General features: G+C 65.1%; 46 protein-coding genes, 2 tRNA genes and 1 other RNA gene (2 of these 49 running past the window's edge). 18 read left to right on the forward strand and 31 right to left on the reverse strand.

Translation table 11 applies throughout. The features are described from left to right. From ASD71_RS24525 to ppk1, 6 genes are all read right to left on the reverse strand, one after another. A tRNA-Pro gene (locus tag ASD71_RS24525) sits at positions 1–22 on the reverse strand (it extends 55 nt beyond the left edge of the window). Positions 23–171: 149 nt separating this feature from the next. Then, a complete protein-coding gene (pstB, locus tag ASD71_RS24530; RefSeq protein WP_056570717.1) occupies positions 172–948 on the reverse strand; it encodes a phosphate ABC transporter ATP-binding protein PstB in 777 nt (258 codons plus the stop codon). 49 nt (positions 949–997) lie between these two features. Continuing rightward, on the reverse strand, positions 998–1852 hold the full coding sequence (gene pstA / locus ASD71_RS24535; RefSeq protein WP_082579045.1) for a phosphate ABC transporter permease PstA: 855 nt from the start codon (positions 1850–1852) through the stop codon (positions 998–1000). A 24-nt stretch (positions 1853–1876) separates the two neighbouring features. After that, complete coding sequence (gene pstC / locus ASD71_RS24540) at positions 1877–2893, reverse strand: phosphate ABC transporter permease subunit PstC (RefSeq protein WP_056570719.1); 1017 nt, start codon at positions 2891–2893, stop codon at positions 1877–1879. A gap of 100 nt (positions 2894–2993) precedes the next feature. Next, positions 2994–4034, reverse strand: a complete 1041-nt coding sequence (gene pstS, locus ASD71_RS24545) for a phosphate ABC transporter substrate-binding protein PstS (protein ID WP_056570720.1) — start codon at positions 4032–4034, stop codon at positions 2994–2996. A gap of 228 nt (positions 4035–4262) precedes the next feature. Further along, complete coding sequence (gene ppk1 / locus ASD71_RS24550) at positions 4263–6338, reverse strand: polyphosphate kinase 1 (protein WP_056570722.1); 2076 nt, start codon at positions 6336–6338, stop codon at positions 4263–4265. A 219-nt stretch (positions 6339–6557) separates the two neighbouring features. Here ppk1 and ppx point away from each other — a divergent pair, with 219 nt between their 5' ends. Beyond that, entirely contained in the window at positions 6558–8045 is a 1488-nt protein-coding gene (gene ppx / locus ASD71_RS24555) for an exopolyphosphatase (RefSeq protein WP_056570725.1), read from the forward strand. A gap of 159 nt (positions 8046–8204) precedes the next feature. Here ppx and ASD71_RS24560 read toward each other — a convergent pair whose 3' ends face one another. The 5 genes from ASD71_RS24560 to ASD71_RS24580 form a co-directional block, all read right to left on the reverse strand. Then, positions 8205–9011, reverse strand: a complete 807-nt coding sequence (locus tag ASD71_RS24560) for a GNAT family N-acetyltransferase (RefSeq protein WP_056570728.1) — start codon at positions 9009–9011, stop codon at positions 8205–8207. Between the two features lie 168 nt (positions 9012–9179). Further along, complete coding sequence (gene glmM, locus ASD71_RS24565) at positions 9180–10523, reverse strand: phosphoglucosamine mutase (RefSeq protein ID WP_056570730.1); 1344 nt, start codon at positions 10521–10523, stop codon at positions 9180–9182. Next, positions 10520–11365: a dihydropteroate synthase gene (gene folP / locus ASD71_RS24570; RefSeq protein ID WP_056570732.1), complete on the reverse strand. Its 846-nt coding sequence runs from the start codon at positions 11363–11365 to the stop codon at positions 10520–10522. Before folP ends, glmM begins: the two co-directional genes overlap by 4 nt. Before the next feature lie 18 nt (positions 11366–11383). Beyond that, positions 11384–13270, reverse strand: a complete 1887-nt coding sequence (gene ftsH / locus ASD71_RS24575; RefSeq protein WP_056570734.1) for an ATP-dependent zinc metalloprotease FtsH — start codon at positions 13268–13270, stop codon at positions 11384–11386. A 220-nt stretch (positions 13271–13490) separates the two neighbouring features. Then, positions 13491–14123 carry an RlmE family RNA methyltransferase gene (locus ASD71_RS24580; RefSeq protein WP_056570736.1) on the reverse strand — a complete coding sequence of 211 codons (633 nt, stop codon included), beginning with the start codon at positions 14121–14123 and terminating at the stop codon, positions 13491–13493. 18 nt (positions 14124–14141) lie between these two features. On the opposite strand from ASD71_RS24580, the gene ASD71_RS24585 reads away from it, so the two are divergent. Beyond that, positions 14142–14744 (forward strand): YhbY family RNA-binding protein, encoded by a 603-nt coding sequence (locus ASD71_RS24585; protein WP_056570739.1) that lies wholly within the window; start codon positions 14142–14144, stop codon positions 14742–14744. 130 nt (positions 14745–14874) lie between these two features. On the opposite strand, the gene greA is transcribed toward ASD71_RS24585, so the two are convergent. Beyond that, entirely contained in the window at positions 14875–15351 is a 477-nt protein-coding gene (greA, locus tag ASD71_RS24590) for a transcription elongation factor GreA (RefSeq protein WP_056570741.1), read from the reverse strand. 409 nt (positions 15352–15760) lie between these two features. Then, positions 15761–17071: a solute carrier family 23 protein gene (locus tag ASD71_RS24595; protein WP_056570743.1), complete on the reverse strand. Its 1311-nt coding sequence runs from the start codon at positions 17069–17071 to the stop codon at positions 15761–15763. 149 nt (positions 17072–17220) lie between these two features. Here ASD71_RS24595 and ASD71_RS24600 point away from each other — a divergent pair, with 149 nt between their 5' ends. The 6 genes from ASD71_RS24600 (at position 17221) to ASD71_RS24625 (ending at position 23563) form a co-directional block, all read left to right on the forward strand. Then, on the forward strand, positions 17221–17643 hold the full coding sequence (locus tag ASD71_RS24600; RefSeq protein WP_056570744.1) for a FlxA-like family protein: 423 nt from the start codon (positions 17221–17223) through the stop codon (positions 17641–17643). A 115-nt stretch (positions 17644–17758) separates the two neighbouring features. Beyond that, on the forward strand, positions 17759–19084 hold the full coding sequence (locus ASD71_RS24605; protein ID WP_056570746.1) for an ABC transporter substrate-binding protein: 1326 nt from the start codon (positions 17759–17761) through the stop codon (positions 19082–19084). 89 nt (positions 19085–19173) lie between these two features. Beyond that, positions 19174–20886 carry an iron ABC transporter permease gene (locus ASD71_RS24610; RefSeq protein ID WP_056570748.1) on the forward strand — a complete coding sequence of 571 codons (1713 nt, stop codon included), beginning with the start codon at positions 19174–19176 and terminating at the stop codon, positions 20884–20886. Continuing rightward, positions 20883–21968 carry an ABC transporter ATP-binding protein gene (locus ASD71_RS24615; protein WP_056570750.1) on the forward strand — a complete coding sequence of 362 codons (1086 nt, stop codon included), beginning with the start codon at positions 20883–20885 and terminating at the stop codon, positions 21966–21968. The genes ASD71_RS24610 and ASD71_RS24615 overlap by 4 nt, the downstream gene beginning before the upstream one ends. A gap of 15 nt (positions 21969–21983) precedes the next feature. Continuing rightward, a complete protein-coding gene (locus ASD71_RS24620; RefSeq protein ID WP_056570752.1) occupies positions 21984–22892 on the forward strand; it encodes a LysR family transcriptional regulator in 909 nt (302 codons plus the stop codon). 26 nt (positions 22893–22918) lie between these two features. Beyond that, positions 22919–23563 carry a histidine phosphatase family protein gene (locus ASD71_RS24625; RefSeq protein WP_056570753.1) on the forward strand — a complete coding sequence of 215 codons (645 nt, stop codon included), beginning with the start codon at positions 22919–22921 and terminating at the stop codon, positions 23561–23563. Positions 23564–23750: 187 nt separating this feature from the next. On the opposite strand, the gene ASD71_RS24630 is transcribed toward ASD71_RS24625, so the two are convergent. From ASD71_RS24630 to carA, 3 genes are all read right to left on the reverse strand, one after another. Next, positions 23751–24515, reverse strand: a complete 765-nt coding sequence (locus ASD71_RS24630; protein WP_056570755.1) for an SDR family oxidoreductase — start codon at positions 24513–24515, stop codon at positions 23751–23753. 74 nt (positions 24516–24589) lie between these two features. Further along, the gene (gene carB, locus ASD71_RS24635; protein WP_056570757.1) at positions 24590–27829 is read right to left on the reverse strand and encodes a carbamoyl-phosphate synthase large subunit; all 3240 of its coding nucleotides are present in this window, start codon (positions 27827–27829) and stop codon (positions 24590–24592) included. 10 nt (positions 27830–27839) lie between these two features. After that, a complete protein-coding gene (gene carA / locus ASD71_RS24640; RefSeq protein WP_056570759.1) occupies positions 27840–28994 on the reverse strand; it encodes a glutamine-hydrolyzing carbamoyl-phosphate synthase small subunit in 1155 nt (384 codons plus the stop codon). Positions 28995–29228: 234 nt separating this feature from the next. Here carA and tal point away from each other — a divergent pair, with 234 nt between their 5' ends. Beyond that, a complete protein-coding gene (gene tal / locus ASD71_RS24645; RefSeq protein ID WP_056570761.1) occupies positions 29229–30182 on the forward strand; it encodes a transaldolase in 954 nt (317 codons plus the stop codon). Positions 30183–30230: 48 nt separating this feature from the next. Here tal and ASD71_RS24650 read toward each other — a convergent pair whose 3' ends face one another. Next, on the reverse strand, positions 30231–30758 hold the full coding sequence (locus ASD71_RS24650) for a carboxymuconolactone decarboxylase family protein (RefSeq protein ID WP_056570764.1): 528 nt from the start codon (positions 30756–30758) through the stop codon (positions 30231–30233). 98 nt (positions 30759–30856) lie between these two features. Here ASD71_RS24650 and ASD71_RS24655 point away from each other — a divergent pair, with 98 nt between their 5' ends. From ASD71_RS24655 to ASD71_RS24670, 4 genes are all read left to right on the forward strand, one after another. Further along, positions 30857–33046: an ATP-binding protein gene (locus tag ASD71_RS24655; RefSeq protein WP_056570766.1), complete on the forward strand. Its 2190-nt coding sequence runs from the start codon at positions 30857–30859 to the stop codon at positions 33044–33046. 25 nt (positions 33047–33071) lie between these two features. Continuing rightward, the gene (locus ASD71_RS24660; RefSeq protein WP_234015920.1) at positions 33072–33428 is read left to right on the forward strand and encodes a response regulator; all 357 of its coding nucleotides are present in this window, start codon (positions 33072–33074) and stop codon (positions 33426–33428) included. Positions 33429–33438: 10 nt separating this feature from the next. Further along, on the forward strand, positions 33439–34071 hold the full coding sequence (locus ASD71_RS24665; protein WP_056570770.1) for a hypothetical protein: 633 nt from the start codon (positions 33439–33441) through the stop codon (positions 34069–34071). 86 nt (positions 34072–34157) lie between these two features. Next, positions 34158–34733 carry a biliverdin-producing heme oxygenase gene (locus ASD71_RS24670; RefSeq protein ID WP_056570772.1) on the forward strand — a complete coding sequence of 192 codons (576 nt, stop codon included), beginning with the start codon at positions 34158–34160 and terminating at the stop codon, positions 34731–34733. Between the two features lie 25 nt (positions 34734–34758). Here the strand turns inward: ASD71_RS24670 and ASD71_RS24675 are convergent, their stop codons facing one another. From ASD71_RS24675 to ASD71_RS24720, 12 genes are all read right to left on the reverse strand, one after another. Beyond that, positions 34759–35553, reverse strand: coding sequence for an ABC transporter permease (locus tag ASD71_RS24675; RefSeq protein ID WP_056570775.1), 795 nt, complete (start codon positions 35551–35553; stop codon positions 34759–34761). A gap of 3 nt (positions 35554–35556) precedes the next feature. After that, complete coding sequence (locus ASD71_RS24680) at positions 35557–36366, reverse strand: ABC transporter ATP-binding protein (protein WP_056570777.1); 810 nt, start codon at positions 36364–36366, stop codon at positions 35557–35559. Beyond that, the gene (locus ASD71_RS24685) at positions 36359–37399 is read right to left on the reverse strand and encodes an ABC transporter substrate-binding protein (protein WP_056570782.1); all 1041 of its coding nucleotides are present in this window, start codon (positions 37397–37399) and stop codon (positions 36359–36361) included. Before ASD71_RS24685 ends, ASD71_RS24680 begins: the two co-directional genes overlap by 8 nt. Then, positions 37396–38670 (reverse strand): CaiB/BaiF CoA-transferase family protein, encoded by a 1275-nt coding sequence (locus tag ASD71_RS24690; RefSeq protein WP_056570784.1) that lies wholly within the window; start codon positions 38668–38670, stop codon positions 37396–37398. Before ASD71_RS24690 ends, ASD71_RS24685 begins: the two co-directional genes overlap by 4 nt. A gap of 67 nt (positions 38671–38737) precedes the next feature. Next, positions 38738–39346: a recombination mediator RecR gene (recR, locus tag ASD71_RS24695; RefSeq protein WP_056570786.1), complete on the reverse strand. Its 609-nt coding sequence runs from the start codon at positions 39344–39346 to the stop codon at positions 38738–38740. A 21-nt stretch (positions 39347–39367) separates the two neighbouring features. After that, positions 39368–39694 carry a YbaB/EbfC family nucleoid-associated protein gene (locus tag ASD71_RS24700; RefSeq protein WP_056570788.1) on the reverse strand — a complete coding sequence of 109 codons (327 nt, stop codon included), beginning with the start codon at positions 39692–39694 and terminating at the stop codon, positions 39368–39370. Between the two features lie 44 nt (positions 39695–39738). Further along, entirely contained in the window at positions 39739–42141 is a 2403-nt protein-coding gene (gene dnaX / locus ASD71_RS24705) for a DNA polymerase III subunit gamma/tau (protein ID WP_056570790.1), read from the reverse strand. A gap of 151 nt (positions 42142–42292) precedes the next feature. Next, positions 42293–42390, reverse strand: an RNA gene (ffs, locus tag ASD71_RS27795) — signal recognition particle sRNA small type. Positions 42391–42795: 405 nt separating this feature from the next. Next, positions 42796–46254: an exodeoxyribonuclease V subunit beta gene (locus tag ASD71_RS24710; RefSeq protein ID WP_056570991.1), complete on the reverse strand. Its 3459-nt coding sequence runs from the start codon at positions 46252–46254 to the stop codon at positions 42796–42798. Positions 46255–46256: 2 nt separating this feature from the next. After that, positions 46257–48926: a PD-(D/E)XK nuclease family protein gene (locus tag ASD71_RS24715; RefSeq protein ID WP_369819003.1), complete on the reverse strand. Its 2670-nt coding sequence runs from the start codon at positions 48924–48926 to the stop codon at positions 46257–46259. A 124-nt stretch (positions 48927–49050) separates the two neighbouring features. Further along, positions 49051–49209, reverse strand: coding sequence for a hypothetical protein (locus tag ASD71_RS28290; RefSeq protein ID WP_200949478.1), 159 nt, complete (start codon positions 49207–49209; stop codon positions 49051–49053). 23 nt (positions 49210–49232) lie between these two features. Continuing rightward, positions 49233–50438: an MFS transporter gene (locus ASD71_RS24720; protein ID WP_056570792.1), complete on the reverse strand. Its 1206-nt coding sequence runs from the start codon at positions 50436–50438 to the stop codon at positions 49233–49235. A 350-nt stretch (positions 50439–50788) separates the two neighbouring features. On the opposite strand from ASD71_RS24720, the gene ASD71_RS24725 reads away from it, so the two are divergent. Together ASD71_RS24725 and pbpG are read left to right on the forward strand one after the other, a co-directional pair. Then, positions 50789–50863, forward strand: a tRNA-Arg gene (locus ASD71_RS24725). Positions 50864–51173: 310 nt separating this feature from the next. Beyond that, positions 51174–52376, forward strand: coding sequence for a D-alanyl-D-alanine endopeptidase (gene pbpG, locus ASD71_RS24730; RefSeq protein ID WP_056570794.1), 1203 nt, complete (start codon positions 51174–51176; stop codon positions 52374–52376). An 81-nt stretch (positions 52377–52457) separates the two neighbouring features. Here the strand turns inward: pbpG and ASD71_RS24735 are convergent, their stop codons facing one another. Beyond that, complete coding sequence (locus ASD71_RS24735; RefSeq protein ID WP_056570831.1) at positions 52458–52844, reverse strand: ribbon-helix-helix domain-containing protein; 387 nt, start codon at positions 52842–52844, stop codon at positions 52458–52460. Between the two features lie 198 nt (positions 52845–53042). Between ASD71_RS24735 and adhP the strand changes: the two genes are divergently transcribed. Then, on the forward strand, positions 53043–54068 hold the full coding sequence (gene adhP, locus ASD71_RS24740) for an alcohol dehydrogenase AdhP (RefSeq protein WP_056570833.1): 1026 nt from the start codon (positions 53043–53045) through the stop codon (positions 54066–54068). A 145-nt stretch (positions 54069–54213) separates the two neighbouring features. Continuing rightward, positions 54214–55278 (forward strand): LacI family DNA-binding transcriptional regulator, encoded by a 1065-nt coding sequence (locus ASD71_RS24745; protein ID WP_056570834.1) that lies wholly within the window; start codon positions 54214–54216, stop codon positions 55276–55278. Positions 55279–55325: 47 nt separating this feature from the next. Here the strand turns inward: ASD71_RS24745 and ASD71_RS24750 are convergent, their stop codons facing one another. Then, complete coding sequence (locus ASD71_RS24750) at positions 55326–56270, reverse strand: LysR family transcriptional regulator (protein ID WP_056570836.1); 945 nt, start codon at positions 56268–56270, stop codon at positions 55326–55328. A 240-nt stretch (positions 56271–56510) separates the two neighbouring features. On the opposite strand from ASD71_RS24750, the gene ASD71_RS24755 reads away from it, so the two are divergent. Then, a protein-coding gene (locus ASD71_RS24755; protein ID WP_056570838.1) for an NAD-dependent succinate-semialdehyde dehydrogenase crosses the window boundary here: on the forward strand, positions 56511–57671 show its 5' portion. It continues 276 nt past the right edge of the window; 1161 of the gene's 1437 nt are visible here — the first part of the coding sequence; the start codon lies at positions 56511–56513; its stop codon lies beyond the right edge, outside the window.

The following is a 57671-nucleotide window of genomic DNA, read 5'->3' on the forward strand; positions in this document are numbered from 1 at the left end:
TACCAGGCTGCGCTACGCCCCGAAGGGTGGCAACTATACCAGAAAGCGACCCCACGCGGCCGAGGTTCACCCATTCGGCGACGTAACAAAATGCCCGCCCTGCATCCCATGTAATGAAAAACGGCGCGCCACAAAGGCACGCCGCTTCCTGCACCACAAAACCCGCCACGTTCAGCCAAAACGGCCCGTGATGTAGTCCTCGGTTTCCTTACGCGAAGGCTTCACGAAGATCTGGTCGGTCTGACCAAATTCCATGAGCTCGCCCAGGTACATATACGCCGTGTAATCCGAGCAACGCGCGGCCTGCTGCATGTTGTGCGTCACGATCACGACGGTGTAGTCGTTCTTCAGTTCAGCGATCAGCTCTTCGATCTTGGCGGTGGAGATGGGATCCAGCGCCGAGCACGGCTCGTCCAGAAGCAGCACTTCCGGCTTGATCGCCACGCCGCGGGCGATGCACAGACGCTGTTGCTGGCCGCCGGACAGGCTGTTGCCGCTCTGGTGCAGCTTGTCTTTCACTTCGTTCCACAGCGCAGCCTTGCTCAGCGCCCATTCCACGCGCTCGTCCATCTCGCCCTTGGACAGGCGTTCGAACAGACGCACGCCGAAGGCGATGTTGTCGTAGATGCTCATGGGGAACGGCGTGGGCTTCTGGAAGACCATGCCGATCTTGGCGCGGATCAGCGAGATGTCGGTCTTGGCCGTCAGCAGGTTTTCGCCGTCCAGCAGGATTTCGCCCTCGGCGCGCTGGCCGGGATACAGCTCGAACATGCGGTTGAACGTGCGCAGCAGCGTCGATTTGCCGCAGCCCGACGGGCCGATGAAGGCGGTGACCTTCTTCTCCTGGATCGACATGTTCACGTTGCGAATCGCGTGGAACTTGCCGTAGTAGAAGTTCAGGTCCTTGACCTCGAGCTTGTTCTTGACTGCGGTAGCGGTGTTTTCCATTGGGTTTCCCTTGGCTGTCGGCGCGGCCAGCGCGCCGGCAAAGCGATCTTTACTTGCGGAACAGGTTGCGGGCGATGATGTTGATGCCCAACACCAGCAGCGTGATCAGCGTGGCGCCGGCCCAGGCCAGGTTGTTCCAGTCCTTGAAGGGGCTGGCGGCGTATTGGTAGATGACGACCGGCAGGTTGGCCATCGGGCCGTTCATGTTCAGCGACATGAACTGATTCGACAGCGCGGTGAACAGCAGCGGCGCGGTTTCGCCAGAGATGCGGGCGATCGCAAGCAGCACGCCGGTGATGATGCCGGATTTGGCGGCGCGATAGCAGACCAGCGTGATCATGCGCCACTTCGGGCAGCCCAGCGCGGCGGTCGCCTCGCGCAGGCTGTTGGGCACCAGCAGCAGCATGTTGTCGGTGGTGCGGACCACGACGGGAATCACCAGGATGGACAGCGCGATGGCGCCGGCCCAACCCGAGTAATGCCCGACCTGCGCCACATACACGGCATAGATGAACAGGCCGATGATGATGGACGGGGCCGACAGCAGCACGTCGTTCAGGAAACGCGTTGCCGGCGCCAGCCAGCCGCGCTGGCCGTATTCAGCCAGATAGGTGCCGGCCAGGATGCCGACCGGCGTGCCGATCAGCGTGCCGACGCCCGCCATCATCACGCTGCCGAGAATGGCGTTGAGCAAGCCGCCCGCCTGGCCCGGCGGCGGCGTGATTTCGGTGAAGAGCGTGTACGACAGCGCGGGCGCGCCCTTCATCAGCAACGTGAGAATGATCCAGAACAGCCAGAACAGGCCGAAGACCAGCGTCGTCATCGACACCGCGAGCATGATGCGATTGACCACGCGGCGCCGGCGATAGATGCCGTTCTGCATGTTGAGTACGGATTCAGCCATGATTTTTTCCTTGTGCTCCGGGCGTCAGGTCTTCTTGCCTTCGCCGGCAGACAGGCGGACCAGCAGCGTCTTGGCCAGGGCCAGCACGATGGTCGTGATCAGGAACAGGATCAGGCCCAATTCCAGCAACGCCGCCTTCTGGATGCCGCCCGCCTCGTTGAATTCGTTGGCGAGCGCCGAGGCGATGGAGTTGCCGGGCGAGAACAGGGAACCGGACCACTTGAACGCATTGCCGATGACGAAGGTCACCGCCATCGTCTCGCCCAGGGCACGGCCCAGGCCGAGCATGATGCCGCCGATGACGCCCGACTTGGTGAAGGGCAGCACCACGCGCCACATCACTTCCCAGGTCGTGCTGCCCAGACCGTAGGCCGATTCCTTGAGCATCGCGGGGACCAGCTCGAACACGTCGCGCATCACGGCCGCGATGAACGGGATGATCATGATGGAGAGGATCAGGCCGGCGGTGAAGATGCCGATGCCAAATGGCGGGCCTGCGAACAGGCCGCCGATGATGGGCACACTGCCCAGCGTCGCGATCATGAAGGGCTGCACGTACTGCTGGAACACCGGCACGAAGACGAACAGGCCCCACATGCCGTAGATGATGGACGGGATGGCCGCCAGCATTTCGATGGCGGTGCCCAGCGGGCGGCGCAGCCAGGTGGGCGACAGTTCGGTCAGGAAGATGGCGATGCCGAAGGAGACCGGCACGGCGATGATCAGCGCGATCGCGGAGGTCAGCAACGTACCGATGATCGGCACGACGGCGCCGTAGTTGGAATTGACCGGGTCCCAGTCATTGAGCCAGAGGAACGACAGGCCATACTTGGCCAGCGATTCGCGGCTGCCGTAGATGAGGGAGATGAGAATCGCCGCCAGAAGAATGAACACCAGGAAGGCGAACAGGCGGGTCAGATTCTTGAACAGCGCATCCATCAGCGCGTTTTTTGTTTGCTTCATAGGCGAAGGCGTGCCGGTAGTCACGGAATCCGCCACGCTGGGCGGAAGCGGCACACTATTATCCATTACCGCGCTCATGGATGGACTTTCCTTAGGTAACCTGGGGGAACAGCAGAGAGGTCAATTTACAAGCGGCGGCCCCGCCCGCCTTCAGGCGTCGGGGCCGCACGGTACTGATTTACTTCCAGACAGCCTGGCCGTCAGCGGACTTCACTTCGCCCCAGGCGGCGCGGATTTCCTTGGTCACGGCTTCCGGCAGCGGCACGTAGTCCATGGCTTCAGCCGACTTGGCGCCGTTCTTGAAGGCCCAGTCGAAGAAGTCCAGCACAGCCTTGCCCTGAACCGGCTTGTCTTGCGACTTGTGGATCAGGATGAAGGTGGCGGCGGTGACGGGCCACGAATCGGCGCCCGGCTCGTCGGTCAGGACCACGCCCATGCCCGGCGCGCTCTTCCAGTCGGCGTTGGCGGCAGCGGCAGCGAAAGCCTTTTGCTCGGGCTGGACGAACTTGCCGTCCTTGTTCTGCAGTTGCGTCCAGGCCAGCTTGTTCTGCTTGGCGTAGGCGTATTCGACGTAGCCGATCGAGTTCTTCAGCTGGCCAACGTAGGCGGCGACGCCTTCGTTGCCCTTGCCGCCTTGACCGGTGGGCCACTTGACGGCCTTGCCTTCACCGACTTGCGACTTCCACTCCGGCGACACCTTGGACAGGTAGTTCGTCCAGCCGAAGGTGGTGCCCGAGCCGTCCGAACGGTGCACGACGATGATGTCGGCCGAGGGCAGCTTGACGTCGGGGTTCAGCGCCTTGATGGCGGCGTCGTCCCACTTCTTGACCTTGCCCAGGAAGATGTCGGCCAGGAGCTTGCCCGACAGCTTCAGCTTGCCCGGCTCGACGCCGTCGACGTTAACGACGGCGACAGTGCCGCCGATCACGGCGGGGAACTGCAGCAAGCCGTGCTTTTCCAGGTCGGCAGCCTTCATCGGGTCATCCGAGGCGCCGAAGTCGACCGTCTTTGCAATGATCTGCTGCTGACCGCCGCCCGAACCGATCGACTGGTAGTTGACCGCGTTGTTGGTCGCAGCCTTGTAATCGGACGCCCACTTGGCGTAGATCGGGTACGGGAACGATGCACCGGCGCCGGTGACGTTGGCGGCCTGGACGGCAAAAACAGCGGCGCTCAGCGCGACGCCCACGGAAACTTGCTTGAAGACACGTTTGAACATCTGGGTTCCTTCTGTGCTCGTTAAAGGAGTCTTGGCAGGCTTTTTAGCTGCCTGTCTTTCAGCGACCTTCGCATCTTAGGTAGGTAACGTGACAAGACCATGACAGTCACAAACTGTTCATGCAGATGCTCGATGCGGCATAAAAACGACGGCCGCCGGGCGGTTGCCGGGCGGCCGTGGGACAGAATCAGAATTTGGGGGACGAACCCCCATTTCAACAGTGATCGTTCACACGCCCAGCTTCTGCATCAGGAACTGATGCACGTTATAGGGCTCGCGGCGGCTCTTGACGCGCGCATAGTCGCCGCTGGGCTGTTGCTGCCAGGCAAGCTGGTTGTCGCGCAGCGCATAGGTGAAGGCTTCGTCGATGACGCGCTTCTTGAGCGTCTTGTCATAGATCGGGAAGGCGATCTCGACGCGGCGAAAGAAGTTGCGGTCCATCCAGTCGGCGGACGACAGGTACACCGTCTCTTCGCCGTCTGCGTAGAAATAGAAGACGCGGGAATGCTCCAGGAAGCGGCCCACGATGGAACGCACGCGGATGTTTTCAGACAGCCCCGGCACGCCGGCGCGCAAGGCGCAGACGCCCCGCACGATCAGATCGATCTTCACGCCCGCCTGGCTGGCCTTGTAGAGCTCGGCGATGATCTGCTCTTCCAAGAGCGAATTCATCTTGGCCATGATGCGCGAGCGCTTGCCCGCCTTGGCGGCGCGTGCCTCGGCGCGAATCAGGGACACCATGCCCTCGTGCAGCGTGAACGGCGATTGCATCAGCGACTTGAGCGTGCGGCGCGCGCCCAGGCCCGTCAGCTGCGCGAACACCTTGTCCATGTCCTCGCACAATTTGGGATCGGCGGTCAGCAACCCGAAGTCCGTATACAGGCGCGCCGTGCGCGGATGATAGTTGCCGGTGCCCAAGTGGGCATAGCGGCGCAGACGGCCCTTTTCGCGGCGCAGCACGACCGCCATCTTGGCGTGCGTCTTGTGCGCCACCACGCCGTACACGACGTGTGCCCCCACCTCTTCCAGCTTGGAGGCCCAGTTGATATTGGTCTGCTCGTCAAAGCGCGCCATCAATTCCACCACCACCGTCACCTCCTTGCCGGCGCGCGCCGCCAGCAGCAGGATCTTCATCAGCTCGGAGTCCTCGCCGGTGCGATAGATGGTCTGCTTGATGGCCATCACGTCGGGATCCAGCGCAGCCGCGGTCAGGAAGTCGATGACCGGCTGGAACGACTGGTAGGGATGGTGCAGGAGGCGGTCGCACTCGGCCACCGCCTCGAAGAGTTCCGCGGGCTTGTCGCCGACGCGGTCAAACGGTGCGGGCACGGGCGCACGGTAGTCAGGAAACAGCAGGTCCGGGCGCGCCGCGGAGTTGCACAACTGCATGAGGCGCGACAGGTTCACCGGGCCGGGAACGCGGTAGGTGTCGTCGGCCTTGAGCGAAAACTCGCGCTGCAGGAAGGTTTCCAGTTCGACGGGGGTCAGCTTGTCGATCTCAAGCCGGACGGCCGCGCCGAAGTTGCGTTGCGACAGCTCGCCCTGCAGGGCGTGGCGCAGGTTGGTGACTTCTTCTTCGTCGACGAAGAGGTCGCTGTTGCGGGTCACCCGCCACTGATAGCAGCCCAGCATCTCCAGGCCCGGGAACAGCTCGCCCACGAAGGCGCGAAGGAGCGAGGTGAGGAGGATGTAGCCCTCGGGCTGCCCCGACAGCTCCTGCGGCATCTTGATCAGACGCGGCAAGGCGCGGGGCGCCTGGACGATGGCGATGGACGCCTGACGGCCAAAGGCGTCGGCGCCGGCCAGCGACACGATGAAGTTCAGGCTCTTGTTGTAGACCCGCGGAAACGGATGCGCCGGGTCCAGCCCAATGGGCGTCAACAGCGGCATCACGTCACGGTGGAAGACGTCGCGCGCCCATTCCTGCTGCTCCGCATTCCATTCGGAAGCGTGATGCAGCGCGATGCCCTCCTTGTGCATGGCCGGCAGGATCTCGTCGTTGAGCAGGTTGTACTGGCGGTACACCAGTGCGTGCACCGCCTGCTGGACGCATTCGAATGCCTCGTCCGGCGTCATGCCATCCGGGCCGACCAGGTTGGGCGACTGGCGCTGCTGCTCTTTCAGACTGGAGATCCGGATCTCGAAGAACTCGTCCAGGTTGGAACTGACGATGCACACATAGCGCAGCCTTTCCAGCAGCGGTGTCTTGGGGTTCTCCGCCATCGCCAGCACACGTTCGTTGAACTTGAGCAGCGACAATTCGCGATTCATGAGCAGAGGCTCGCCTGGCGGACGTGTGGGCATACCGGATTCCATACGAAAAGAGAGCGTGAAGTTTTACTGCAAACAGGTGACGGTTCTATGACAGCGCCCAATCGCTAAGGGTACGTCAAATGCGGGACATATGGCGCACCGGACAATGGCTTCCAAGCCCCTGTTCCGTAAGCAAAAACCCGTATCCGGCGGCGTTGTCACATGGGGTCCTTATAATCGGTCCACCTCACAGCCAATATTACGAGCCGCATGGATCAACTTCTGGCCGCGGTGGACCTCGGGTCCAACAGCTTTCGCCTCTCCATCGGACGCATCGTTCAGCAGGACGGTACGCCCCAGATCTACCAGATCGACCGCCTCAAGGAAACCGTCCGGCTCGCCGCCGGCCTGGACGCCGAAAAACGCCTTGGCGACGACGCCATCGACCGCGCCATTGCCGTCCTGGAACGCTTCGGCGAACGCCTGCGCAGTTTCCACCCCAATCGCGTCCGTGCGGTTGCCACCAATACGTTCCGTGTCGCCCGCAACACGAAAGATTTCCTGCCCCGGGCCGAAGCCGCATTGGGCTTTCCCATCGAAGTCATCGCCGGCCGTGAAGAGGCCCGGCTGATCTTCACGGGCGTGGCGCACACCCTGCCCCCCTCGCCCAACAAGCGCCTGGTCATCGACATCGGCGGCGGTTCCACCGAAGTCATCATCGGCAAGGGCCACGAACCGGGCCTGATGTCCTCGCTGTACATGGGCTGCGTCAGCTACAGCCGCCAGTTCTTCTCGGACGGCGTGGTGGATGCGCACCAGATGAAACAGGCCGAGCTGGCCGCCCGCCGCGAAATCGAAGTCATCGCCAAGCAGTACCGCAAGATGGGCTGGAAGGAAGCCTATGGCTCCTCCGGCACCGCCAAGGCGCTTTTCGCCATCCTGACCGAAGGCGGCTATTCCGACCGCGGCATCACGCGCTCGGGTCTGACCAAGCTGAAGGACCGTCTCATCCGCTCGGGTCGCGTCATTCCGTCCGAGCTTCCCGGCATCAAGATCGAACGCGCCGACGTGCTGCCCGGCGGGCTGGCCATCATGAGCGCGCTGTTCGACGAGCTGGGCATCGACGTCATGCACACCGGCGACGGTGCGCTGCGCCTTGGCGTGCTGTACGACCTGCTGGGCCGCGACGACGAGCACGACAAGCGTGACGAATCGGTCCGTCAGTTCGTCAAGCGCTATCACGTGGACGTGAATCAGGCACGCCGCGTGCGCCACGCCGCCCTCAGCCTGTTCGACGCCTTGTTCCCCGAAGGCCAGGAGCGCGCCGAGCTTCGGCCCGCGCTGGGCTGGGCGGCCGATCTGCACGAAGTGGGTCTGTCGATTGCCCACAACGCGTACCACAAGCACTCAGCCTACGTGCTGGAAAACGCCGACATGCCCGGCTTTTCGCGCGCGGACCAGCAACTGCTGGCCTTGCTGGTGCTGGGACACCAGGGCAAGCTGGCCAAGGTGGAACCGCTGGTGCGCACGCGTCCGCAATGGAAGGCGATCCTGGCGCTGCGCCTGGCGGTGCTGTTGTTCCGCCGCCGCGGCGAGATCGAGCCCCTGCCGCTGACCGTCTCGGTCCGCGACAATTCCATCGTGGTGCGCGTCAACCGCGAATGGCTGGCCGAACACCCGCTCAGCGACTTCACGCTGCGTGCGGAAGAAGCCGAGTGGAACAAGGTCGGGTTTTCGTTCGAACTGCTGGAGTTCTGAAAACAGCGCACGGGGCGGCACGGCCGCCCCGGCTGATCAGAATGGCGACAGATCGGTTTCGCGATCGAGCCGCCTGAGCTCCATGCGCAGCGGCCGGGTTGCCCGCCGTATCAGTCTGATTGTCATTCGGCGGAACAGGCGGCGCATGATGGATGGCGTCTAGCGCTGGGTGGCGACGATGGCCGGCTGATCCAGCCCGAAATGGCGACGGTAGCGCTCGTCCATGCGCTCCATCTTCAAGAGGACCGGGAAGTCGGCAGCATTGAAATCCGGATCCCATGCTGGCTCGCCGCACACCTTGGCGCCCAGCTTCAGGTAGCCCTTGATCAGCGGCGGCACGCGCGCCGGCAGCGTGCTGTTGAGTTTTTCGACCGGGTAGCGGTGCAGCGGCGTGACTCGCGGCTCGTTGCCCTGGGGCATCTGCTTGGCAACCGTGCGCCAGACTTCAGCGGCGGTGACGCCATCATCACGCAGGCTCACGCTGGCGCAGCCGAGCACGTATTCGTAACCGCCGCGGCGCAGGTATTCGGCCAGGCCGGACCACAGCAGCATGATGACCGCGCCGCCGCGGTAGTCGGCATGGGTGCAGGAGCGGCCGACCTCGACGACTTCGTCGCGGATGGCGCCCAGGCCCGACAGGTCAAATTCCGATTGCGAGTAGTAGCCGCCGGCTTCCCGAGCCTTTTCGGGGGTCAGGATCCGATACGTGCCGACGACTCGGTCCGTGTCGAGTTCGCGGACCATCAGGTGCTCACAGAATGGATCGAAGCGATCCTGCTCGATGCCATCTTGCGCGTCGGGGAAGACGGCACCCATGTCTTCAGTGAAGACGTCATAGCGCAGACGCTGAATCTGCTCAATTTCTTCGGCGGTGCGCGCGAGGCCGACCGCCAGGACCTTCGGGGAAGCGCCCGCCCAGGGTTCGGCGGTACTGCGGCTCGGGTTGATGCGTGCTAATTCCAGCATTGCGCGAAGCTCCTAGAGAGTCCAGCCAGTGTGGACACCCTCTGTGTCAATGACTTGACCAATATGTTACGTGACTATGAAGTTTAGGCCGGCACAGAAAACGCAAACAAACAAAGGCCACGCGACGAATTTCGACGCGTGGCCACATATTAAATCGAAACTCAGGGTTTACCCCAGGCTTGCCGCAAGCTTCTCTGCAGAATTGGTCGCCAGCGCCTCATCTTCGGCCTCAACCATCAGGCGCAGCTTGGGCTCGGTACCCGACGCGCGGATCAGGATCCGGCCCCGTCCGTCCAGTTCCGCTTCGACTGCCTGGCGCGCCGCGCTCAGGCCGGCGTGGGTTTTCCAGTCCAGGCCCGGCGTCAACGGCACGTTGATCATCTTCTGCGGATACATGCGCAGGTCGCTGACCCAGTCGCCGAGCGTGGCGGAATTGCGACGCAGGGCCGTCAGGACCTGGAGCGCGGCCACGATGCCGTCGCCGGTGGAATGGCAGTCCAGGCACAGCAGATGGCCCGAGCTTTCACCGCCGTACAGCCAGCCGCGCGACTGCATCTGTTCCAGCACGTAGCGGTCGCCGACGTTGGCGCGGTCAAAGCCCACGCCCAGGCGCTTCATTTCGCGCTCGAAGCCAAAGTTGGTCATCAGCGTGCCCACCACGCCCTCGACCTTGCCGCGTTGCATGCGCTCGCGCACGATGGCGTACATGAGTTCGTCGCCGTTGTAGATGCGGCCCTCGCCGTCCACCATCTGCAGTCGGTCGGCGTCGCCGTCCAGCGCAATGCCAAGCTGGGCGCCGCGCGTCTTGACTTCCTTGGCCAGCAGCTCGGGGTGCAGCGCGCCCACGCCCTTGTTGATGTTGAAGCCGTCGGGGTTCACGCCGATCGCGTGGACCTCGGCGCCCAGTTCACGGAAGACGTGCGGGGCGATGTTGTAGGCGGCGCCGTGCGCGGCGTCGACCACGATCGTCATGCCGTTCAGGTCCAGATCGTTGGGGAACGTGCTCTTGCAGAACTCGATGTAGCGGCCCTGGGCGTCGCCCATGCGGCGCGCGCGCCCCAGTCCTTCCGAGCTGACGCAGCCCAGGGGCTCGTCCAGCGCGGCCTCGATATCGGCCTCGATTTCGTCGGGCAGCTTCATGCCCTGCGCCGAGAAGAACTTGATGCCGTTGTCCTGATAGGGATTGTGCGACGCACTGATGACGATGCCGGCGACCAGGCGCAGCGCGCGGGTCAGGTAGGCCACCGCGGGCGTGGGGATCGGGCCGGCCAGCAGCACGTCGATGCCGGCGGCCGACAGGCCCGCTTCCAGCGCGGATTCCAGCATGTAGCCGGAAATCCGGGTGTCCTTGCCGATGACGACCTGCGGGCGCGTTGCGCCGCGCACCGCGTGCTCGCGTGCCAGCACGCGGCCAGCCGCGTAACCCAGGCGCAGCGCGAATTCGGCGTTGATCACCGGACCGCCCACTTCACCGCGTACGCCATCGGTACCGAAATATTTGCGTCGAATCATGAACTGATTGCTCCTTGTTCAGCCGCCTGCCATACCTTAAGCGCATCCACCGTGGCCGCAACATCGTGCACGCGCACGATGGAGGCGCCACGCGCGACGCAGGCAAGCGCAGCGGCAATGCTGCCGGGCAGCCGGTCGCCGACCGGCCGGCCGGTGGCCTGGCCGATCATGTTTTTGCGCGACAGGCCGATCAGCAATGGATAACCGGTACTGCGCAGGCTGGACAGCCGGCGCAGCAGTTGAAAATTCTGGTCGGCCGTCTTGCCAAACCCGAAACCGGGGTCCAGCACGATGCGCCGAGGATCGATCCAGGCCGCGCGCAGCTTTTGCGCACGAGCCCCCAGGAACAGGCCGATTTCACCGATCAGGTCGGTGTACTCGGGCGGCGCCGCCTGCATGGTGCGAGGCTCGCCTTTCATGTGCATGACGCACAGGCCGCAGCGCGATTGCGATACCGCCTCAATCGCGCCCGGCTGCCTGAAGCCGTAGATGTCGTTGATCATGTCCGCGCCAGCGTCCAGCGTGGCCCGCATGACCTCAGGCTTGAACGTGTCGATGGATAGCGGCACGCCGCAGTCGCGGAGCGCCTCCACCACCGGCAGTAGCCGGTCGAGCTCGTCAGCGACGGAAACGGGATCGGCGCCCGGACGGGTCGATTCGCCGCCCAAGTCCAGGATCTGGGCGCCTTCCTCGATCAGCCGGCGCGCGTGCGCCACGGCGGAATCAGTATCGTCGTGCTCGCCGCCGTCGGAAAAAGAGTCCGGCGTGACATTGACGATGCCCATGACAAGCGGGCGCTCGAGATCAAACTCGAAGCGCCCGCAAAGGAAGTTATTTGCCATAAACCAGAACGAAGAACCTCAGACCGCAGCTGCCGTGCTACCGCCTGCAGCCAGGCCGGTCGGCGGCGTATCGGACGTGTCCGACGGGCCTTGCGGCGTCTTCGGGGGACGTGGGGGGCGGCCCTCAATGATGTCGTTAATCTGGTCGGAGTCGATGGTTTCCCATTCGAGCAGCGCCGAGGTCATGACTTCGACCTTGTCACGGTTGTCTTCCAGGATCTTGCGCGCGACGCCGTACTGCTCGTCGATGATGCGGCGGATCTCGGTGTCCACCTTCTGCATGGTGGCTTCGGACATGTGCGTGGTCTTCGTGACGCTGCGGCCCAGGAAGACTTCGCCTTCGTTCTCGGCGTAGACCATGGGACCCAGTTCGTCGGTCATGCCGTAGCGCGTGACGATGTCGCGGGCGATGGCGGTGGCGCGTTCGAAGTCGTTCGAAGCGCCAGTCGTCATCTGGTCCATGAAGATCTCTTCCGCGATACGGCCGCCAAACAACACGGCGATCGTGGACAGCAGACGGCCCTTGTCCATGCTGTAGCGGTCGGTTTCCGGAAGCTGCATCGTCACGCCAAGCGCACGGCCGCGCGGGATGATGGTGACCTTGTGGACCGGGTCCGTCTTGGGCAGCATGCGCGCGACGATCGCGTGGCCGGATTCGTGGTACGCGGTGTTCTTGCGTTCCTCTTCGGGCATCACGATGGAGCGGCGCTCGGCGCCCATGATGATCTTGTCCTTGGCCTTTTCAAAGTCGGACATATCCACCGTGCGGCCATTGCGGCGGGCGGCGAACAGCGCAGCTTCGTTGACCAGGTTGGCCAGGTCGGCGCCGGAGAACCCCGGGCAGCCGCGCGCCAGGATGGTCGCGTCGACGTTGGGCGACAGCGGAACCTTGCGCATATGGACCTTCAGGATCTGCTCGCGGCCACGGATATCGGGCAGCGGCACCACAACCTGGCGGTCGAAACGGCCCGGACGCAGCAGCGCCGGATCGAGCACGTCGGGACGGTTGGTCGCGGCGATCACGATGACGCCCTGGCCGGATTCGAAGCCGTCCATTTCAACCAGCATCTGGTTCAGGGTCTGTTCGCGTTCGTCGTTGCCGCCACCCAGGCCGGCGCCACGCTGGCGGCCCACCGCATCGATTTCGTCGATGAAGATGATGCAGGGAGCGTGCTTCTTGGCGTTTTCGAACATGTCGCGGACACGGGCCGCGCCCACGCCGACGAACATTTCAACGAAGTCCGAGCCGGAGATGCTGAAGAACGGCACCTTGGCTTCGCCGGCGATGGCCTTGGCCAGCAGCGTCTTGCCGGTACCGGGCGAACCCACCATCAGCACGCCGCGCGGGATACGGCCGCCCAGCTTCTGGAACTTGCTGGGGTCGCGCAGAAAGTCGACCAGTTCCTGAACGTCTTCCTTGGCTTCGTCGCAACCAGCGACATCGGCGAAGGTGATCTGGTTGGTGTTCTCGTCGAGCATCCGGGCGCGCGATTTGCCGAAGCTGAATGCGCCGCCTTTGCCGCCGCCCTGCATCTGACGCATGAAGAATACCCATACGCCGATCAGGAGCAGCATGGGGAACCACGAGACGAAGATGCTCATCAGGAGCGACTGCTCTTCGCGCGGCTTGCCCGAAACTTGCACGCCGTACTTCAGCAGATCGGAGACCATCCAGAGATCGCCGGGCGAAGTCAGCGTATAGGCGCGGCCCGCGTCCGGGGTGACGTACAGCACGTCGCCTTGAACGTCGACCTTGCGGATGCGTCCCGCCTTGGCGTCGTCCATGAACTGCGTGTAGGTCACGCCGTCCTGGGTCTGGGCACGTCCGTCGAACTGTTTGAAGACGGTGAACAGCACCAGGGCTATCACCATCCAGACAGCGACTTTGGAAAATGAATTGTTCAAGGTCGATCTCCTGCTTTCGATTCCGACCGGCGACTGCGCACCCGCGTATGGCACAGTCACAAGTATGTCAATAGCCCATTCTAACCTGTAGGACGGAGTTGCGTCCTGGCAGCCGTGGGGCCCATTTAATTACATTTGATTCTTGAGTTTTCTGGTCGTCGTCTCGGCGGGCCGGGGTTTTCTTGGCCAGGGCAATCTGCCCCGGATGATTACAGAAGGGTTACTTCAGATCGCGCGCCACCAGAAAGGTTTCAGAGGACTTGTCCCGAGAGGCCTTCGGTTTGCGTTCGACCACCCGCCGGAAGCGCTTCTTGAAGGATTCCACGATCTGCGAGAAGCCCGTGCCGTGGAAAGCCTTGACGATCAGCGCCCCGTTGGGCTTGAGGTGGGCGCAGGAAAATTCCATCGCCAGTTCGCAAACATGCTGGATGCGCGCGGAATCGGCAATACCCACCCCGGACAAGTTGGGGGCCATGTCGGAAATAACAAGGTCCACCGCCCGGGATCCGACCATGTCTTCCAATTGTTTCAAAACTTCGTCTTCGCGGAAGTCGCCCTGGATGAATTCCACGCCCGCGACGGGCTCCATGGGCAGGAGGTCCAGCGCGATGATGCGGCCGTCCACGATGCCGCCCGGCCCGGCGAGCCGCTCGCGCGCCACCTGTGACCAACTGCCCGGGGCGGAGCCCAGGTCGATGACCAGGTCGCCCCGACGCATCAGCTTTTCGGTGTCGAGAATCTCGATCAGCTTGAAAGCGGCGCGGGCGCGATAGCCCTTCTGTTGCGCCAGCTTCACATAGGGATCGTTGATGTGCTGGTGAATCCAGTCTTTAGAGAATTTATTCTTGGCCATTACCGTACAATTCCACGCATGCCTATATTAGAACTTACCTCTCGTGAGCGCAGCGACCTGCGGTCCGCCGCTCACCCTCTGCGCCCCGTCGTCCTGATTGGCGACAACGGGTTGACCGACGCCGTGCTGAAGGAAATCGATCTCGCGCTGACTTCGCATGGCCTCATCAAGGTTCGCGCGGGCGGCGACGACCGTGAAGCCCGGGACGCCATGCTCGCCACGATCTGCGAGACGCTATCCTGCGCGCCTGTGCATCACTTGGGCAAGACCCTGATCCTGTTCCGCCCGCTGCCCGGCAACATCAAGCCCGCCGCGCTGGCCGCCCAGGAACCCGAAGCGCCTGCCAAACGCCGCGCCTCGGAGCCTTACACGCCCAAGAAGCTGGCCGCCGAAGGCAGGACCCTTGCCAAACGCCCGCGCCGCAGCGAATCCGAAGAGCCCGCACCCGCCAAGAAGCGTTACGTCCCTCAGGACGAACTCAACAAGAACGGCAAGCCCATGCGGCCTTCCAACAAGCGCTCCACGGCTGGCGGCCACGGCATTCCGCGCCGCGCCGGCAGCGCGCTGAGCCTGCGCGCCGGAGCCCGCAGCGGCACGAGCCGCAAGACCGCAAAAAGGTAAGTCCAGGCACAAAAACGGGCGCTTTACGCGCCCGGTCCACCATAGCGATCCGCAATGTACCGCGGAATTCAGACGAACGTTGCGTCCGGGCCAGGGTGGTTTGACATTTTTACTGCTTGTGGCGCTTGCGTCAGATGTAACGCACGCCCAGGACTTCGTACTCGCGAACGCCAGCCGGGGCAACGACCTCGACCACATCGCCTTCGCTCTTGCCGATCAACGCGCGAGCCACGGGGCTGGACACGGAAATCAGGTTGGACTTGATATCAGCTTCGACGTCGCCGACGATCTGGTAGGTGACGCGATCGCCCGAATCCAGGTCTTCGATGTCGACGGTAGCGCCAAACACAGCGCGGCCTTCGGCCTCGAGCGAGGACGGGTCGATGAGGTGGGCATTGGAAAGCGTGCCCTCAAGCTCGGCAATCCGGCCCTCGATGAAACCTTGGCGCTCGCGAGCGGCATCGTACTCGGCGTTTTCCGACAGATCACCCTGCGCGCGAGCCTCGGCGATCGCGTTGATCACGGCAGGACGTTCGACGGTTTTCAGCCGTTGGAGCTCTTCTTGCAAGCGCTCGGCCCCGCGCACGGTCAAAGGAATGGCAGACATGTCGTTTCCCAAACAAAAAGTAGAAAAACGCCCCGAAGGAGCGTTCTCGGTGAAGGCCGCAGGACCAGCGCGCTTGCCATGGGCTTGCCATTGGCTTGCCATTTAATGCTTGGAAAAATCTGGCGAGCGGCGCGGGCGACCAAAACAAAACCCCGGCTCGGGTCGGAACCGGGGCAATCAAAGTCATATTGTGGTCAATCTCGACGGGAATTGCAAGCCGCCGGAGAAAACGCCCTTTTCGACGCATTTCGCCGCTGTAACCCGCTAAAACCGGCGATTTCGCGCCGAAAAGCCGTGGCGGCCCAGTTCGGCGCAAACAACGCCCGCGCGGACTGCGGGTTTTCCGGGAGGCGCTAGCGCCCGGAATCTACTGGCCGATAGTCTTTGCGCCGCCCACACCCCGTGTTGTTTACTTCGTGCGGCGCAACAGCGCGTACAGGATGATCGCGCCGAACGTGGCGGTACCGATGCCGCCCAGCGTGAAGTCGCCCAGCTTGATGGTGAAGTCGCCCGCGCCGAGCACCAGCGTGACCGCGGCCACGATGAGGTTGCGGTTGTCGGTGAAATCGACCTGGTTGACCACCCAGATGCGGGCGCCAGCAATGGCGATCAGGCCGAACACCACCACCGACATGCCGCCCAGAACCGGTCCCGGGATCGTCTGGATGAGCGCGCCGAACTTGGGCGAAAAGCCCAGGACGATGGCGATCAGGGCGGCGATCACGAACACCAGCGTGGAATAGATGCGGGTGACCGCCATCACGCCGATGTTTTCGGCGTAGGTGGTGACGCCCGTGCCGCCGGCGGCGCCCGACACCATGGTGGCCACGCCGTCGCCGACGAAGGCTCGGCCCAGGTAGCGGTCCAGGTCGCGGCCCGTCATGGCGCTGACGGCCTTCACGTGCCCCAAGTTTTCGGCCACCAGGATGATGGCGACTGGCACGATGAGACCCATGGCCTCGGCCTTGAAGACCGGCGCCGCGAAGTGCGGCAGGCCGAACCAGGCGGCGGCCGACACGGCGCTGAAGTCGATGGGTTTGCCCAGGCCCAGGCCGTTGGCCAGCACGGCGTAAACGACGCAGGCGAGGATCAGTCCGACGAGGATCAGCAGGCGCTGCACCATGCCGCGTGTGTAAACGGCGATGCCGCCGACGCACACGATCGTGACGATGGCCATGGCGCTGTCAAAGCCCGACGCCCCCATGGCGCCCTTGGCGGCGATGGGCGCGAGATTCAAGCCGATGACCGCGACGACCGCGCCCGTCACCACGGGCGGCATCAGCGTGTCGATCCAGTTGGCGCCGCCGCCCGCCCGCGCATTGACGATCCAGACGATCACGCCGATCAGCGTGTACGCCAAGCCGCAGGCGATGATGGCGCCCAGCGCCACACCGATATTGGCATTGGCGCCTCCGCCGGCATAGCCGGTCACCGCGATCACGCCGCCGATGAATGCAAAGCTGGAACCCAGGTAGCTGGGCACGCGTCCACCCACAAACAGGAAGAAGATCAGCGTGCCGATTCCCGACATCAGGATGGCGACGTTGGGATCGAATCCCATGAGCAGCGGCGCGAGGACGGTCGAGCCGAACATCGCGACGACGTGCTGAGCGCCCATGGCCACGTTCTTGGGCCAGGACAGCCGTTCATCGGGCGCGATGATGACGCCGGGCTCGGCGTCGTCGGCCAGGCGCCAGCGCGGAAAGTAGGAATTGGACATGGATTCCCCGGGGGATGGTACGGATTAGGGTTTCAGACTGCGAGCGGGCGCCAGTGTAAAGGGGGCCATCGAACGGGGGCAACGTTTAAGTTTTGCCGCCGGATTGCCGTACTAGTGGAAACCCCGAAATCCCAGGCAAAGGTACAGTCATGGCGATCAACAGCATCAGCGGCACCTCCCGCATCGGCAGCCTTGCCGACATGTGGGCCGAAAAGATTCAGGCCAACAAGGAAGCGAAGAACGCCTCGGGGCAGGAGGCCGTGTCGGTGAGCGCGGAAGGAAAAATCCGCGTGAACAATCCGGGCGCCGCCAAGGTCGGTAACGCGCAGGCCGCCGAAGAAACCGACAACGACGACGAATACACCCGTCAGATCAAGGAGTTGCAAAAGCAGCTCAAGCGCATCATGGATCAGATCGCCAAAGTGAAGGCGAGCGGCATGTCGGCCGAAATGAAGGCGCAGCAGATCATGGCGCTCAATGCCCAGGCCGTGCAGATCCAAGGCCAGATCTCGCAGCTCCTGGCGAAACAGGCGCAGGCCGCCAAACAGGCTGGCGTGTCGGCCCAAGCCTGATTTGGGCAAGCGACGTGGCGCCGTCACTGATGGCGCGCATCAAAATTTCTGATTGGACGCTTGGCGGGCGTGCCGGTACTGTCTCCAGACAAATCTAAAACCACGGAGACAAACCATGCACGCTATGCGCACAGCCCTGGCGGGAGCGCTGTTGGCCGTTTGCGCGGCGCCGGCCCTGGCCGGCACCGTCACGGTGATCACGTCGTTCCCCAAGGACCTGACCCAGGCCTACAAGACCGCCTTCGAGAAAGCCAATCCAGGCATCACGCTGGAAATCCTGAACAAGAACACGGTGTCGGGCATCGCCTTCGTGCGCGAGACGCCGGCGGGTCAGCGCCCCGAGGTGTTCTGGGCGAGCGCGCCGGATGCGTTCGAAGTGCTGGGACGCGACAAGCTGCTGGCCAAGTCGGCCGACATCGCGAACAAGGACGTGCCGGACAAGATCGGCAGCTACCCCATCAACGACCCGGGCGGCACGTACCTCGGCCAGGCGCTGGCGGGCTACGGCATCATCTACAACACGCGGTACATCGCGGCGCACAAGATCCCCGCGCCCGTCGAATGGAAGGACCTGCTGTCGCCCAAGTGGTTCGGCCACGTGGGCATCACGTCGCCGTCGCGCTCGGGCACGATGCACTTGACCGTGGAAACCATCCTGCAAGGCGAAGGCTGGGATGACGGCTGGAACACACTGCTGCGCATGTCGGGCAACAGCAGCGCCGTCACCGAGCGTTCGTTCGGCGTGCCGGACGGCGTGAACAACGGCCAGTTCGGCGCCGGACCGGTCATCGACTTCTTCGGGCTGTCGAGCAAGTATTCCAAGTTCCCCGTCGAGTTCGTCTATCCGTCGGAGACTGCCATCGTTCCGGCGAACATCGCGCTGATCGAGGGCGCCAAGAACACCGAGGAAGGCAAGAAGTTCATCGCCTTCACGCTGAGCCAGGCGGGCCAGGAGCTGCTGCTGGAGCCGAAGATCTCGCGGCTGCCGGTGCTGCCCTACTCTGCGCTGGCCGGCAAGATTCCGCCGGGCTATCCCGACCCGGCGGAAATCGCCAAGCGCAGCAAGGTCCATTTCGACGCGGACCTGTCGCAGTCGCGCTACTACGTCGTGCAGTCGCTGTACGACCAGACCGTCACGTTCCGGTTGAAGGAATTGCAGGCGGCCACCAAGGCGATCTACGACGCCGAGGCCAAGCTGGGCGACAAGGCCAAGAGCGGCAAGGCGGCGGAATTGCTGGACCAGGCACGCAAGCTGGCGTGGGCGCCGCTGATCGACAGCAAGCAGGCGGCCGACCCCGCGTTTCTGGCGATCTTTGCCGGCAACAAGAAGGACGCGGCCGTCAACCAGCAGATCACGAAGCTTGAAGGCGAGTGGAATGGCCGCGCGCGCGCCAACTACGAAGAAGCCGTAAAGCTGGCACGGCAAGCCGCCGCGCTCTGATCGTCTGGATGCGCTGAACTCGGCAGGCGGGCCTGACCCGCCCGCCGGGGGCCGCGCCTGTCTTCTGGCAACGATATTCGGGAATCTCGATGAATCATTCGAGCCATTCGCGCCTGCCCGCCGGCCCAGTCCTGGCGGCGCTGCTGGTGTTCGGCTTTCTGCTGCTTTTCCTGGCCGTGCCGGTGGGCACGGTCTTTCACAGCGCGTTCGTCAACGCCGACGGCAGCTTCACCACCGGTCATTTCGGCGCGTTCTTCAACCAGCCGTTGATGCGGGAAGCGTTCTTCAACAGCCTGTACGTAGCGGGCTGGTCGGCGCTGCTGGCGTCGCTGATCGCGGTGCCGCTGGCGTACTTCACGGTGCGCTTCGATTTTCGCGGCGCGCTGCTGATCCAGACGCTTGGCGTGCTGCCGCTCATCATGCCGCCCTTCGTGGGCGCAGTGGCCATGCAGCTGATCTTTGGCCGCTCGGGCAGCGTGAACCTGCTGCTCAATGACTGGTTCGGCTTCACGATTCCGTTCATGGAAGGGCTCAACGGCGTCATCTTCGTTGAAGCCATCCACTATTTCCCGTTCATTTTGATGAACCTCGTCGTGGCGCTGCGCAACATCGACGGGGCCATGGAAGAGGCGGCGTTCAACCTGGGGTCGCGCGGGTTCCGGCTGTTTCGGCGCGTGATCTTTCCGTTGGCCCTGCCCGGCTATGTTGCGGGCGCGTCGCTGGTGTTTGTGAAGGTTTTCGACGACTTGGGCACGCCGCTGGTGCTGGGCACGACCAACATGCTGGCGCCGCAGGCGTACCTGCGCATCACGCAGGTGGGGCTGGAGGATCCGCTGGGTTATGTGATCAGCGTGATCATGGTGGGCTTTTCGATCCTGGCGCTGTGGCTGTCGGCGCGCGTGCTCAAGGGGCGCGACTATTCCACGTTGCAGAAGGGCGGCAATTCGATCCAGAAACGCAAGCTGGGTCCGATGGAAAGCGTGCTGGCCTATGGATGGATCATCCTGGTGCTGCTGCTGGTGCTGTCGCCGCATATCGGCGTGCTGCTGTTATCGCTGGCCAGCGTCTGGAGCTATGCGCCCCTGCCGGACGGGTACACGCTGGCGCACTATTCGGCCGTGTTCTCGGAGTCGCAGGGCATGATCGCCAACACGCTGCTGTATTGCGGCCTTGCCGCAGGCATCGACGTGATCCTGGGCACCGCGATCGCGTATCTGATGCTGCGCACCCGGCTGCCGGCGCGGCAGTGGCTGGATTTTCTGGCGTCCGCGGCGCTGGCGATTCCAGGCATCGTGCTGGCCATCGGCTTTTTGCGCACCTTCCGGGGCATCGAGCTGCCGGGCACGGGGACGATGCTGACGTCATCGTGGATCATCATCATGCTCGCGTATTCCGTGCGCCGGTTGCCGTACGCGCTGCGCTCGTGCGTGGCGGCGTTACAGCAGATCCATGTGTCGCTCGAAGAGGCGGCCCAGTCGCTGGGCGCCACGCGCATGAGCACGATCCGGCGCGTGGTGGTGCCGTTGATGGCGGGCGGCATGCTGGCCGGGTTCGTGACCAGCTTTGTGACCGCCGCCGTGGAACTGTCGGCCACCATCATGCTGGTGACCAAGGACAGCCAGGCGCCCATGAGCTATGGCATCTATCTGTACATGCAGAGCGCCGCGGGCCGCGGGCCAGGCGCCGCGCTTGGCGTCCTGGCGGTGGTTGCCGTAGGCATCGGCACATACGTATCGCACCTGCTGGTGGACCGCGCATCGAAGCGCCAGCAACCGGCGCGCAATGAAGGGGAATCCGCATGAAGAAAGTCAGCGTCGAATGCCGCAACATCCAGCTGTCCTACGGCAAGACTGAAGTGCTCAAGGACGTCAGCATCAGCATCGAGCCGGGCGAGTTCTTTGCGCTGCTCGGGCCGTCGGGGTCGGGCAAGTCCACCCTGCTGCGGCTGATCGCAGGATTCAACCGGCACAGCGCGGGGCAGTTGCTGGTGGACGGCAAGGACATCAGCGGCACCCCGCCCTGGCATCGGAACATCGGCATGGTGTTCCAGAACTATGCGCTGTGGCCGCACATGACGGTGTGGGACAACGTGGCATTCGGCCTGGTCGAGCGCAAGCTGCCGCGCGCCGAGATCCGCACCAAGGTGGAAGCTGCGCTCGATCTGGTGGGGCTGTCGCAATATGCCAAGCGGCGTCCCAACCAGCTTTCGGGCGGGCAGCAGCAACGCGTGGCGCTGGCGCGCACCATCGTGATCGAACCTCAGGTGCTCCTGCTGGACGAGCCGCTGTCCAACCTGGACAAGAAGCTGCGGGTGCAGATGCGCCAAGATCTCCTGAGCCTGCAGCGCCGCCTGGGCATAACAACGATCTTCGTCACGCACGACCAGGAAGAAGCGATGACCACCGCCGACCGGATGGCGGTGCTGGACCACGGCGTGGTCCAGCAGATCGGTGCGCCGAGCACGCTGTTCGACTACCCCGTGAACCGCTTCGTGGCGAATTTCGTGGGCACGATGAATGTGCTGGAAGGCAACGTGCGCGAGCGCACCAGCAGCAGCGTGACGCTGGCGGTGGATGGCGTGGGCGACCTGCATCTGCCGCTGACGGGCGACGCGCCCGCAGCCACGCGGCTGGCGGCGAGCTTTCGGCCCCACACGGTGCAGATCGAGATGGCGGACGGCCTGGGCGATGCGCGCTATGTCTGGCTGCCGGGCATCGTGGAAAGCAGCGAGTTTCTGGGCGAGTTCACGCGCTATCAGGTGCAGGTGGGTGAACAGCGGCTGACCGCCGACCAGGCGCATCTGGCCGGCCTGTCGCCGTTTCCCGCGGGCGCGCCGGTGTCGGTGGGATTGGAGCCGACACAGGTGCGGCTGCTGGCGGCCTGACCTACACTCGCGGCCATGGAAATCTACCAGATCCGTGCCTTCGTCACGGTCGCCCGGCTGGGCAACCTGACGAAGGCGGCCGAGGCGCTGTCGCTGACGCAGCCCGCCGTGACCGCGCAGATCAAGTCGCTGGAGCAGAGCCTGGGCGTGGCGCTGTTCGACCGCAACGGCGGCCGTCTGGCCCTGGCCAAGGCGGGCGAGGTGCTGCTGCCCACGGCGGAATCGCTGCTAGTGCTGGGTGCGCAATTCAAGTCCGAGGCGCAGCAATTGCAGGGCAACCTGCATGGCGTCGTCGAACTGGGCGTGCCCAGCGAAAAGCCCGATTTCCTGCGCCTGGGCGAGCTAGCCTCCGCAGTCACGCAGCGCCTGCCGCTGGTTGAGCTGAAGACCCAGACCCAGCCCGCCGCGGCGCTGGCCGAACAGGTCAGCACCGGCCGTCTGCCCGCCGCGCTGACCATCGCGGCCAACGCGCCGCGCGGCGTGCTGTGGCAGCCGCTGCGCAGTGTGCGCTATCGGATTGCGATGCCCGCCGAGCATGCCGCAGTGCTCAAGCGCGGGGGCTGGCGCGAGGTGGCGCAACTGCCGTGGCTGGACGGTCCGTCCGGCAGCCACACGCATCTGTTGCTGCGCGATATGTTCGAGCGCCACGGACTGTCGCCGCGCATCGTCATGCAGAACGACGACCAGGCCAACATGGATGCGCTAGTGCGGGCCGGCGCGGGCTGCGCGCTGTTACGCGAGGAAACCGCACTTGCGGGCGCCGCCTCCAGCGACTTCATCGTGTGGGGCCAGGCGCGCGTGGACGCGGTGCTGGGCTTCATGCTGCCTTACGAACGCGCTAGCGAGCCCGCGCTGGTCGCGTTAAGCTCGATTATTCAAGCCATCTGGAAGCCGCGTACGCCCATCGCGCCGGTCCAGGCATAAGGCTCAATCCCCGCAACAAGACTGCAATGACTGAAATCTGGTTCATACGCCACGGCGAGACCGACTGGAATCGCCAGCGGCGCCTGCAAGGCTGGCAAGACATTCCCCTGAACGAATTCGGCATCAACCAGGCAAGCCTGCTGGCCGCACGCCTGCACGAAGAAGCCAAACACACGCCGATCCACGCGATCTACAGCAGCGACCTGCAACGCGCGCACGCGACCGCCCTGCCCGTGTCCGAGCAGCTTGGCCTGCGCGTGCGCGTGGAGCCGGGCATCCGCGAGCGGGGTTTCGGCGTGCTGGAAGGCCTGGACCATGAACGCATCGACGTGCTGGCGCCGGAAGCCGCGGCGGCGTGGAAGAGCCGCGATCCGCTGCGCCCCCTGGACGGCGGCGAATCGCTCGGCCAGTTCCAGTCGCGCGTCATCAGCACGGTGGACGATATTGCCAGCCGCCACGAGGGCGAACGCATTCTGATGTTCACCCACGGCGGCGTGCTGGACATCATCTGGCGCCATGCGTCGGGCGTCCCGCTGAACGCGCCGCGCGACGCGGCGCTGCTCAATGTCAGCATCAACCGGGTCGGCGTGGACGGCCGCAAGTGGGAGGTGCTGGACTGGGGCGATGTAACGCACATTGCCGCCGAGGTGGGCGACGACGTGGTGCCTTGATCCAGCTACCCGTGTCTGTAGGTGTCAGCCACCCGATTGAGACGCGCGCACCAGATGTTCTCAGGTGTCTGACACCCATGGAGCAGATGCGTCGGTTGAAGATCGTTTCCGTAGGGTGTCAGACACCTGAGAACAACGTAGATCGTTTCCGTAGGGTGTCAGACACCTGAGAACAACGCAGCTAGCCTCATGCCGTCTTGCGCGGTTTGCGGGGGGCGTTGCGGGCGAGTTTGTCGTAGACGGCATTGGGGAGCAGGCGCATCAGCTTGGCCACAACGCCCATTTGCCACGGAATCACCGTATAGCTGGTCCCCTTGCCGATCGCCGCGTGCGCGCGCGATGCGAAGGCGTCCGCTTCCATCAGGAACGGCATCGAATACGGATTGTGTGCCGTCATGGCCGTCTTGATGTAGCCGGGCGCGATGGTCACGACGCTGATGCCCTGCGCGGCCAGTTCCAGCCGCAAGCTTTCGCAATAGGTCACCACCGCCGATTTTGACGCGCTGTATGCGCCCGCGCCGGGCAGGCCGCGTATGCCCGCCACGCTGGCGATGCCGACCAGGCGCCCTGCCCCCGCCGCGCGCATCGGCGCGATGAAGGGTTCGAACGTGGACACGGTGGCCAGCAGGTTGGTGTCGACAATGGCCTTGAAGACGTCGAAATCCTCGCCGTGGTCGGTCAGCGTGCCGGCGCTGATGCCGGCGCTGGCGATGACCACGTCCACCCTGCCCTGGCAGAACGCGATGAAGTCCTGCGCCGCAGCGTGCAGCGCGGGACGGTCGCGCACGTCCACGGCGTAGCATCGGTGATTGCCGGGCAGGCTGTCCGCCAGTTCGCGCAGGGCGTCCTCGCGGCGGCCCAGCAAGCCCAGCGTGGCGCCCTTGGCAGCGTACTGCGCTGCCAGGGCGCGGCCAAGGCCGCTGCTGGCGCCGGTGATGAAGACTTTGTCCATGTGCTGACCTGCCAGTTATCGCGTTGCAAAAAATTAGGGCACGCTTTCGCGTGCCCTAATTGTGTACTGCCGGCTTACTTCTGCAGGGAAGCGTGAAGCTCTTGCAGCGGGTACACCTGCAGGCCGAGGCCTTGGCGCAGATACTGCATGCCTTCGACCGCGGCGCGGGCGCCGGCGATGGTCGTGAAGAAGGTCACGCGAGCGGCCAGTGCCTGGGTGCGGATGGTCCGCGAATCGACGATGGCGTTGCGGCGTTCTTCGACGGTGTTGATGACCAGCGAGATTTCGCCGTTCTTGACCATGTCGACGATGTGCGGACGGCCTTCGGTGACCTTGTTGACCACCTGCACCGGAATGCCAGCGGCTTCGATCTCGGCGGCCGTGCCGCGCGTGGCGACCAGCTTGAACCCCAGGGCATGCAGGCCGCGCGCCACTTCAACGGCGCGGGGCTTGTCCTGGTTCTTGACGCTGATGAACACCGTACCGGATTCCGGCAGGCGCACGCTGGCTGCAAGCTGCGACTTCACGAAGGCTTCGCCGAAGCTCATGCCCACGCCCATCACTTCGCCGGTCGACTTCATTTCCGGGCCGAGGATGGTGTCCACGCCCGGGAACTTGACGAACGGGAACACGGCTTCCTTGACCGAGAAGTAAGGCGGCACGACTTCCTTCGTGATGCCTTGCGCGGCGAGCGTCTGGCCGGCCATGGCGCGCGCGGCGATCTTGGCAAGCTGCAGGCCGGTGGCCTTGGAGACGTAAGGCACCGTGCGCGAGGCGCGCGGGTTCACTTCCAGCACGTAGACGTCGCCGCCCTGGATGGCGAACTGCACGTTCATCAGGCCGCTGACGTTCAGGGCCTTGGCCATCATCGTGGTCTGGCGCTTGATCTCGGCGATGACGTCCGCCGACAGCGAGTAAGGCGGCAGGCTGCAAGCCGAGTCGCCCGAGTGCACGCCGGCCTGCTCGATGTGTTCCATGACGCCGCCGATGAAGACGGTTTCGCCGTCGGCCAGGCAGTCCACGTCGACTTCGGTGGCGTTATTCAGGAAGCGGTCCAGCAGCACGGGCGAGTCATTGCTGACCTTCACGGCCTCGCGCATGTAGCGCTCGAGGTCTTGCTGTTCGTGCACGATTTCCATGGCGCGGCCGCCCAGCACGTAGCTGGGGCGCACGACCAGCGGGTAGCCGATTTCGGTGGCGTGGGCCAGGGCCTCGCCTTCGGTGCGCGCGGTACGGTTGGGCGGCTGACGCAGGCCGAGCTTGTTGAGCAGCTTCTGGAAGCGCTCGCGGTCTTCGGCGACGTCGATGGATTCGGGGCTGGTGCCGATGATGGGCACGCCGTTGGCTTCCAGGGCGCGCGCCAGCTTCAGCGGCGTCTGGCCGCCGTACTGGACGATCATGCCGACCGGATTTTCCTTGTGGACGATTTCCAGCACGTCTTCGAGCGTCAGCGGCTCGAAGTACAGACGGTCGGAGGTGTCGTAGTCGGTGGACACGGTTTCCGGGTTGCAGTTGACAATGATGGTCTCGTACCCGTCGTCGCGCAGCGCCAGCGCGGCATGCACGCAGCAGTAGTCGAATTCAATGCCCTGGCCGATACGGTTCGGGCCACCGCCCAGCACCACGATCTTCTTGCGATCGGTGGGCGCGGATTCGCACTCTTCCTCGTACGTGGAGTACATGTAGGCGGTGCGGGTGGCGAATTCGGCGGCGCAGGTGTCGACGCGCTTGTAGACCGGACGCACGTTGAGCTGATGACGCAGCTTGCGCACTTCGGATTCAACCGAATCCAGCAGGAACGCGAGGCGGCGGTCGGAGAAACCGCGGCGCTTCAGTTCAAACAGCGTGGCGTAATCCAGGTCGGCCAGCGTCTTTTGCTCGAGCGCCAGCTCGATGTCGACGATTTCCTTGATTTGCGAAAGGAACCACGGGTCGATGTGCGTGATGTTGTGCACTTCATCCAGCGTGAAGCCTTGCGCGAAGGCGTCGCCCACGTACCAGATGCGTTCCGGACCGGGTTCGCCGAGTTCGACCTGCAGCTTCTCGCGGTCGGTGGTCTTCTGGTTGAGGCCGTCGACGCCGACTTCCAGGCCGCGCAGCGCCTTCTGGAACGATTCCTGGAAGGTGCGGCCGATGGCCATGACTTCACCCACGGACTTCATCTGGGTGGTCAGGCGCGCGTCGGCGGTGGGGAATTTTTCGAACGCGAAACGCGGCACCTTGGTGACCACGTAGTCGATGGTGGGCTCGAACGAAGCCGGCGTGGCGCCGCCGGTGATTTCGTTGCGCAGCTCGTCGAGCGTGTAGCCCACGGCCAGGCGCGCGGCGACCTTGGCGATGGGAAAGCCCGTGGCCTTGGACGCCAGCGCCGACGAACGCGACACACGCGGGTTCATCTCGATGACGATCATGCGGCCGTTCTTGGGATTGACGGCGAACTGCACGTTCGAGCCGCCGGTATCCACGCCGATTTCACGCAACACCGCGATCGATGCGTTACGCATGATCTGGTATTCCTTGTCGGTCAGCGTCTGGGCCGGCGCGACGGTGATGGAGTCGCCCGTGTGGACGCCCATCGGATCCAGGTTTTCGATGGAGCAGACGATGATGCAGTTGTCCGCCTTGTCGCGGACCACTTCCATCTCGAATTCCTTCCAGCCAAGCAGCGACTCTTCGATCAGGAGCTCGCTGGTGGGCGAGGCTTCCAGGCCGCGGCGGCAGATGGTCTCGAATTCTTCGGCGTTGTAGGCGATACCGCCGCCCGAACCGCCCATCGTGAAGCTGGGGCGGATGACCGCAGGGAAGCCGGACGTACCGACTTCGGCCGCGATGCGGCGCTGCACTTCCCAGGCTTCGTCCATGTTGTGGGCGACGCCGGACTTGGCCGATTCCAGGCCGATGTCGGTCATGGCCTGCTTGAACTTCTGGCGGTCTTCGGCCTTTTCGATGGCGTGCTCGTTGGCGCCGATGAGTTCGACGTTGTGCTTCGTGAGCACGCCGTGGTGGGCCAGGTCCAGGGCGCAGTTCAGCGCGGTCTGGCCGCCCATCGTGGGCAGAAGCGCGTCGGGCTTTTCACGCTCGATGATTTTTTCGACGGCTTGCCAGGTGATGGGCTCGATGTAGGTGACGTCGGCCGTTTCCGGGTCCGTCATGATCGTGGCCGGGTTGCTGTTCACCAGAATGGTGCGGTAGCCCTCGGCCTTGAGCGCCTTGCAAGCTTGCGCGCCGGAGTAGTCGAATTCGCAGGCCTGCCCGATGATGATGGGGCCGGCGCCGATGATGAGAATGCTTTTTAGGTCTGTACGCTTGGGCATGATGCAGTCTTTACTTTTGGCCGGACATCAGGCTGATGAACTTGTCGAACAGCTCGAGGATGTCGTGCGGACCCGGGCTGGCTTCGGGGTGACCCTGGAAGCAGAAGGCCGGGCGGTCGGTGAGCTCGAAGCCTTGCAGCGTGCCGTCGAACAGCGAGACGTGCGTCACGCGCGCGTTGGCGGGCAGGCTGGCAGCGTCGACACCGAAACCGTGGTTCTGGCTGGTGATGAACACGCGCTTGGACGCGAGGTCTTGCACCGGGTGGTTGGCGCCGTGATGGCCCGTCTTCATCTTGACGGTCTTGCCGCCCACCGCCAGGCCCATGATCTGGTGGCCCAGGCAGATGCCGAACACCGGCAGCTTCTTGTCCAGGAAGGCGCGGGTGGCGTCGATGGCGTAGTCGCAGGGCTCGGGGTCGCCGGGGCCGTTGGACAGGAACACGCCGTCGGGATTGAGCTTGAAGACGTCTTCGGCGGTGGTCTGGGCCGGCACCAGCGTGATGCGGCAGCCGCGGTCGGCCAGGAGACGCAGGATGTTGCTCTTTACGCCGTAGTCGTAGGCGACCACGTGGAACTTGGACTGGTCGGGCGACGTGAACCCGCCTTCGAGCTGCCAGGTGCCTTCGGTCCAGCCGGTGCTTTCCTTGATGGACACGACCTTGGCCAGATCCTGGCCGGCCATGCCGGGAAAGCCGCGGGCGAGTTCAACGGCGCGTTCGGCGTCGGAACCCACGAAGATGCATGCGCCCTGGGCGCCCTTTTCGCGCAGGATGCGCGTGAGCTTGCGGGTGTCGATGCCGGAAATGGCAACGATGCCCTGCTCGGTCAGGTAGTCGGGCAAGGATTGCGTGGAACGGAAGTTCGACACGCGCGCGGGGCAGTCGCGTACCACCAGGCCGGCGGCGTAGACGCGGTTGGATTCCACGTCTTCGGCGTTGACGCCGGTATTGCCGATGTGCGGATAGGTCAGCGTGACGATCTGACCGCTATAGCTGGGATCGGTGAGAATTTCCTGGTACCCGGTCATCGCGGTGTTGAACACCACTTCGGCAACGGTATGGCCAGGCGCACCGATCGACACGCCTCGAAAAATGGTACCGTCCGCCAGAGCCAGAATTGCAGGAGGGAAGCGGTTGATCCCCTCGGGAAAGAGTTGCGGCAGCACAGTAAACCCCGGTTTTAGAATCGATAATCAAACCTTCGGATTATACCTTGACCGGCCGTTTTTCCCGGAGAACCGCGCCAAATAAGGCCGAAACAAGGTTTTTCCGCTGTTTTGCCGCGCTGTTGCGCGGCCTGCGGCGGTGCCCCTCGGCCTTGCGGGGGACAGCGGCCCGGTAGCGTCGGTGATACGCTAGGAGCACCTTCAACCCTAGCCAGCTGCGAGTCGTATAAGTCCATGCCCAGCCAACTTGACGCCCTGCGTGACCACACCACCGTTGTTGCCGACACCGGCGATTTCGAAGCCATGAAGGCGTTGCGTCCCACCGACGCGACCACCAACCCGTCCCTGATTCTCAAGGCCGTCCAGCAGGACGCCTATCGCCCGCTGCTGGAAAAGACCGCGCGGGAACACCGCGGCGCCTCCACCGCCGAACTCATGGATCGCCTGCTGGTCGCCTTCGGCCGCGCGATCCTGGACATCGTGCCGGGCCGCGTGTCGACCGAGGTCGACGCCCGCCTGTCGTTTGACACCCGCGCCACCATCGAACGCGCCCGCGGCCTGATCGCCCTGTACGAGGCCGCCGGCATCCCGCGCGAGCGCGTGCTGATCAAGATTGCCTCCACCTGGGAAGGCATCCAGGCCGCCCGCGTGTTGCAGTCCGAGGGCATCCGCTGCAACCTGACCCTGCTGTTCTCGCTGCCCCAGGCGGTCGCCTGCGCCGATGCGCGCGTGCAGCTCATTTCGCCTTTTGTCGGCCGGATCTACGATTGGTACAAGAAATCGGCCGGCGCGAACTGGGTCGAAGACGACAACACGGGCGCGCGTGACCCGGGCGTGCAGTCCGTCACCAATATCTATCGCTACTACAAGCACTTTGAAATCCCGACCGAGATCATGGGTGCGAGCTTTCGCAACGTGGGGCAGATTCTTGCGTTGTCCGGCTGCGACCTGCTGACAATCAGTCCGGACCTGCTGAACAAGCTGGCCGCCACCGAGGGCGATGCGCCCGCTCAGCTTCGCGCCGGCGATGCAAGCGGCAGCATGGCGCGCATCGGCGCGGACGAAGTGACGTTCCGCACGCTGCTCAATGACGATGCGATGGCCAGCGAGAAACTGTCCGAAGGAATCCGCCTGTTTGTGGCCGATGCCATTAAGCTGGATGCGCTGATCGAAGCCCAACGCGGCTGACGCGGCAGGCAAGTGCGCGGCGCGCGGCTAAGGCCGCGCACCGTGCACTTAGCGGTGATCGTGGGAATGTACCTGCAGCGCTTCCAGGAAGCGCGACACCATGTTGTAGGCCGCCACCGTCGCCGTCAGTTCGACGATCAGCTTTTCAGATCCCATGGCCGCCCGCGCGGCCTGAAACACCGGCTCGGGCACCTGAACTTGCCGGGTCATGGCGTCGGTGTAGGCCAGCACTGCCCGTTCACGCTGGCTGAACAGATCGGAATCTTCCCAGGCGTCCAGCGCATCGAGTTGCGCCTGGGACACGCCTTCCTTCAGGGCGATCGGCGCATGCTGGTCGGCCTCGTAAGGCGCTCCGTTGATCGCGGCAACCCGCATGATCACGAGCTCGCGCAGATCGCCCGGCAAGGAACTGAGCTGACGGATGGAAGTCAGGTAATTCAACCAGCCGCCGGCCACGGCCGGGCTGTGCAGCAGCATCTGATACAGGTGCAGCACGCTTCCGCGTTCGGCGACGATGCGGTCCACCAGGGGCCGTGCTTCGGGATGAGTCAGATCAGCGTAGGGCAAGCGGGCCATGCGAACTCCAAAGGGATAGAGGGCAGCAAATGCACACATTCTCACAATATCTTTGACATAATGGCACCACACCTGCGCGTCTACGGTACCCCGCACGAATGAATGCGCCGACAGAATCCTACCCCCAATTCACTCTCGCCAACTGCGACAGCGAACCGATACACATACCGGGCGCCATCCAGCCGCTTGGGGCCTTGCTCGCGCTCGACGCGGACGGCGTGCTGCGCTACGCCAGCGAAAACGCCGCCCAGATTCTGGACACATGCCTGACGCTGGACCAGCCCTGCAAGCCCGAGGCGCTGCCGCCGGGCCTTGCCTACTGCCTGTCCAACTGGCTGGGCAACTCCGACCCCATTTTTGATCCGCTGACCATCACGCTGGATCGCGCCATGTGTGACGTGATCGGCCATCGCAATATCGACGGGCTGACCATTGTCGAGCTCGAACGCCGCGCCGACTGCGTCGGCATTGCCTCGCCCGAGCGTATCTACCGCAGCATCGAACGCGTGCGCCGGCAGCGCGACATTCCCTCGCTGCTGGACAGCATGGTGCGCGAAATCCAGCGCGCCACGGGCTTTGACCGGGTGATGGCGTATCGCTTCCATCCCGACGATAGCGGCGAGATCGTGGCCGAACAGCGCCGCGCGGATCTGGACGACTGGGTGGGCCGCCGCTATCCGGCCGGCGACATCCCCGCGCAAGCGCGCCGGCTTTACACGGTGAACACGCTGCGGCTGATCGCCGACGCGACTTACCACCCCGTGCGCGTGCTGAGCGCGCCGTCGCCGGCGCCGCGCGAGCTGGACATGAGCTTTTCGGTCCTGCGCAGCGTGTCGCCGATCCATCTGGAGTACATGGCGAACATGGGCGTGCGGGCATCGATGAGCCTGTCGCTGGTGATCGGCGGCCGCCTGTGGGGCATGATCGCCTGCCATCACCACACGCCGCGCGCCGTTCCCTACCCCGCCCGCCTGGCGTGCGAGGCCATGGCGCAGGTCGTATCCGCCACCGTGTCCGGCATCGAAGCGAATGAGCGGGCAGAGCAATCCCGCAAGAGCGCCGCGCTGGTCAGCGTGCTTGCCGAGCAGGTGTCGGCTTCGGAAAACGTGCACCAGGCACTGTCGCGCGGCGACGAAACGCCTGCCGCGCTGGTTCCGAACGACGCCGCGCTTTGCCTTTGGGGCAACAGCGTCACCGTCTTTGGCGGCATTGCCCCGCGCGGTGAACTGGCCGGCATTCTGCACGCGCTGGACCACAGCGGGCAGCGCGTGGTGCACACCACCAACATTGCGCGCGACTACCCCGAACTGCAGACCGACCTCGTCCCGTACGCGGGCCTGCTCGCCTGCAAGTTCGACCCCATGAACAATGGCTGGCTGATCTGGCTGCGCAAGGAACAGATCGAAACCCTGGTCTGGGGCGGCAAACCGGAAAAGCAGTACGCAGTGGGCGCCCTAGGTCCGCGGCTGACGCCGCGCGGCTCGTTCGAGGCGTGGCGCGAGGTCGTGCGCGGCGTCTGCCTGTCCTGGCTGCCCACCGAGCTTGAGGCCGTGGACAATCTGCGCGACGAGCTCTCACACATTTCGACCAGCCGCACCGCCGACGTGGACCGTGCTCGCTCGGCGCTGCTCGCCATGCTTGGCCACGACCTGCGCGACCCCCTGCAATCCATCTCCATGGCCGCGACGCTGCTATCGCGCACCGATACCGGCGCGCGCATGGGCGAGCGCATCCGCTATTCCAGCGGCCGGATGCAGCGCCTGATCTCGCAAGTGCTGGACCTGTCCCGCCTGCAGGGCGGACTGGGCCTGGGCATCGAAAAAAGGCTGTGCGACCTGTCCACATTGGTGAATGGCCTGATCGAGGAAAAGCGCCAGGCCTACCCCGGCCTGCGCATCGAACCCGACGTGCCGGACGGCCTGACGCTCATGGCCGATACCGATCGCATCGCGCAGGTAGTGACCAACCTGATGAGCAACGCGCGCCAGCACGGCGCGCCGCGACAGCCCATCCTGGTGACCGCCGCAACATCCGGCGACGGCATTACGCTCAGCGTCACCAATCATGGCGGGCCGATCGCCGAAGACGTGCTTGCGCACCTGTTCTCGCCCTTCAAGCCGGAATCGGTGGGCCAGTCGCGTAACCGAACCGGCCTTGGGCTGGGCCTGTACATTGCCGAACAGGTCGTGCGCGACCACGGCGGCAACATTGCGGTCCAATGCCGCGACGGGCTCGTCATCTTCACGGTCACGCTGCCCCGCGCCATGCCCGAAACAACCCCCTCTTGAATCTGGGAGACATAACTTGAACGAAGTGCGCGCCATGCGGGTCCTGCTGGTGGACGACAACGAAATGGGATCGGAACTGCTAGCCGAGTTCCTCGCGCTTTCCAACCTGGAAACGCGGTGCGCCGCCACCGGGGCCGAAGCCCTGGAGCTGGTCAACACGTTCACGCCGGATGCCGTGCTGCTGGACATCCTGCTGCCCGACATGGACGGCTACGAGCTGGCCAAGCGCCTGCGCGAACGCGCCAACCCGCCTCGCATCTATGCGCTGAGCGGCCTGGCACGGCACGAACGACGCGATGCCATCAACGGCATCTTCACCGGATGGATCGAAAAGCCCGCGGACCCCGACGCGCTCCTGGCCATTCTGCACGAGGCCAATTGACGGTTCTTTCATGATTCATTCCAACACCCTTGGCCTGCTGGCCGTGAAGGGCGTGCAGCTCAAGGTGCTTAGCCAGATCTTTCCCGTGCTGCGCCACGAAGTCCTGGGCCCGCTGTCCAGCGCGTCGCTCGCTGCCGCCATGCTGCGCCAGGCGCCTGAAGGCGCCACCGGCGAAGCCATCCAGCAGCGCTGCGAGCGGCTTGCCGGCGATCTTTCCGACATGCTCGACGAAAGCGTAGGCATGGTGCGCGAGCTGGATGGCTGGCTGAGCGACGGCGGCGCGATGACTTCCAGCGGCGACCTGCTGCACGACTGCCGCAAGCTGATGTTTTCGCACCTGCTGCTGTCGAGCCACGGCATCCGCTGGCCCGAGCAGGTGGCGCACGCCGACGTGCCCCTGTTCAGCACGCGATATCTGGTCCTGGCATGGCTGTTGTGCCTATTGCCGCTGGTGCCCGCGGATGCCCACCTCGAAATGGACGCGTCCGAGCCCGGCGTGTGGCGCGCTCGCGTGCCCGAGGGCGAGCCGGCCGCGGATCAGCCCGGGGCCTTCGATCCGCAAGAAGTCGAGTTGCTTGCAGCCGCTGCGGGCTGGCGCCTGGAGCATCAGGACCGTTGCTGGTCGCTGCATTTTCCGCGCTAACCCCGGCGCGGCCCCTGCCGCGCCAACCCGCCGCTGTCACTTTGCCGGTTCAACCGCCCCCACCCACCCTTCACGTCACGAGCCTCATGATTTCTCCCGTCCATCAGGTGCTGCGCGAAGGCACCCGCGAACGTCACGAAACGCTGGACCAAGGTCTGGCGCTTGCCGAAGATCACGTCGACCGCGGCCACTATCTGGCCTATCTGCGCGCGCTGCTGGGATGGCTGGAACCGTTGGAGCGACGGCTCTGGCAACTGGACTGGCCGGCATCCCTGCGTGCTGGCGAGCGGGCCGGCAAGACTGACTGGCTGCACGAAGACCTGAAAGCGGCGGGCGATGCCGCATCAATCGTTCATTGCGAACACTCGCCGCAGGTGGCGGCGGCGGACGCCTATGCACTGGGCGTCGCGTACGTTGTCGAGGGTTCGCAGTTGGGCGGCCGGTTCCTGGCCAAGCGTCTACAAGCGGTGGCGCCCGATCTGCCTCAGCGCTACTTGCACGGGTATGGCGAACAGGTGGGACCGTTGTGGAAGGAGTTTCTGCTGTACCTGGACAGCGAGGCTGGCGCGCTGGGCCGCGAGGAACAGGCGCTGCAAGGCGCCCGCGACGCCTTCGACAGCTTGACCGGCTGGCTGCGCAGTCAGGGCGCGCTGCGGGCCTGAACCCGGCAGCGCGCCGCACGGCGGATTACAGTTTCTCGGTTTCGCCCGACTTGGGCTGCCACTTCATCAGGCGCTTCTCGCCGACCCCGACGATCGTGTCCAGGATCAACGCAAAGGCCGTCAGCACGATGATGCCGGCAAACACGGTGTTCACGTCGAACGTGCCTTCGGCCTGCAGGATCAGGTAGCCGACACCGCTTGCCGAGCCCAGATATTCGCCGACGACCGCGCCCACGAACGCCAGACCCACCGAGGTGTGCAGGCTGGAAAACACCCAGCTTGTCGCCGACGGCAGGTACACATGACGCAGCAACTGGCGCTTGCGTGCGCCCAGCATGCGGGCATTGTCCAGCAAGGTGGGGCTGACTTCTCGCACGCCCTGGTAGACGTTGAAGAACACGATGAAGAACACCAGCGTCACGGCCAGCGCCACCTTGGACCAGATGCCCAGACCGAACCACATGCCGAAAATAGGCGCCAGGATGACGCGCGGCATTGAATTCGCCGCCTTGATGTAGGGATCCAGGATTGCGCTGGCGCGCGGCGACAGCCCCAGCCACAAGCCGAAGGCCAGACCCGCGATCGTGCCGATGAAAAACGCCAGCACGGTTTCGGTCAGCGTCACGGCCAAGTGGTTGTAGATGTCGGCGTTGGTGACGAACCACGCCCAGATGCGCCCCCACACCTTCAGCGGTTCGCCGAAGAAGAAGGCAACCTTCGGATCGCGCGACGCAAAATGCCAGACGGCCAGGATGATGACGAGAAGCAGCAATTGCCAGATGCGCAGGCTGCCGGAACCGGATTTGTTCAGTTTGGCCATGGCTCAGGCTCGCTTCTGTTGGGCATAGCCCTTGAGCACTTCCTCGCGCAGCACACCCCAGATGGCGGCGTGCAGTTCGACGAAACGCGGGTCGATGCGCACTTCGGCCACGTCGCGCGGACGTGGCAGATCGATGGCAAATTCTCCGATGGGATGGGTGCCAGGACCGGCGGACAGCACGATCACGCGGTCGCTCATGGCGATGGCTTCGTCCAGGTCATGGGTGATGAACAGCACCGCCTTGCGCTTGGCCATCCACAGGTCCAGGACCTCGTTCTCCATGAGCTGGCGCGTCTGGATGTCCAGCGCCGAGAACGGTTCGTCCATGAGGATGATGTCGGGGTCGCGGATCAGCGTCTGCGCCAGCATGGCGCGCTTGCGCATGCCGCCCGACATCTGGTGCGGATAGCGGCCCTCGAAACCGCCCAGGCCGACGCGGCGCATCCATTCACGTCCGCGGTCCAACGCCTCGGCGCGGGGCACGTTGGCGAATTCCAGGCCGGCGATGACGTTGTCGAGGGCGCTGCGCCAGGGCAAGAGCGCCTCGCCCTGGAACATGTAGCCCGCACGTTCGTTGATGCCAACCAGCGGCTGGCCAAAGACCTTCACCTGCCCCGACGACGGCGCCAACAGGCCGGCGCTGACGTTGAGCAACGTGGACTTGCCGCAACCGGTCGGGCCCACCACGGACACGAACTCGCCTGGCGCGATGGCCAGGGTCGTGTCGCTGACCGCGGTGTAGCGCTGCGACCGGTCGTCACGCGAGACAAAGGTGCAACTTATGTTTTCCAGCGACAGTGCGGCTTCAGCCATTGGCATACTTCTCGTTGGCGCGGCGCGCGAAATCGTTGGTCCACACCTTCGACGGATCGACCTTCGAGCCGTTGAAGTCAGCCTGGTAGGCGGCCAGCGCCTTGAGCGCGGTGGCCGCGCCGTCTTCGGGGATCATGCCGTCGGGCGACAGGCCTTCCATGCTCTTGCCGAGCGCGGCCTTGTAGATGGCCGGGTCGCCCAGCAGGTAGGTTTCGGGCACGACCTTGGCAATTTCCTCGGGGCCGGCCTTCTGAATCCACTTGTCGGCGCGCACGATTGCGTTGGTCAGCGCCTGGACGGTGTTGGGATTGGCGTCGATGAACGTCTGCGGCGCATACAGGCAGCCGGCGGGCATGTTGCCGCCGAAGATTTCCTGCGTGTCCTTGAGCGTGCGCGTGTCGACGATGATCTGGATGTCGCCGGGCAGTTCCAGCATCGAGACCACCGGGTCCGTGTTGGAGATGGCGTCGATCTGGCCGCTGCGCACGGCAGTCACCGCGCCCGCGCCGGCGCCCACGCCGATGAAGGACACGTCGGAGGCCTTCAGGCCATGCTTGGCGAGGAAGAAGCTGACGACCATGTTGGTGGACGAGCCCGGCGCGGTCACGCCGATCTTCTTGCCCTTCAGGTCGGCAGGGCCCTTGTAGCCCGGAATATTCTTCTTGGAGACGCCCACGCCGATCATCGGCGCGCGTCCTTGCAGCACGAAGGCGCGATAGGCCTGACCCTTCGAGTGCATGGACAGCGTGTGCTCGAAGGCGCCCGAGACCACGTCGGCGCTGCCGCCCACCACGGCCTGCAGGGCCTTGGAGCCGCCGGCAAAGTCCGCGATGCTGACGTCCAGCCCTTCGTCCTTGAAGTAACCGCGCACCTCGGCGATCGTCAGCGGGAGGTAATAGATCAGCGGCTTGCCGCCGACTGCGATCTGGACCTTGGTCTTTTCAAGCTTCTGCGCGCGCACGATGGCAGGGGCCATGCTCATGACGCCGGCAGCGCCGGCAATCTTGAGCAGTTCACGGCGGGTGACTGTCATTGCTTTGTCTCCTGGTTGTCGGATATTCCGATAGCGCCGGTCTTCGCCAGCTCGTCGATAGCCGCTGAATCATACCCCAGCGATTTCAGGACTTCCTCGGTATGTTCCCCTAATTCCGGGCCCACCCAGCGCGTCTGGCCGGGCGTCTCCGAGAGTTTGGGCACCACGCCGGGCAGCTTCACGGGACTGCCGTCGGCCAGGCGGTGCTGCTCGATCATGCGGCGCGCAAGGAACTGCGGATCGCTGAACATGTCGGCCACGCTATAGATCTTGCCGACCGGCACGTCGGCGCGTTTCAGGGCTTCAAGCGCCGCTTCGATGCCGCGTCCATCGCACCATTGCTGGATCGCGCCGTCGATCTCTTGGACGCGCCGCGCGCGGCCATCGTTGCGCACCAGGTCCGGATCCTCGGCCAGGTCGTCGCGGCCGATCGCCCGCATCAGGCGATGAAAGATCGCATCGCCATTGCCGGCGATGACGATGTTCTGGCCATCGCGCGTGGTGTAGGTGTTGGAGGGCACGATGCCGGGCAGCGCGCCGCCGGTGCGCTCGCGCACCACGCCGGCCACGTCATACTCGGGGACCAGGCTTTCCATCATGTTGAAGACGGCTTCGTAGAGCGCCACGTCAACCATCTGGCCCTGCCCTGCCTGGCATTCGTCGCCCGTCTTGCCGTTCCAGCGGCCGCCGGTGGCGTCGCGGTGGCGCAGCGCCATCATCGCGCCGATCACGCCATGCAGCGCCGCGATGGAATCGCCGATGGAGATGCCGACCCGCAGCGGCGGGCGGTCGGGGTGGCCCGACACGTAACGCAGCCCGCCCATGGATTCGCCGATGGCGCCAAAGCCGGGCTGATCCTTCATGGGTCCCGTCTGGCCGTAGCCGGATAGGCGAACCATGATGAGCGCGGGATTGATGGCTCGCAGCTGTTCGTAGCCGAGCCCCCACTTTTCGAGAACGCCCGGGCGGTAGTTCTCGACCACCACATCGGCGTCCAGCGCCAGCTTGCGGGCGATCTCTTGCGCGCGCGGGTCCTTCAGATTGAGCGCGATGGATTGCTTGTTGCGGGCCTGCACCGTCCACCACAGGGAATTGCCCTCGTGCAGATGGCGCCAACTGCGGATGGGATCGCCGCCGCCCGTGCCGTCCGGCCCGTGCGGGGTCTCCACCTTGATGACGTCGGCGCCGAATTCGCCGAAGATGCGCGCGGCGAATGGGCCGGCGATGAGCGTGCCGAGTTCCAGGACTTTCAGTCCGGTCAGCGCTGACATGGGTTGTCTTCCTCACATTGGTTGCCCGGCCGATGCGTTGCCGGCGGGCGTTCTGGTACCGCGAGCGTCAGGTGGTCTTGCGCTCCATCAGAGCCCAGGCGATGGTGCCGGCGTCGACGTATTCAAGCTCGCTGCCGGCGGGCACGCCACGCGCCAGACGCGTGACCCGCAGGCCGCGCTCGCCCAGGGCCTCGCCCAGAAAATGCGCGGTGGTCTCGCCTTCGGCGGTGAAGTTGGTGGCCAGGATGACTTCCTGCACCACTCCGTCGGTCGCGCGCTTGATCACGCGCTCGAAATCCAGTTCGCGCGGGCCGATGCCTTCCAGCGGCGCGACCCGGCCCATGAGCACGTAGTACAGGCCACGGTAGCCGTGGCTGGACTCGATCATGTTCTGGTCGGCCGGCGTTTCGACGATGCACAGCAGCGAGGGATCGCGCTTGGCATTGGAGCAGGTGGCGCAGACCTCGTCTTCGGAAAAGCTGTTGCAGCGCGCGCAGTGCTTCAGATCCCGCACCGCGCCGGCGAGCGCCCGCCCCAGCATGTCCGCGCCTTGCGGATCATGCTGCAACAGGTGATATGCCATGCGTCTGGCCGACCGCACGCCCACGCCGGGCAGGCGCCGCAGCGCTTCGATCAGCGAGACCAGCGGCTCGGGTTCAGGCAGTAAGGGATCCATTGCAGCCTACGGCAGCGGCAATCAGAACGGCAGCTTCATGCCCGGGGGCAGCGGCATGCCGGCGGTCACCGAGGCCATCTTTTCCTGGGACGTGGCTTCGGCCTTGCGCAGCGCGTCGTTGAACGCGGCGGCGACCAGGTCTTCCAGCATGTCCTTGTCGTCGGCCAGCAGCGACGGGTCGATTTCGACGCGCTTGACGTCGTGGCGGCAGGTCATGGTGACCTTCACCAGGCCGCCGCCCGAGGCGCCATCGACCTGGATGTCGGCCAGCGCGTCCTGCGCCTTCTTCATGTTTTCCTGCATCTGCTGCGCTTGGCGCATCAGGCCGGCGAGTTGTCCTTTCATCATGATGGGAGCTTCCTTGATCGAGGGGAATGAGGTTGGCCGCTGCGTCAGGCGGCGGCCGCTGAATCAACGTGGCGGATCGAGCCAGCGACGACATGGCCGCCGAAGTCCGCCAACAGCGCTTGTACAAAGGGATCGTCGGCCACGGCGTTTTCGGCCGCAAGCTGGCGCGCCGCGCTTTCGGCCTGGGCCACGGCAAACGCCGTGGCGTCGCCGGTGACGCCAACCTGCACGTCCAGCCGGATGCCCTGTCCGAAATGTTCGCACAGGACGGTCTGCAGCCTCACGCGGCTTTCGCTTTCGGCCAACGTCTTGACGGCCACGCGCAGGATGATGGCATCGCCCTGCACGCCGGCCCATTCGCTCTGGCGCGCCAGTTCCGAGGCCAGGCCCGTCACGGGCAGGCGCGCGGCCAGCTCGGGCCAGGACGCCGAGTCCATGTCCGTCAGGCGAGGCGCACGCGACTGACGCTTGCGCGCGGGCGCGGGGCCATCGCGGCGGGCGGCGGACGGAGCGGGTGCGGGCGACGGCGAGGGCGACGTGGCCAGGGTTTCGAAATCGTCGTCCGGATCGGACGTGAAGCCGCTGTCGGGGATGAATCCGCCTTCGGCTTCAAAGGGGATTTCTTCGTCGACCCAGGACGGCGGACCGTCAGCGTCTTCCAATGCCGGGGCGATCGCTGCGGCGGCCGGTGTCACGGCCAGGGCAGCGGAGCCCTGCGGTTTGGCGGACGGTGCGTGTGGCGTCGCGGCGTCGGGGGTCGATGCGGCGGGGGTCGCTGCAGTGGCGGTCGATGCGGCGGCCGTCGATGCAGTGGCGGTCGATGCGGCGGCCGTCGATGCAGTGGCGGTCGTCACAGCGTGTGGCGCCGCGTTGTTCGTCGGTGCATCGGACGTCGCTGCGCCCACGCCTGCATGCGCGGCGTCTGGCGGCAGGTCTTCCCAAGGCGGGACGCTGCTGCTGTCTGCGGATTGCGAGGCGGGCGCGGCAGGCGATTGCGACGGTGCGACGGCGGCGGGTTGCGCGGGCGCAGCGGAGGCGGCGGAAGATTCCGACGGAGCGCCAACGGTCGCGGACGCTGATGGGGACGTGGATGCTGATGCGGATGCCGGCGCCTCGTTGACCGAAGCACCGTCGGCAGCGGCGTCTCCCGCCGAAACATTGACGGCCTCGGCAGGGTTCACCGATGCGCCGGACGCTGGGGGAGCGACCACGGCGGTGTCCGGCGCGGACGCGGCAGGCTGTCCCGCGCCCGTAGGCGCTGCGGCCGCGGTCGCAGCGGCGGCTGGCGCGGCGATGGCGGCTGCGGGTTCCGCCGCCTGCCGCGCAGGCGCGGCGGGTGCTTCCAGCGCGGTCTGCGGGCCGGCATCGCCATTGAGCGCCAGCATGCGCAGGCACGCCATGATGAAGCCCGCGTATTCGTCGGGCGCCAGCGTCAGTTCGCCGCGGCTATGCACGGCGACGGAGTAGAACAGCTGCACGGCGTCCGGGTGGAGCGCCTGCGCCAGGCGGGCGATGTCGGCGGCCAGCGGATCTTCGGCGGCGGTGACGCCCGTCACGCGCTGCTCGATCGCCACGCGCGAGAGCAGCACGGCCAGGTCGGCCAGCGCACCGGCATACGACAGTCCGCGGATGGCGAGTTCGTCGGCCACGGCCAGCACGCCCTTCGCATCGCCCGAAGCCAGGGCATCGAGCAGGCGAACAAGGTGGCGTTGGTCGATGGTGCCGAGCATGCCGCGCACGGCATCCTCGGTGAGGTTGCCCGCGCTGTAGGCAATGGCTTGGTCGGTCAGCGACAAGGCGTCGCGCATCGAGCCCGACGCAGCCTGCCCGATCAAACGCAAGGCCGGAATTTCAAAGCCCACGTCTTCCTGGCCGAGCACGGCCTGCAGATGGCCCACGATGGAGTCGGCCGGCATCTGCTTCAGATTGAATTGCAGGCAGCGCGACAAAACCGTCACCGGTATCTTCTGCGGATCGGTGGTGGCCAGGATGAACTTGACGTGCGGCGGCGGCTCTTCCAGCGTCTTGAGCATCGCGTTGAACGCGTGCCCGGTCAGCATGTGGACTTCGTCGATCATGTAGACCTTGAAGCGTCCCGCGCCCGGCGCGTAGACCGCCTGCTCCAGGAGCTGCGTCATTTCCTCGACGCCACGGTTGGACGCGGCGTCCAGCTCAAGGTAGTCGACGAAGCGGCCCGAATCGATCTCGGTGCAGGCGCGGCAGACGCCACAGGGCTTGGAGGTGATGCCGGTTTCGCAATTGAGCGATTTGGCCAGGATGCGCGAGAGCGTGGTCTTGCCGACGCCTCGGGTGCCGGTGAACAGCCAGGCGTGATGCAGGCGTTGTGTGTCGAGCGCATGGGTAAGCGCGCGCACCACGTGATCCTGTCCCACCAGGGTATCGAACGATCGCGGCCGCCACTTGCGGGCCAATACCAGATAAGTCATGGCTGGATTGTAGAGCCTGATTGTTGAACCCGTTGATCGAGCGGGCTGGAATGCAAAGGGGACGGGCTTATTCCCGTGGAACGAATCCTTGGAAAATAACCCCGTCCCCTATGAAAGCAATGTAGCAAACGCTACTGCCTTGAAGAATCCGGTTGGCGAGCCTTACTCCGGCACTGACCCTAAACGACTATGGCTGCTTCGTTCCCGACCTGACCAGGTTCACCGTCGAACCATGCGAAGGGGCCCGCCAGCCGAGATTCTAGCAGAGCTGCGCTTCGCGCGCTCGCTAGCCTCTCGGCTGGCGGGCCCCTAGGGGCAATATGTGGGCCCCCTCCCCGGCCCTCCCCCCGAGGGGGAGGGGGTGGGGTCTCGCTTCGCTTGCCCCCTTCGGCTCGCTTCGCTTTGCCTTGGTGGGGTCTCGCTTCGCTTGCCCCCTTCGGCTCGCTTCGCTTTGCCTTGGTTGGGCGTCGCTGCGCTTGCCCCCCTTTGGCTCGCTGCGTTTGCTTGGCTTTGATTGCTAAAAAGTTGGGCTGCGAGGGCTTCGTTTGTCCCTTCTGTGCTCGGTTTGTTGGAGCTTGCGCGTTCGAGGCAGCTGTTTTATGCGGGCGTCGCTGCGCTTGGCCACTTTTTGCTCGCTTCGCTTTGGCTTGGGCCTTATTCCATCAAATCTATCCACGCCTTTGCGCGGGGGAAGTACAGGGCGGCGCGGGCGCTGCGGCCGTCTAGGGCGGTGACTTGGGTGCAGTAACGCTGTAACTGTTCGCCGTGGCGTTGGCGCATGCGGGTGGCGAAGGCGGGTGGTGATTCGCCAGGGTGGGGACGGCCTGTCTTGTAATCGACGATTAGCCAGCCGTCTTCGGTGCTTAGGGCCAGGTCGATGACTGACACTTTGCCTGCCGCGTCGATGAGGGGCCATTCTCGGCGGGCGCCGGATTGGGATAGGAGCCACAGGCCGCGATCGTCTGCGAGGGTGGCTTGCAGGGTTTCGAGGACGGCTTCGGCGGCTGCGTCGGCTTGGCTGGCGGGGATGCCTGCGCGCGTCAGTTGGCGGCGCATGGCGGGGAGGCGGGGAGCTAGCGCTTCGGGGGGCCACGCTTGTACGCCGTCCTGGCCGATGCGGGCCAGCCATGCGTGGGCCAAGGTGCCGATGGCGGCGTCGTAGCCGGCCTCTAGTTGCCAGGCGGGATGTTCGGCGGCTTCGCCCCATGCGCCGCGCGTTGCCGTGGCGAAGCCGGCGCTCATGGTGATGTTCGATTGGCCTTGCAGTTGGGTCAGGCCCGCGCCGTCGATGCGGCGCAGGGGTTCGCCTTGCCATTCGGGGGCGTCGCCCTCCTCCTCGACCGGCTCSCCGTTCAGCGATGGCGGAACGGGTGGGGTCAGGCAGGGCCACAGGCGGCCAAGCAGGCTGGCTGCGGGTGGGGTCTTGGGCTGGCCGGTGGCTTCGTCGATCGAGACGTGTCCCACCAGGTGCAGGCGCTTGCGGGCTCTTGTAGCCGCGACGTAGAGGAGGCGATCGATTTCGTAGGAGGCGCGGCGGGCTTCGCGGGCGCCGAGGTAGCGCGAGACGGGGTCTGCCTCGGTTTCGGCGCGGGGTTTGACCGGTCCGAAGAGGACACGGCCGCCGCTTTGTTCGAAGCGCACCAAAGGTGCCTGGTCGCCGCGGGGGGCGCGATGCAGGCCGTAGAGGATCACGGTTTCGAACTGCAGGCCCTTGGACTTGTGCATGGTCATGATCTCGACCGCGCCCTCGTCTTCGTCGGCGGCGTCGGGCGCCGCGAACAGGCGGGAGATGCCGGCGTCCAGCGCGGCCACGTCGATGTTGCCGTGCGGCGCCAGGCGCTCGACCAGTTGGAACAGGCTTTCCGCGTCGTTGGCAACGGACAGCCCGGCGTAGAGGCCCGATCCGCCCAGACGGCGCCACAGCGATTCCACCCATGCCGCGAACGGGATGGCGCCGGAGGCGTTGCGCTTGTCGAGCAAGATGGACGCCACTTGGCGCAGGCGCGCGAACTCGTCGGCGCTGAGCACCGTTTGCGCGGAGGGCGCTTCGGGTTCGGGCGCGGGTGCGTCGAAGAGCGACGCTTGCGGGCCCGCCGACGCAGCGGCGGTTGCCGTGGCGCTGGGCTGCGGGGCAATGCGCAAGGCGCGTTCTAGCAGCACGGGCACCGGCGTGATGTGATCGTCGCCGAAAAGGCGCTGAAGCGACGTGAGCGTCAGGCCGCAATACGGCGCGCGCAGTACCGACAGCCAGGCGAGACGGTCCGCCGGATGCGACAGGGCGCGCACAAGCTGGACCAGATCGGCCACAACGGGGCGCAGCGCCAGCGGCACCAGGTCGACTGCGCGGGACCGGATGCCTTCGTGTGCCAGCCGGCGTGTGAGGTTGCCGAGGTGGCTGCGGGCGCGCACGAGAATGGCGACGGGGTGCTTGGCTCCCTTGTGGTCGATGAGAGCCTGGCGCACCAGCTCCACCGCGATGTCCTCCGCCTGATCTTCGGCGGGCGGCGCGCCCTCGCGCGACCACGCCGGGTGAAAGCGCACGGCGGGGTCGGGCAAAGCGGGATGGAAGGCGGTGGATGGACTGTACGCAATGGCGCCTGCGGCGGCGTCGCTGCGTTGGGGCAGCAGGTCGACGAACGACTGGTTCACCCAGTCCACAATGCCGGCTTGCGATCGGAAATTGTCCGTGAGGTTCAGGAAATCTGGTTTGACCTCTCCCACGCCGACGTCGGCCACTTCCAGGAACAGGCCGACCTCTGCCTTGCGGAAGCGGTAGATCGATTGCATCGGGTCGCCCACCAGAAAAAGGCTGCGGCCGTCGCCAGACTGCCAGCCTGCGGTGAGCGTGCGCAGCAGATCCAGCTGCGTCTGGCTGGTGTCCTGGAATTCGTCGATGAGCAGATGGCGGATCGAGGCGTCCAGCTTGAGCAGCAGTTCGCCGGGATCGTCGGCGCTGCCCAATGCGGCGGCGGCGCGCTGGGCGATCTCGATGAAGTCCACCTCGCCCTTGTCGGCGAAGCGCAGGCGCAGCTGTGCCACGGCGAGCGCAAGCGTCATGAGCTGCGCGCCCAGCACTTCCCACTGCGCATCGGTGAAATGCGGCGCGGGGATATCGCGGACGGCATGCAGGCGGCGCACCCACGCGCCTTGCGCGTCGGCGCCTTCAAGCCAGGCGACGAAAGGTTCCTTGTGCGCGCATTTGGCCGGGAATCCCAGGTTCTTGTTGACGGTCTTGCGCAACGAGCCCGTGCCGGTCAGAAGCAGATGCGCCACGGCGCGCCAGGCGTCCAGCAATTCGGCGTCGGGCTGCAGTTCGTCGGTCCAGTCCAGCAACGCCACGAGCTTGTTTTCGTCTTCGCCGTCCTGCAGATGGGCGGCGGCCAGGCGCGCCGGACCGCACAACGATTCAGACCAGCCATAAGGCATGGCTGCGCACAACGCATCGAGGTCTTCGCCGATGGCCTCGGCCAACGTGGCTTCCATGGCCTGGCGGTCGGAACCGTGGCGCAAGAGCGGCAGCCATTGATCGCGCTGGCCCAGCATGTCGGCGATGGCGTCCTTGGCGGCCTGGACGTCGACGTCCAGGTGGCGCAGCAGGATGCGCACGGCCTCGTAGTCGTCGGCGAGGTCCAGCGTGGCGCGCGCCGCGGCCTCGTAGTGCGAGCGCGCATCGTCCGTGATGTCCGGCATGCCGCCCAGCTCGGACAGCCACGGCATGCTGCGCACCAGCCCCGCGCAGAACGAGTCGATGGTGCGAATGGCGAGACGCGCGGGATGCTCAAGCAGATGCCAGCCTTGTTCGGCATTGCGCGCGAGCGCCGCGCGGGCGAGATCCCAGCTGCGGCGTTCGTGGGCGGCTTCGGGCGGCGCGTCCAGGCCACGGCGCAGCTTGCTCAGCACGCGTGCGTGCATCTCGGAGGCGGCCTTGCGCGTGAAGGTGATGGCGACGATTTCCTCGGGCCGGTTCACCGTGGCAAGCAGGGCCAGGATGCGGTCGGTCAGGAGCTCGGTCTTACCCGACCCCGCAGGCGCCTGGACCAGAAAAGAACGCGCGGGATCGAGTGCCGCCGCGCGAGCGGCGTGGTCATGCGGAAGGCGATCTTGTTCGGCCATGGTCATGCGTCCTCGTCGTCCAGATGCAAGCGCAGGAACGGCAAGGCATCGCAGTATTTCAGATCGTCGCGCCGGTACGCGACGTTGGCCGCGTAGCCGGCCACATATTCGTCAGCCAGCGATTCGATTGCCACGCGCCAGCGCTGGCGGATCTCGGGCCATGACAGGCCGTCGAAGAATTTGCTTTCGCTGGCCAGCGTGACGCCCGGCATGCCCAGGTCTTCGTCAGCCAAGCCTTGCGCGGCGACCTGCCTCGCGTGGATCTGCGCCAGCACCAGACCCGCGGCTTCGCCGCCGGCTGCGTCGGCCAGCACGGACGCGTAAAACGGCAATTGCACGTTCACGGGACGGCTGCGCGACCAGTCCGGCTCGGGCTTGGCCGCGGCCACGCCGGTCTTGTAGTCGACGATGACGTTGCGGCCATCAGGCAGGCTGTCGATGCGGTCCAGCCGCAGCTTCAGGCTGAGCGCGCCACGCTGCCATTGGTGGTTCTTTTCGACTTGCGCGACCGCGAACGGCATGCGCTGCGCTTCGAGGTCGAGCCATGACGTCAGCACGGCCTGGGCGCGCTGGCATTCCAGCGCCCGCAAGGCCGGCGCGTAGTCCTTGAGTTCTTCGTCTGCGGCCTGCTCCACGGCCTGCTCGAGCAGCGCCGGCAGGCGGCCCGCCGCAAGCTGCTCGTGCAGCGCATCCTGGTCGGGCATCATGCCCCACACCACTTCGAGCGCCTTGTGCAAGAACTGGCCACGCACGTTCACGGTGGCGGCGTCGGCATAAGGGGCGAGCTCGCGCCCGCCGAGGCGATGGCGCACGAAAGCCCACAGCGGATTGCGCGCCTGCGTGTCCAGCACATCCAGCCCGCCCCCGCCGCGGTTGCCGGCCGCCAGCGGCGGCCCTTGCGAATCGTCGAGCGACTCCTGCGGCAAAGCGGCCTGCGCGTCGATCAAGGCCGGCGTCCAATCGGTGAGGGCCAGCGCGGCAATCAGCGGTGACGGGCGCAATTCGCGCTCGCCGTCCATGTGCGCGTGGCTGACGATGATGCCCGGCGCGCAGCGACAGAGTGCGGCGTACATGCCTTCGGCCCATTCGCGCTCGCGCTCGGGCGTGGCGCGTGGCGCGCTTGCCTGGCGCAGGACTGCGAGCGGCAGCAGCGGGTTCGGCTTGGGCGAAGCCGGCAACACGTCGTCCGTCAGACCCAGCAGCCAGACACCATCCCAAGAGCCGCCTTCGGCTTCCAGCAATCCCAGCACGTCCAATCGCGCGAGCGGATCGCGCTGCGGCTGGAACGAGGATGAACGCGCCACGCTTTCCAGCAGGTTTACCGCCGCCAAGCCGCCCAGACGGCCGGCCGCCGGCGCCAGCGCCGAAAAGCTGCCGAGCGCATCGCCCAGCGCCCCCATCACCTGATAACCCACGCTATCGAGCGGCGCTTCGCCCGGAAAACCCAGGGCCGTCAATGCGGCCTTCATGCGCAGCATCCAGACATCGCACATGGCCTTGTTGCCGCCCTGCGTCCAGATCTCTGTGGCGTGGTTCCACGCCTGCGCCAACGCCGGCATGTCGGCGAGCAGCTTGCGCCACTCTTGCGGTTCAACGTGCAGCTTGCCCTGGCGCCGCCAGCGCGCGTCGATGGCAGCAAAACGAGCGCGGTCACGCACGTCGCCGGCGCAATGCCCCGCGAGCAGCGCGGCGCCCAGCACGTCGACGCCACATCCCTTGCCGGACGCGCATTCGGCCAAGGCCCTCAGCCACGCCAGCGCCGCGCGCGCCATGGGCCATTCGTCGAGCGGACGGCCCACGGCAACGTTGAACGCAAACGCCGGCGCGCCGTCGCGCCCGGCCAGCGCCTGGCTCAGCACGCGACGTGCAAAGGGAGATTCGGCCTCGAGTTGCGGCGAGACGATGGCGTAGCGGCCGGCGGGATTGGCCTTCAATTGGCTGGCTGCCCAATCTGCAGCGGCGCGCCATTCGGCGCCTTGGTCCGCGGCCTCGAAGCGATGCGCCACTGCTTGCACGCGCTGGGTGTCGCGCCATTGCGCAACGTCGGTGCCCTGCGCCTCGAACGCGAGCAACAGGCGCTGGAAGCGCGGAGAGATATCCGTGAATCCGGCAAGCACCAGTTGCCGCGGCGTGGCAAGGCGGCCGGCTTCAAGTGCGCGCAGCACACGCGCATAGCCTTGGTTGGCGTCTTCGGCATCGATGCCGGCAAGCGTCTGGCGATAGCGCTCGCGCCATCGCGCGAACCCCCGGTATTCGTCGGTGTCCGCGCCGGATGGCACCTGCAGCGCCCATTCGTCCATGAGCAGGTCGGCATCCATCGACAGCCGCGCAGCCTGGCTGGCGTCCAGCAGGACGCGTTCGGCTTCTTCGAGGCGGATCGCTTCGGTCCAGACAAGCTGCGTGGCGAAACTGTCGAGCCGATAGGCAGGCACGTCTTCGTCGGATTCGAACGCGAGTTCGTTGGCGGATTCAGCAAGCCAGGCGGACAACGGCAGGATGCGGGGCAGTTCGCTGACCTGGCGCTCTTGGCGCAGCAATCCGGCGAGCTCGAGCGTGAGGCGTCGCGACAAGCGGTTGTTCACCGTCAGGACAAGCGTATCCGCCGCAGGCAGACTGGCGATGTCCGGCAACGAGAGTTCGGAGTAGGTGGGCGCTGCGTCCTGCATGGTCATCCAAGGCCGCGCGGCAAGGCGCCACGCGAAAGAAAAAAAGATGAAAAAGGCGGAGAGAAATCTCCGCCGTAGGATACCGCGAGCCGGCCGGCGAAATACGCCGATTGCGGTAAGCCGAGCCCTGTCAGAACCCGCAGAGCGCGGCCAGGTTTTCCCAATGGATCTGCATCTCGGGCGTGGTGTATCCCCAGAACGCCAGCCCCAGCACGGCGGCCAGCGCCAGCACGCCAACAGCGCGCCAGCCTTTGCGGCGCGGGGCTTCGGGATGCGGGCTGGGGTTCATGGCGCGATTCCGGTGTGCCGTGATCAGGCCGTCGCGGGCTGAGCCGGCGTCACCGGCTGTTCGCGCACGGGCAGGCACAGCAGCGCGGCGATGACGGCCAGTGCAACGCCCAGCCACCAGACCAGGTCATAGCTGCCGGTCTTGGCATAGGCGTAGCCGCCGAGCCATACGCCGATGAAGCTGCCCAACTGATGGCCGAGGAACACGATGCCCGACAACGTGGCCGCATAGCGCAGGCCATAGATCTGTCCGATGAGCCCCTGCGTCAGCGGCACGGTGCCCAGCCAGAACAAGCCCATCCATGCGGCGAACGCGTACAACACCCACGGCGTGAGCGGCACCGACAGCAGCAACAGGATGCCGAACGCCCGCATGAAGTACACCACCGCCAGCAGGCGCTTCTTGCTGTACTTGCCGCCAAGCTTGCCGGCGTAGAACGACCCCAGAACGTTGAAGAGGCCGATGAGCGCGATCGCCGTGGCGCCCTGCCCGGCCGTCAGCCCGCCATCGGTCACATAAGCCGGCAAATGCAAGGTGATGAACGCGGTGTGAAAGCCGCAGACGAAGTAGCTCCAGAACAGGAAGTGGAACGACGGATGACGCACGGCCTGCTTGATGGCGGTGCCAAGGGATTGCTGCGGACCGACGTGCGCTTGCGGCCGGCCGCGCAGGAAGTACGCGAGCGGCGCGGCGCACGCCACAAAGAGCGACAGCACCCATAGCGCGCCCGTCCAGTCGAGGCCGGTGATGAGCAGCTGTCCGGTGGGCACCACGGCGAATTGCCCCAGCGAGCCGCCCGCGCTCGCAATGCCCATCGCCGTGCTGCGGTAGGCAGGCGGCACGGCGCGCGCCACCACGGGCAGGATGACAGGGAACGTCGTACCCGCCTGGCCCAGTCCGACCAGCACGCCAGCCGTCAGATAAAGCGTGGCTTCGTCGGTGGCAAAGCGCGTGCCGATGAGGCCCAGCATGTACAGCACCGCGCCCAGGGCAATGGTGCGGCCCGAACCGTAGCGGTCGGCCAGCATGCCCATGAAGATACAGGCCACGCCCCACACCAGGTTCTGCAGGGCAAAGGCCATGGAAAACACTTCGCGGCTCCAGCCGTGCGTCAGGCCCATGGGCTGCATGAAGAGGCCGAAGGTGGCGCGCACCCCCATGGCAAGCAGCACGACCAGGGTGCCCAAGGCAATGGTGCGTGCGGAAATCGTATCGGTTTGGCTAGACATGAAACCCGTGTCTGGTTGTTTTTGGGTTTGCGCCCCCTCCTCGGGGCGGCCCCGCGCGGCGGCGGGACGCAAACATCATATACAAGTCGGTAGGCGGGTCTGTGAATACCCGCGTTGGCGCAACAAGCTTCGCGTAGGCGGCGATTGCGGGCCGCCCGCGCGAAGGCCAATGATTTGGGGGTTGCCGCGCCTGCTGATAGACTTGCGTCCTGCTTCGAAGCCGGCGTCCGCAGTGCTAAACTTCGGCTCGCAAGTTCCGCAGCAATTTCAAGGCCTTAGTGCAAAGCGCGCCCACGCTGGCGCCCGCTTGCCGCCCTCAGTGGCGCAAGCGTCTTGCGCATCCCGCCCCGCTCGCCGTAGTTAAATGGATATAACCGGCCCCTCCTAAGGGTCAATTGGTGGTTCGATTCCACCCGGCGAGGCCACTCAGGCCTCGGCCATGCGCGCCGTCTCTCCTCAAAAAAGTCCACCCATTCAGCCAGATGAGGGTTAATCCGGGCTACGCTCTTGCGCGCCGCGCGGTTAGCTTTGCGACTTCTGACATGTGACTAATTGCTGCTGCGTCAATATGTCACCAATATTTTTTTCGGTAAACGTCGCAAATCGCCTTGCGTGACACTTGAAATTGCTGTTTAAATTCGACGCGTAAGCCCATAATTCATCTGGACTTTTCCTGATCCGACGAAACGCCGGCTTAAGAAATATTTGTTCACAGACCGACAAGCCTGCTCAACCATGGCCTTTTCCTGGATTCGTGCAATTGCGAAAGCCCTAGCGCCTGCCGCGCTGGCGGTGTGCGCGCTCCTGCCCCCTGCGGCACAAGCAGCCAAGAACTCCGATCCTTGCAAGACCAACGCCAAATCGGCAGCCTGCAAGGCGCAACAAGCAAAGAAAGCCCCCGCGCCCAAGGCGGGCTCGGGCAAGAGCGCCGCCGCCAAGCAGGCCGCGCCGTCGGCCAAGAAGGCGCCTCCCAAATCCTCTTCGGCCAAGAAGGCGCCGCCCAAGGGCGGCAAGCAGGTCGCCGCGAAAGGCACGCCGTCCAAGAAGGCGGGCGCGTCGGGTAAGAGCGGCAAGGGTGGCAAGGCGGACAAGGCCGCTCGCGGCCGGCGCGTTGCCGCAGCCGCCGCGGCCAGCGCCGCGATGCCGCCGCCCGCCGCCTCGGCACGCGCCGAAGCGGCCGCGCTGCGATCCAGCACTGCCTATGTGCAAGATCTGGAAACCTCCACGGTCATCTTCGCCAAGAACGAAAACGTCGTGCGCCCCATTGCTTCGATCTCGAAGCTGATGACCGCGGTCGTCGTCGTGGACGCCAACCTGCCGATGGACGAGATGCTTGAGATCACCGACGACGACGTCGACGAACTCAAACACACGACGTCGCGGCTGCGCGTGGGTACCAAGCTGTCGCGCGGCGACATGCTGCACCTGGCGCTGATGTCCTCCGAGAATCGCGCCGCCAACGCGCTGGGCCGCCACTATCCCGGCGGCCTGTCCGCCTTCGTGGCCGCCATGAATGCCAAGGCGCAGTCGCTGGGCATGACCAGCACGCGATTCATCGAGCCCACCGGCCTGTCCAGCAACAACGTGTCGTCGCCGCACGATCTGGCGCGCCTGTTGCGCGCGGCATCGCAGCGTCCGCTGATCCACCGTTACTCCACCGATACGGAGTACGAGGTCGAGATCAACAACCGCACGCAGACCTTCCGCAACACCAACCTGCTGGTGCGCAAGCCCGACTGGGACATCAAGGTGTCCAAGACCGGCTACATCAACGAAGCGGGCGAATGCCTGGTGATGCTGGCGCGCATCAACGGCCGCGATCTGGCGATCGTGCTGCTGGATTCGCAGGGCAAGCTCTCGCGTATCGGCGATGCCGTGCGCATCCGCCGCATCGTACAGAGCGAAGTGGCCATGGCGTCGATTGGCGCTGGCGGCTGATGACTGGCTGACCGTTGCGCGCGGTAAAGATGAAGGGCCCGATTGCATCGGGCCCTTTTTTCATGGCTTTGGCCAGCCGGCTTATGCCGCGCGGCGCTTTGCCGGGACCGGCTGGGCGTCGCACAGCGACGGCGGCAGCCCTTCCAGCACGGCTTTTGCATTGAGCGATTGAATAGGCACGCTGGCGTCGCGCGGGATCCGGCCGTCGGCCTGCAGCAACTGATACCGCAGGCAGCAGACCCGCAGGAACGACGTGAAGTTGGCGGCCTCGCCCCGGTACTCGACCAGTTCGTCGTACAGGCGTTCGATCAGTTGCGTGACCCGCATGCCGTCCCGCCCGGCGATCTCTTCGAGGACCTGCCAGAACAGGTGCTCGAGCCGCAGGCTGGTCGCCACGCCGTGCAGGCGCAGCGATCTTGTTTCGCAGGCATAGGAGTGCTCGGTGGCGCGGATGAAGATTTCACACATTGAAGACTCCTGGGCAACGGCGACACGCTGCTGGGACCGGCGCGCCTGCGAACGACTGTACGACGACTTCCTCGCCCGGGGCAATATGGCCCCGAACCGGTGACGAGTTGTACCTTCCCGCGCTAATTGATGTACATCATGGTATTGGCCGACCAAGCGGCCGAGCATAGTGAAACTGATCAGACTTCGGAGGTAGTGATGAACAAGACCATGAAGGCCGCAGTGGCACGCGCGTTTGGCCAACCGCTGGTAATCGAAGAAGTCGCCGTGCCGCGCCCGGGTCCGGGCGAACTCCTGGTAAAGATCGAAGCCTGCGGCGTCTGTCACACGGACCTGCACGCCGTCGAGGGCGACTGGCCCGTCAAACCCAATCCCCCTTTCATTCCCGGCCACGAGGGCGTCGGCTATGTCGTCGCCGCGGGCGCTGGCGTCACCCACGTCAAGGAAGGCGACCGCGTCGGGATCCCCTGGCTGTACTCCGCTTGCGGCCATTGCGAACACTGCCTGGGCGGCTGGGAAACCCTGTGCGAGCAGCAGCAGAACACGGGCTACTCCGTCAACGGCGGCTTCGCCGAGTACGCGCTGGCCGCCGCCGATTACGTGGGCCTGCTGCCCAAGAGCGTCGGCTTCATCGAGGTGGCCCCGGTCCTGTGCGCCGGCGTCACCGTGTACAAGGGCCTGAAGATGACGGACACCCGGCCTGGCAATTGGGTGGTCATCTCGGGGATCGGAGGCCTGGGCCACATGGCGGTGCAATACGCAAAGGCGATGGGTCTGAACGTCGCTGCGGTGGATATCGACGACGCCAAGCTGGATTTCGCGCGCCGCCTGGGCGCGGAAGTCACCGTCAATGCGCTGACCACGGATCCGGCCACGTACCTGAAACGGGAGATCGGCGGCGCGCATGGCGCGCTGATCACCGCGGTGTCGCCCAAGGCTTTCGAGCAGGCGCTGGGCATGGTGCGCCGGGGCGGCACGATCTCGCTGAATGGGCTGCCGCCGGGGGATTTCCCGCTGTCGATCTTCGACATGGTGCTTAACGGCGTGACTGTGCGCGGCTCCATCGTGGGTTCGCGGCTGGATCTGCAGGAATCGCTGCAATTTGCCGAAGAAGGCAAGGTCCACGCCACCGTCGCCACCGAAAGCCTGGACAACATCAATAGCGTGTTCGACCGCATGAAGCAGGGCCAGATCGAAGGCCGAATCGTGCTTGACTTCGCCTGATACCGGGGGGCGTTAGAAGGGCAGTTTGCTTGGGTCGGTGTCTGACACCCGGCGGAAATCGTCGTCAGCTTGCGGTGGCGTCTCAACGGGTGTCAGACACCTAGGCTCGGTACAATCCGGCCTACCCTGATCCCAGCGAGGCCGCATGCCCACCCTACCCTCTGAGCGTCGCAGCAAGCCTGCCACCAGCCGCGCGCCTCGGCGGGGGTCCGGCCGGGTGACCATTGCCGACGTCGCGCGCGTGGCGGGCATGTCGATGCACACGGTGTCGCGCGTCCTGAACGCCCCCGAAAACGTACCTGAACGCACGGTCAAACTGATCAACGACGCCATCGCCCAGACCGGGTATGTGCAGGACCTGGTGGCCGGAGGCCTGGCCAGCGGCCGCAGCCGACTGGTGGCGGTGACGGTGCCCACGCTGGGCAGCCCTGTGTTTCTGGAGGCGCTGCAGACGCTCAGCCTGCATCTGAGCCGGCATGGCTATCAGATGATGCTGACCGAAAGCGGCTACGACCCCGAGCTGGAAGTGTCCGCCCTGCAAGCGATCCTGGGCCGGCGGCCGGATGGCGTGGTCATGATGCGCACGGTGCTGACCCCGACGGGACGCACGCAGTTACGCGCGGCGCGCATTCCCGTCGTGGAAGCCTGGGATTGGAACGATGATCCGGTCGACATGCTGATCGGTTTTTCTCACGAGGCGGCGGGCGCGTGCGTGGCACAGTTTCTGTCCGAAACCGGAAGACGGCGGCCCGTGGCCGTCATCGGCAATGATCCACGGGCGGGTCGTCGGTTGCAGGGTTTCACTGCGGCGGCGCGCGAGTTGCGCTTGATCGACGCGGACGCTGATACGCCGCATGTGCTGATCCCCGCCCCCGCCACCATGGGCGCGGGCCGCAGCGGGCTGGCGGAACTGCTGGCGCGCGTGCCCGATGCCGATGCCGTGGTGTGCAGCACCGACATGATTGCCATGGGCGTGTTGCTGGAAGCCGCGGCGATGGGCAGGCAGGTACCGAGCGACCTGGCCGTCGTGGGATTCGGCGATCAGGCCTACGCGGCGGCCACCACCCCGCCTTTGACGACTGTGCGCATTGACGGCTCGCTGATTGGCGAGCAGGCGGCGCGCGCCATCATCGACCGCCTGGACGGACAGGCCAATGAGGGGCTGCGGGTCGATGTGGGATTCACGTTGATGCGGCGTCAAAGCGCCTGACGCTTCTCCAGGCCAGCCCGAACCGCCTGATCGCCGGCGTCAGCGGATCAAATCGCGTCTTCGGCCGTGATACCCAGCTCTGAGACATATCCCGCAAGTTGCTCACCAACGTGCAGTCTCAATGCGTCGATGAAGAGTTTGATCTTTGCGTCGACGAATTGCCGCGAGGGGTACAGCGCATACACATTGCGCTGGTTCGTGTGATACCCAGGCAATACCCGCACCAGGGTGCCTCGCCGCAAATCTTCAATGGCGGAAAATCCTGCGAGCAGACCGATTCCCGCCCCATCGCGCAGCGCCGTCGCCATCGCATCCATATCGTTCACACCAAGGTGTCCGCCCGAAGGCCGGTGGGTAAACGTACCGCCCTCGCCCTCCAGATGCCACTCGTCCGGGGCATAGTCCACCGTGCTCAGCAAAATGCAGGCGTGCTCGGCAAGGTCCTCTGGCGTGCGCACCGGGGAATGCTGTTCGAGATACGCGGGCGACGCCGCCAAGATGCAATGACTGACGCCAATCTTCTGGCTGACGTACGTGGAGTCGGGCAAGGCCCGCGCAATCACGATTCCGACATCAAGCTGCTCTTCAAGCAGATTCGGCATGCGCTGCGAGAGCAGGAGGTCGACAGAGACGTCGGGGTGGGCCTTTCTGTACGCCAGGGCTGCGCGAGCGACTAGCGTTCGTCCCAGACCGGGCACGGCGTGAACGCGCAACACGCCCCGTGGCGCCACCGTTGCATGACCCGCTTCGGCTTCTGCTTGCTCGACGTCGCTCAGGATCGCGAGGCAGCGATCGTAGAAACGATGCCCCACGTCGGTGACGACCAGGCGACGCGTGGAGCGTTGAATCAGCCGGGCATTCAGGCCTTCCTCGAGGACGGTGACGGCGCGCGAAATATTGCCGACCGTGGTGGAAAGATGGTTGGCCACGGCAGTGAAACTGCCCATCTCCACCACTTTCGCAAAAACCGACATGTTGTATAGCTTGTCCATCGTGAGTCCATCGAGTTCATGCGACTTTTCCTCTGGCAGGGAAAGTCATTCTTCCGTTCGGGGCTAAATCCGCGCGCCCCACATCCCTAGACTTCAAGCCATGGTCAGGCCCCTGATCCAGCGCTCGGAGAAAACAAGCGTCCCGCCCCCGACAGATACCGCCCCTTCCTAGCGGGTCGAGTCTGCCGGGTTGGAAATGGAGCCGGCTGGTAACGAACAATCTTATCGGAGTTTGCAACCATGAATGGCACCTATGACCCGCTTTACCTTTTCATCGATGGTGAATGGATAGGCGCGCGCGAACGCGAGACAGCCAGTGTTGTCAATCCCGCCACACGCAAAGAACTGGGCCGCGTGCCCCTTGCGACGACGGCGGATCTGGACCGCGCGCTTTCGGCAACGCAGCCGGCCTTCAACGCGTGGCGCACGACGTTTCCCAACGAGCGCGCCCGCATTCTCAAGCGTGGTGCGGACTTGATGCGCGACCGGGCCGAGCACATTGCAACGGTGATGACGCTCGAAGAGGGCAAGCCTCTGGCCGAAAGCCGCGACGAAGTGCTGCGCGCCGCCGATTACTTCGAATGGTTTGCCGAAGAAGCCAAACGGATCGATGGCCGTGTCGTACCTGCGAATCGGCCCGGCGTGCAGCAATTGGTCAAACGGCAGGCGATCGGTCCGGTGGCCGCGTTCACGCCCTGGAATTTTCCGGCGATCACGCCGGCACGAAAGCTGGCCGCCGCGCTTGCCGCAGGTTGCAGCGTCATCATCAAGCCCGGCGAGGAAAGCCCGGCAACCGCACTGGCGTTGGCACGCGCCCTGGATGATGCGGGGCTGCCGAAAGGGGTGCTGCAGGTGGTCTTTGGCGTCCCAGACGACGTTTCGCACCACCTGATTGCCTCACCGGTGGTCCGCAAGGTGACCTTCACGGGGTCAGTACCCATCGGCCGGCTGCTGTCGGCGCGAGCCGCCGAGGGAGTCAAGCCCATCACGCTGGAACTTGGCGGTCATGGACCCGTGCTTGTGTTCGACGATGCCGACGTTGAGCGCGCCGCAACCGAGGGCGCCGCCAACCGCTTCCGTGGCACCGGCCAAGTCTGCATTTCGTCCACACGGTTTCTGATTCAGCGCGGCGTCTATGACGAATTCCGCGAACACTTCGTGAAAGCCGCACGCGCATTGAAGGTCGGGAACGGGCTGGATCCGGAGACGCAGGTGGGACCGTTGGCGAACGCGCGCCAATTGGACAAGATGCAGTCGTTGATCGCCGACGCGGTGGCCTGCGGCGCTACGGTCCTGACCGGGGGACAGGCCGCTGAGGGCGAAGGCTACTTTTTCGAACCCACTGTGCTGGCCGATGTGCCCATGCACGCGAAGATCATGCACGAAGAACCGTTCGGTCCC

The organism is Achromobacter sp. Root565 (genome assembly GCF_001427425.1).
GTDB lineage: Bacteria > Pseudomonadota > Gammaproteobacteria > Burkholderiales > Burkholderiaceae_B > Achromobacter > Achromobacter spanius_D.

What these genes read in the sequence shown, in the direction of transcription:
- ASD71_RS24595 (WP_056570743.1), bottom strand. Translation starts at nt 17,071, where the DNA reads ATGTCCAATTCCTACTTTCCGCGCTGGCGCCTGGCCGACGACGCCGAG.
- ASD71_RS24735 (WP_056570831.1), bottom strand. Translation starts at nt 52,844, where the DNA reads ATGTGTGAAATCTTCATCCGCGCCACCGAGCACTCCTATGCCTGCGAA.
- ASD71_RS24655 (WP_056570766.1), top strand. Translation starts at nt 30,857, where the DNA reads ATGAATGCGCCGACAGAATCCTACCCCCAATTCACTCTCGCCAACTGC.
- adhP (WP_056570833.1), top strand. Translation starts at nt 53,043, where the DNA reads ATGAACAAGACCATGAAGGCCGCAGTGGCACGCGCGTTTGGCCAACCG.
- ASD71_RS24630 (WP_056570755.1), bottom strand. Translation starts at nt 24,515, where the DNA reads ATGGACAAAGTCTTCATCACCGGCGCCAGCAGCGGCCTTGGCCGCGCC.
- ASD71_RS24680 (WP_056570777.1), bottom strand. Translation starts at nt 36,366, where the DNA reads ATGGCTGAAGCCGCACTGTCGCTGGAAAACATAAGTTGCACCTTTGTC.
- ASD71_RS24620 (WP_056570752.1), top strand. Translation starts at nt 21,984, where the DNA reads ATGGAAATCTACCAGATCCGTGCCTTCGTCACGGTCGCCCGGCTGGGC.
- ASD71_RS24720 (WP_056570792.1), bottom strand. Translation starts at nt 50,438, where the DNA reads ATGTCTAGCCAAACCGATACGATTTCCGCACGCACCATTGCCTTGGGC.
- carB (WP_056570757.1), bottom strand. Translation starts at nt 27,829, where the DNA reads ATGCCCAAGCGTACAGACCTAAAAAGCATTCTCATCATCGGCGCCGGC.
- ASD71_RS24605 (WP_056570746.1), top strand. Translation starts at nt 17,759, where the DNA reads ATGCACGCTATGCGCACAGCCCTGGCGGGAGCGCTGTTGGCCGTTTGC.
- ASD71_RS24600 (WP_056570744.1), top strand. Translation starts at nt 17,221, where the DNA reads ATGGCGATCAACAGCATCAGCGGCACCTCCCGCATCGGCAGCCTTGCC.
- pstB (WP_056570717.1), bottom strand. Translation starts at nt 948, where the DNA reads ATGGAAAACACCGCTACCGCAGTCAAGAACAAGCTCGAGGTCAAGGAC.
- pstC (WP_056570719.1), bottom strand. Translation starts at nt 2,893, where the DNA reads ATGAGCGCGGTAATGGATAATAGTGTGCCGCTTCCGCCCAGCGTGGCG.
- ASD71_RS24690 (WP_056570784.1), bottom strand. Translation starts at nt 38,670, where the DNA reads ATGTCAGCGCTGACCGGACTGAAAGTCCTGGAACTCGGCACGCTCATC.
- ASD71_RS24750 (WP_056570836.1), bottom strand. Translation starts at nt 56,270, where the DNA reads ATGGACAAGCTATACAACATGTCGGTTTTTGCGAAAGTGGTGGAGATG.
- glmM (WP_056570730.1), bottom strand. Translation starts at nt 10,523, where the DNA reads ATGATTCGACGCAAATATTTCGGTACCGATGGCGTACGCGGTGAAGTG.
- recR (WP_056570786.1), bottom strand. Translation starts at nt 39,346, where the DNA reads ATGGATCCCTTACTGCCTGAACCCGAGCCGCTGGTCTCGCTGATCGAA.
- ASD71_RS24685 (WP_056570782.1), bottom strand. Translation starts at nt 37,399, where the DNA reads ATGACAGTCACCCGCCGTGAACTGCTCAAGATTGCCGGCGCTGCCGGC.
- ASD71_RS24745 (WP_056570834.1), top strand. Translation starts at nt 54,214, where the DNA reads ATGCCCACCCTACCCTCTGAGCGTCGCAGCAAGCCTGCCACCAGCCGC.
- pstS (WP_056570720.1), bottom strand. Translation starts at nt 4,034, where the DNA reads ATGTTCAAACGTGTCTTCAAGCAAGTTTCCGTGGGCGTCGCGCTGAGC.
- pstA (WP_082579045.1), bottom strand. Translation starts at nt 1,852, where the DNA reads ATGGCTGAATCCGTACTCAACATGCAGAACGGCATCTATCGCCGGCGC.
- ASD71_RS24700 (WP_056570788.1), bottom strand. Translation starts at nt 39,694, where the DNA reads ATGATGAAAGGACAACTCGCCGGCCTGATGCGCCAAGCGCAGCAGATG.
- ASD71_RS24650 (WP_056570764.1), bottom strand. Translation starts at nt 30,758, where the DNA reads ATGGCCCGCTTGCCCTACGCTGATCTGACTCATCCCGAAGCACGGCCC.
- ASD71_RS24610 (WP_056570748.1), top strand. Translation starts at nt 19,174, where the DNA reads ATGAATCATTCGAGCCATTCGCGCCTGCCCGCCGGCCCAGTCCTGGCG.
- pbpG (WP_056570794.1), top strand. Translation starts at nt 51,174, where the DNA reads ATGGCCTTTTCCTGGATTCGTGCAATTGCGAAAGCCCTAGCGCCTGCC.
- ASD71_RS24560 (WP_056570728.1), bottom strand. Translation starts at nt 9,011, where the DNA reads ATGCTGGAATTAGCACGCATCAACCCGAGCCGCAGTACCGCCGAACCC.
- dnaX (WP_056570790.1), bottom strand. Translation starts at nt 42,141, where the DNA reads ATGACTTATCTGGTATTGGCCCGCAAGTGGCGGCCGCGATCGTTCGAT.
- ASD71_RS28290 (WP_200949478.1), bottom strand. Translation starts at nt 49,209, where the DNA reads ATGAACCCCAGCCCGCATCCCGAAGCCCCGCGCCGCAAAGGCTGGCGC.
- ASD71_RS24670 (WP_056570772.1), top strand. Translation starts at nt 34,158, where the DNA reads ATGATTTCTCCCGTCCATCAGGTGCTGCGCGAAGGCACCCGCGAACGT.
- folP (WP_056570732.1), bottom strand. Translation starts at nt 11,365, where the DNA reads ATGGCAAATAACTTCCTTTGCGGGCGCTTCGAGTTTGATCTCGAGCGC.
- ASD71_RS24625 (WP_056570753.1), top strand. Translation starts at nt 22,919, where the DNA reads ATGACTGAAATCTGGTTCATACGCCACGGCGAGACCGACTGGAATCGC.
- ASD71_RS24615 (WP_056570750.1), top strand. Translation starts at nt 20,883, where the DNA reads ATGAAGAAAGTCAGCGTCGAATGCCGCAACATCCAGCTGTCCTACGGC.
- ASD71_RS24665 (WP_056570770.1), top strand. Translation starts at nt 33,439, where the DNA reads ATGATTCATTCCAACACCCTTGGCCTGCTGGCCGTGAAGGGCGTGCAG.
- greA (WP_056570741.1), bottom strand. Translation starts at nt 15,351, where the DNA reads ATGTCTGCCATTCCTTTGACCGTGCGCGGGGCCGAGCGCTTGCAAGAA.
- ASD71_RS24585 (WP_056570739.1), top strand. Translation starts at nt 14,142, where the DNA reads ATGCCTATATTAGAACTTACCTCTCGTGAGCGCAGCGACCTGCGGTCC.
- tal (WP_056570761.1), top strand. Translation starts at nt 29,229, where the DNA reads ATGCCCAGCCAACTTGACGCCCTGCGTGACCACACCACCGTTGTTGCC.
- ppx (WP_056570725.1), top strand. Translation starts at nt 6,558, where the DNA reads ATGGATCAACTTCTGGCCGCGGTGGACCTCGGGTCCAACAGCTTTCGC.
- ASD71_RS24675 (WP_056570775.1), bottom strand. Translation starts at nt 35,553, where the DNA reads ATGGCCAAACTGAACAAATCCGGTTCCGGCAGCCTGCGCATCTGGCAA.
- ASD71_RS24715 (WP_369819003.1), bottom strand. Translation starts at nt 48,926, where the DNA reads ATGACCATGCAGGACGCAGCGCCCACCTACTCCGAACTCTCGTTGCCG.
- ASD71_RS24580 (WP_056570736.1), bottom strand. Translation starts at nt 14,123, where the DNA reads ATGGCCAAGAATAAATTCTCTAAAGACTGGATTCACCAGCACATCAAC.
- ppk1 (WP_056570722.1), bottom strand. Translation starts at nt 6,338, where the DNA reads ATGCCCACACGTCCGCCAGGCGAGCCTCTGCTCATGAATCGCGAATTG.